Below are 57,671 nucleotides of genomic sequence, written 5' to 3' on the forward strand. Positions count from 1 at the left end.
TTCAAAAGCTTCCCCTGTATATCAAAGACAAACAGGTGGCCAATTCCCTTTCCAGGAGTACGATCGTAACCATGCTGGGGTTGTTCATCTTTAACTGGCTTTTCGATAAGTTCAACCGAGGACATATAAAAGAGGTCCCCGATTCGAACCATTCCTTGTGAGTGGTAGTTGTTAAATTGTAGATCAATCTTATCTTTTTGCTCCCATTTCGTGTTGCGTGTAAGATTTCGGAACTGAGCGATGAGGTTCTGGTTATCCATATGTGCTTGTCCTTTCACAGTTAGACTGGAAACCCCTTAAAGGTGTATCCCGGATAGAAATTCAGAATGAATCTTTCCGTTAGAAGCAACTAGTGTGTCATGATGCAGCTGATAGGGATTACCGTGATTATCGGTTATTTGACCTCCTGCTTCACGAACAATCAACACACCCGCTGCCGTATCCCATGGATGCAGCCCATTATGCCAAAATCCGGTCAGCCTCCCCATGGCGACCCAGCATAGATCGAGACTGGCTGCTCCGTTCATGCGTAGATTGCGGCAGGTTCCCGCGAGCTTATCCATCTGGTGCAAAACATTGGAATTAGGTCCCCACTCTTCCGCCTGAAAGCCTGCGGCAAGCAAAGCTTCGCTCAATTGCTTTTCTTTTCCCGCCTGGATAGGTTCACCATTACAGAAAGCTCCAAAATGTTTTCTGGCGTGGAACAATTCGTCTGTCAACGGGTTATAAACTACACCGATGATTGGCTCCAGATCCCGAACAATGCCTATTGATACGGCAAAATATGGAATCCCATGGATGAAATTTGTCGTTCCGTCGATCGGATCAATAATCCAACCGAGACCGGGTCCCTTTTTAAGCAAGGCCTCATAAGAATTCAGCTTACCGTTATCTTCTTCCGACAAAATCCAATGTTCGCTGTAATCTTGTAAAATGTTATTCCGCAAAAATGTTTCGCTGAGCAGATCAACTTCCGTTACTAAATCTGAACCGTTCTTTTTCTCCTGAATACCTCCTAAATTGCCCACTCGCCCGCGAATGAGATCCCCTGCTTGTTTGGCATACGCTATGGCTGACTGTAGTAAGGTTTCTTCATTTGCATGATTCATTATTCATACATCCTTTACGCATATGTCTCGGTTCATGCTCTGTCCGGTAGATTTATCGAATACGGCGATGGATTTGATATCGGTCGAACATACAATGGGCGTTCCCCGTTCTGCTTGATAATTAGGTTCTGCAAATAAGCGGACCAGGGCATTCCCGATTTTCAAACTGACAAGGGTAGAGTGTCCAAGAGGCTCTACCAAGCTGATCATACCGTTGAACACGAGATTCCCACTATCGCCAAGTTTGAGATCATAGGGACGAATCCCTATGCAGCTGGTTTGTTTTTGTTCCATAAAATGATAGTTATTACCGTTTTTAATCAGGTTTCCTTCCAAGAAGTTCATGGGCGGCGTCCCAATAAATTGAGCCACAAAAAGATTGGTTGCGTGGTTGTACAGCTCCATAGGCGAGCTGAACTGGATAAGCCGCCCGTCTTTCATGACGGCAACACGGTCTGCAATTGTCATTGCTTCTTCCTGATCATGCGTAACCATAACGGTAGTAATGCCGATTTCCTTTTGAAGCTGGCGGATTTCCTCTCGCATCTCAATTTTCATACGGGCATCGAGGTTAGACAGCGGTTCGTCCAGCAAAAGCAACCGGGGCTTTTTCACAATAGCCCTGGCAAGCGCTACGCGCTGCTGCTGCCCGCCCGATAGTTCGCTCGGCTTGCGGGCTAATAAATGACCTAGCTGCACCTGCTCCGCAGCTTCCTTTGCACGGACGATTCGTTCGGCTTTGGCAACCTTCATCTGCTTTAACGGAAACATAATATTCTCAAGCACAGTCATATGAGGGTATAGCGCATAGCTTTGAAAGACCATCCCGATATTCCGGTCCTTCGGCTCTACCATATTCACTGGCTCATTATCAAAATAAATCATCCCGCCGGTTGGCTGGTAGATTCCCGCCAGCATCAGCATGGTGGTGGATTTCCCGCAGCCGCTCGGACCCAGCAGGGCAATGAATTCCCCGTCTTCAATGGTCATATTCAGATCATCAACCGCATTGGTTTGTTTATTGAAAGATTTCATTACATGTTTCATCTCGATTTTCATACGCGTTTTCCTCCTCCTGCGCTTATTTGCATTAAAGATTGTTGTGTAAAAACGAAGAACAGTAGAACCGGAACCATATAGAAGAGGGATACGGCACTAAGAAGCCCATAATCGATCATATTAGGATTGCTCATCAATTTTTGCAGATAGGCCGCCAGCGTTATATTCTCATCGCTTAAAATAAAGGTGTACAGGAGCAGGAACTCCGACCAGCCGGATAAAAAAGAGAAAATACTGACCGCGGCGATCCCCGGCTTAATTAACGGAATGACAATGGTGTACCATACCTTAAAACGATTGCAGCCATCGATTAAACCAGCCCATTCGACATCCCAGGAAACATCATCGAAAAATCCTTTAATAATCCAAGCCGTCATCGGAATTTGGAGAGCAGTTTTGACGAGTATGACCCCCCAGAGAGAGTCAAATAAACCTAAGAAATTCAAAATATAATAGACAGCAATTAATAGCGCCACACTAGGAAAAGCATGAAGCATCATCGTTGTTTTCAGCAGTCCTTGGCGGCCTGGAAAGTTCAAACGGGAAAGGGCGTACCCCGCCATAATCCCGATCACGACTTCCAAAACAGTCAGCGTCCCTGCAAATAGCAAGGAATTGAAAGTAGCTGTCCAGATACTAGGTAAAGCGGAGCCGTTTATCACTACATCGGACCAAATAAATTTCCAGTTCTCCAAAGTAAATTCAACCGGAATAACGCCGTATTTCATCTTTTGTGCGAAGGAATTTAACAATAGCCATATATACATCAAGATAATAGGCAGGGTGACAATCCCCAGAACCCCGTAAGCGGCGATAGAAGGTAAACGTCTTCTTTGAGTACTCAATTTTAGGCCTCCTTTCCGTTATTCAATCCGCGATGCCTTAATCATCTTGCTCATTCCGAATACTTTCCAGAAAATGAAAGAGAAGAGCAGAGCAACGAGTACAAGCACCAGAGCAACAGCCGAGCCATAGCCGTATTCGAAGTTTTGGAAAGCTTTATGGTAGGAATACAAGGCCAAGACTTCGGTTTCATATAATGGGCCGCCTTTGGTCAGCAATAAAATATATTCATAAGAAGTCAGCAGGGACATGATTTGCCATAAAGTGACAAACATAAGAGGCCAGCGAACAGCGGGAATAATGAGATCTGCAATGATAGAGCGGTGAGATGCGCCGTCTACTCTAGCCGCCATAAACAAGTCTCCTGGGATGGATTTAATTGCGGCTGAAAAGATAATCATCCCGTAGGAAGCTCCTATGAGGCCATTTGCTAAGATAACGGCCGTCATCGGGTTTTCCGCCAGAAATTTTTCCGGAGGCAGATCGAAAAGCGATCTTAAACTGTTCAATACCCCGTATTCACTCGGATCGAAAAACCACAGCCAGATCAATACATAAACGACCGGCGGTGAAATTCTCGGCAGCATCCAAATTGTCCGGACGACTAGCCCTACCGTTTCTTTTTTAATAAAGTACGTTGTCAAGAGCGCGAGAGCCAAACCCAAAAACACATTAATTAAGAGCGTAAAAAACACATAAACAACCGTGTTATTAATAATTTCAAAAATATGAGGGTCTGATAACATTTTTTTGAAATTCGACAATCCATTATAATTCCACCGCATCGCAGAATCCATATTTGTAAAAGCTAGAATTGTGATTAACACAACAGGCAAAAAAAAGAAAATAGAGATGAGCAGGACGAAAGGTCCCAGCATCACTGAAGGCAAACCCCATCTGCGCAAAATCATGGTCATGCGATTCGATTTTTCCATGTTGAACCCCCCCTTTGAAAAGTTATACCCGGCAGTTGCTCTACCGGGTACAACGCTAAGGCTATTTATTGTACGATTTTCAGTTGATCGCCAAGATCGTTCTTTAATTGAGCTTCGAGATCCTTCATGGCTGCATCAGGCGTCTGTTTTCCAAGCTCTACGGCTTGAATGGCTTTGAATACGGCACTGCTGTATTTACTGAATCCTTCGTGGTTAGGCAGGAAGGTTGTATATTCGGACATATAAGCGACTTTGCCTAAAGTGATGTCAGCTTTGAACGTTGCATCGTCCGCTCCGCCTTTAGTAACCGGCAGGTGGTAGGTTTTTACGTTATGTTCGGTTTGAAGCTTAGGATCAGCAACAAGTTCCAGCAGTCGTGTTACCAGCTCAGGCTGCTTGGTTTGCGCAGAAACGGTATAAGCGAACGGATGGGACAAAGTAACCGGCTTACCGCCTTTTTCCGCAGCAGGGATCAGCATCATGCCCATATGCTCATTCACCCATTTTACATCGACCTTACCCAGCTGATCATGGAAGGTGTCGGAAACCCAGTTATTCACGTTCCAAACCCCGCCGTAATAGAAGAGAGTTTTCTCGTTTACAACCATCTTATGGACGTTTTTCCACTCCATAGTCGTCAGGTTATCAGGGATCAGTTTTTTCTGAGCGAGATCATAGTAGTATTGAATTTGTTTGGCGACTGCTTTCTTATCCAATACTAGCTTATTGTCAGCCGGGTCATAAAGCTTGGCACCGAAGTTATAAGCAAGCGCTTGGAAATCCGGTCCGTCGACTGGACGGTGCACGATGCCAAACTCCGCCGCGCCTTTAGTCTTAGCTTCTTGGGCCAATTGGGTCATATCCTGAAGAGTAAACTCCCCTTTTTTGACCTGTTCCGGTAAATCGTTGATTTGTTGGTCAGTCCAGCCCAGTTTCTTCAATATACCCTTGTTATAGAAGACAGGGCGGGCCTCGGTATCCTGCGGAGCAGCCCATACTTTGCCTTTGTAGGTTACGGATTCCCAAAGTACAGGGAAAAGATCCGAATAAGCAGTGGATTGCTTCAAACTATCAAGCGGTATAATGTAGTTGCCATCCGCAAGCATGCCGACATACTCATGGCCGATTGCAAAAATGTCAGGCGCTTTATTCGATTGCGATGCCAGCATGAACTGCTTCACATAATCCGCCCAGCTGCCGTCAAAAGACTTGGTTTCCACTTTGACTTCGATATTTTTCCCTTGGGATTTTAATTCTTCATTTAATTTCAGTGAAGCCTGAACCAGGTTGTCCACACGGGTTTTTTCAATGCCCGCCGTCTGTGCGGTTAAACTTACGACCTCAGGAGTAGATGTTGCGTTTGCATCTGTACTGGCAGTTGGTTTCACTTCCGCTTGTGTGCAACCAGCAAGGACGATAGAGCAAACCAACAATGTCGATAAAACACTTTTCATTGCTTTTTTCATGTTTAATCCTCCAATATTTTTGTTTTTGTAGAATTTCTGATTTTAAGCTCAGGAGAAAACATCTGCATTTTGGTTTGTCTGGTATTTCCATGTATCCATTCGTCAAGCATCAATACCGCCTCATGGCCCATTCTTGTTTTGGCGCTGTGCACGGTAGTTAAAGATGGATTGGACATCGCGGCATAATCAATATCGTCAAACCCGACGACTGCAATGTCTTTGGGAACCTGCATACCTTTTTCATAAATGGCTTTGATGGCTCCCAGTGCAATCATATCGTTAGTTGCAAAAATGGCTTGTAAATTGTGGGATCGTTCCCATATGGATTGAAAAGCTTTATGGCCTTCTTCAAATTGCGAAGAATCAGCATAGTAAATAAGATTTTCATCTACTTCGTAACCGTTTTGGCTGTATGTCTTCCGAAACCCTTTTAACCTTAAAAAGTGACTGCGGTGCTCCTGGGGCCCGGCGAAGACTGCAATTCTTGTCAAACCGAGAGACAGCATATGTTCGGCTGCCAGCTCTCCGCCCCGCTCATCGTCATTGACGAGGTGAATCACGTCACTGTCATCGGATGTTCCGTTAACCATGACAAACGGAATTTGAGAGCTCTTAAAATAATCGACCAATTCTTGATTGAGCCGGCTTATCAGTATAAGCCCGTCCACCCGTTTCTCTAGCAAGAAATCCGCTGACTTGCTGGTTATTTCTTTATCCGTCATGACGAATATCGAATACCCTAATTCCGAAGCCTTTTCCAGAATTGCGTCCAATATTTTCCCGTAGAATGGATGGGAGGCAATCGGATGATGCTGGCGGTAAATAATGACGCCAATATTTTTGGTGTGGCGGGAAACCATAGCGCGGGCTACAGCATTGGGTTTGTATTGCAGTTTCTCAATTGCAGTAAGTACTTTTTCACGGGCCGCGGGACTTACATAGCCTGAATTGGAAATCACGCGCGAAACCGTTGACTTCGATACCCCCGAAATATTTGCAATGTCAATGATCGTGTAATTCAATCAACAAATCACCTCTTCCTATATATGGGAAGGTTCCCACATCAATCGATTTATTTTTAGAATTGTTTATAAGGTTATTTTAATGATGAATTATTTGATGAAAATTAATTGTACGTGAAGATATCGTAAATTGTTCTAAGACGCCGATAGTAATGAAACGAGGAAGAGTATCATAAGTGAGGTGAAATTTTTACATTTCGCTGATTGAGATTTAACAATAGCTTGTTAGGATAATAATAAACAACGCTGGGACCGTTCCCATCTTAATAGAAGAGGTTAAACGTTAATAATATTGAAGGTACGGTGGTAAATACATGAGATGGCCTTTGATCACAGCCCACACGGGCTGCTTGAATACTCCTCCGAATTCCATACCCTCCGTGCTTGCAGGTTTGAAGGCGGGAGCAGACCTTATTGAAGTCGATGTAAGAGCAACGAAAGATGGGATTGTTATTTTGCTCCATGATGAACATGTATTTACTACAGCTTACGGAAGCAAGAGGGTACGGGATTTGACCTTTGAGGAATTGAAGAGTCTGGCAGTGAACGAAGAGATAACCCTGTTGGAAGACGTTTTACCGCTGATCCGTGAAGCCAATCGGATCATCAATCTCGATGTAAAGGAAGATAGCGCTGTTGGACCGATGATCGAAACCGTCGAAAAATATAATATGAGGGATTATGCGATTATCAGCGGATGTGAAAAAGAACGAGCAGCTTATGTCAAGGAAAATCATCGTCTGTATCAAGTAGTGCTAAATGCAAGCGCACGCCTGTTTGAAACTTGCGGAGCAGATTATAATACCTTTGTCAGGGAGACGTGCGGATATGCCATTTCTGCTTCGTGCAGCGGAATCAACATCAATTATCGCTTCTGCCGGGAACAATTATTGGATTGAATAAGGGCAAGTTTTCAGAAAATCCGTAACGGACTTGAAGATATGCCATATTCCGTCGGAAGGGGTCAGTTCATAATAATGCTTCTGGACGGTCGGATTTTGGGTGGCTAAATCCGTCATCACATGAATGAATCGTTCATATACTTTAATTAAATGAATGAGTCATTCATTAGTATGAGGAGGGCTCCCAAATGAACGAGATACATCAAGCGAACGGACGGAACGCAGAAGGAAAATACGCGATTATTACTGGCGCGACGAGCGGGATCGGATTGGCGGCCGCGCAAGAGTTAGCCGCCAGAGGGACGAATTTGGGCATCGTCGCGCGCAATGCGGCCAAAGCAAACGGGGTCGCTTCTAAGCTCCTGGCTTCCTTCGGCAATCAGATCACGGTGGACGTTTTCATCGCCGACATGTCGTCCCAGCGTTCGATCCGTCGCGCGGCAGACGACATGTTGGCGAAGTGCCCGAAGATCGATATTCTGATCAATAATGCGGGCGCCATGTTCGTCGATCATAAGCTGACGGAGGACGGACTTGAGATGACCTGGGCGGTCAACCATATCGCGCCGTTCTTGTTAACGACGCTGCTCCTGGATAGACTGATGAGGAGCGAACATGCCCGCGTCATTACGACGTCGTCCCACGGCCATAAGATGGCCAGGAAAGGCATCAATTTCGACGATTTGAACGCCAAGCGTTATTTCGGATTTCTTGGGAATATGAAGGGCGGCCCGAATTTCCGATACGGTGAGACGAAGCTGGCGAACATTTTGTTTACCGCCGAGCTAGCGAAACGGTTGAAAGGCACGAATGTCGCCGCGTGTTGCTTTGATCCGGGGCTCGTCGCCACGAATTTCAATCAGGACAATGGAAGGTTGGCCCGGATGACGATGGCCGTCATGAAGAGATTCGCCCGAACGCCTGAGAAGGGCGCGGAGACGCTTGTATGGCTGGCGGATACTGACGAAAAGAGCCTTGAAAGCGGGCGGTACTACGCTGACAAGCAAGCGCGGATGCCATCGGCGCAAGCGAGCGACATGGAAGCGGCGAAAAAGCTGTGGGAAGTGAGCGAGGCGCAAATTCGCGCATCTCAGGCTTAATCGACGGGTCGATGCGCAAAAGGGAAGAAGGATAACCTATGCCAAGAATAGCAAGAGAGCAAGCGCTCGACGAACGCAAAGACCAGATCAAAAGAGCGGCTCTTAAAATTTTCGCAGAGAAAGGGCTCTCTGGCACGAAGATGAGCATGATCGCGGAGGAAGCCGGTATCAGCCAAGGGTTATCGTACCGCTATTTTGATTCTAAGGACCAGATCTTCGCGTTGCTCGTGGAAGAGGCGATCGAGGAATCCCAGAACGCCGTCCGGAATATTCACCAGTTACAGGGCTCGCCTTTTGAGCAATTGAGGACATTCACGATTCAACTGCTGGACGAGAGCCACAAGCATTATTTCTTACTCGTTCAACAAGCGCAAACGTCGGAAGGCGTCCCGCTCAAGGCGAAGGAAGCGATCGAGCGGTATTCCCCCCAAGAGACGATCGAGTTGCTGATCCCGATATTCATCCGAGGACAGCAAGAAGGACAATTCGCGGAAGGCGATCCCTTCAAGCGATTGATTCTATTTCTTTCGGTTGTGACCGGTCTTATGCTTCAAGACGCGAAGGCGGTGGGAACGGACTGGACGCAGGAAGTCGACCGTCTGATGAACATCTTAACGAAATGAAGAGTAAGCCGGTCCGTGATGGGCCGCGTTTAGCAGAATAGTCGGCGCAAACGGGCTTTTACGCTGTTTTTGGAGTCACATAACGATGCGGTACCCGGAGGGGGACTTTTGCTTGCGAAAAGCAAAAGTCCCCCTCCGCCGTTTTGGTGGAAGGGGCCAGTTCAAAAAAATGCTTTTGGACGACCGGGTCAAACTCAAGCTCAATGCCAGCGACTTTGCGTCTGTCCTTCATATGGATTTGCTTGACCACACGGTCTGGAGCAGCGTCTTCTGAGTTTCAGGAGGCTCTTCTTCGAAGTAGGCTTAGGAACTGGGTGAGAGCCTGTCAGACTTGCTGGAGCGGGATGGGGGCGGACATGCTGTCCGCCAGTTGCCACTTCGCCTCGGTCTTTTATTTAAATTCCTTTGAATGAATGAACTTCAGTGGTGTAAGACTGTAGGATAAAGAATTTTACAACTCTATGATAACTTTCTATTACAGAATTGCTATCATGACAGAGAGGTGTATGCTTATGGCGAAAATACTGATTGTAGATGATGAGAAGGCAATTAACGATTTGATTGCCGTAAATTTAAAGATGGTCGGGCATGAGTATGTCCAATTGTATAGTGGGGATCAAATTTTGAAAACATTAAATGAGATGCGTATCGATTTAGTCATCCTGGACGTGATGCTGCCTGGCAGAGACGGCTTTGAAATCATGCAGGATATTGTGCAACGCAACGTACCGGTTATCTTCTTAACTGCAAGAAATACGGTTTCTGATAAAGTGCATGGCTTGGGGATCGGAGCGGAAGATTATATAGTCAAGCCTTTTGAAGCAGTGGAACTCATCGCTCGTATCCATGTCATTTTAAGAAGAAACCAAAAGGCCCCAAAAGAATTTAGGCTGGATGACACCATCGTAGATTTGGAAAAGCATATTGTGACTGTTCAAGGACAAGAAATCGAAATAACCAATAGGGAATTCCAATTATTAGATTTTCTCGTACAAAATAAAAACATCGCGCTATCCCGTGAGAAAATTATTGAGCAAACATGGGGTTTCGATTTTTATGGAGATACAAGAACCGTTGACGTGCATATTCAGAAGCTGAGAAAGAAACTAAATTGGGAGACCCGGATCAAAACGGTTTATAAATACGGTTACAGGCTAGAGGTGTAGAGGTGAAGTTCTGGCAGAAGACTTATCTGTGTGTGTTGATTGTATTTCTGATTGCCTTCGACCTCGGAGCCTATGCTCTTTTAAAAAAGAGCTACCAACTAAATGAACAATTGGATATCTCAAGAGGCGTGAGCGAATATGGGAGCATCGAAAAATCATTAAGCTATATCCTTCGCGTATATACGGAAAGTATGGGAAGTACCAATTATGAACCGGTAATTGCTGGTTTCGCGGCAAATTATGAGAAAGCGGATCTCCTTTTAGAGGTTTACCGTGCGGATCAATTGATCTTTTCCAATGCCTATCAGTTTGCAGGGGATCGGGCAGAGCTGCATGGGGATTCATACCAAACCGTTTATAGAAAGATGAATGATGAGCTATGGCTGTTTATCGGCAGAAAAATGGAATTCCAGGATTTAAGACTAGTTATTTCAAGAAAATCTGATTATTTACAGGAATATCATGTTACTTTACGGCAGTACTTCATTAAATTGAGTGTTGTGATTTCATTGTTTTTATCGGCGGCGCTTATTTTTCTATTATTTCAATTAACCGCACCTATTCGCAGGTTAAACAAAGGTGTAAAGGCGATTGCTGCAGGAGCGTATGATCAACGAGTGAAAGTGGGAGTAAACGACGAATTTGGGGAATTAGCACAAGATTTTAACAGGATGGCCGTTGCGGTTTCCAATCATATTGAAACGATCAAAAAGGCGAGCGAAGACAAAGAAATATTTATCAATAACCTCACTCATGAACTAAAAACACCCATTACGGCTATCAAGGGATATAGCGAGTTTTTAAATCATGCCAATTATAATGAGGAAGAAAGGAAAATGGCGGTCCATTATATCTATGAGCATATTGCGCGGCTGGATGTTCTCTCAGGAAAAATGATGCAATTGCTGTATTTGAAGAGTGAAAAGATTGCCTTAGAACCTGTTAATATAGAAAATCTGTTTTCATATGTGGTAAACATGGAGCGGCATCATATAGAGGCAAAGCAGATGACGGTAATACGTGAGTGCTCGGCCGACGAAGTCTACGGAGATCAAGAACTATTGCAGTCCCTGTTCATTAACTTAGTAGACAACAGCATAAAAGCTTCCTCGTTCGGGGGGGAGATCCAATTGAGAAGTTACCATTACGGCGAAGGTGTTGTGCTTGAAGTCTTGGATTATGGAAGAGGCATACCTGAGAAAGACATTGCGAAAATTACAGAAGCGTTTTATGTAGTGGACCGATCCCGTTCAAAAGAACTGGGTGGAATTGGGCTTGGCTTATCCATCTGCAATCAGATTGCCCAGCTCCATCATGCAAACATACAAATCGATTCAAAAGAAAATGAATATACAAGGGTCTCTGTTTATTTTACAACTTCATTACAACTTGAAGAATAGTTCATAACGCGGCTCTATTATAGTTGGTTTGTAGCTACGAAACAACAAAAAATATTGGAGGTAATAAAGAATGAGAAAAAAGTTTATCACAACAGCACTGACTTTAGGAGTAGCAGCCGTTATGGTTGTAGGAAACGGTGTTATTTCGGCAAATGCTTCTTCATTTGACAATGCTAAACAGGTGGAGGTCACCGGCAAACACCAGTATCCCGAAATTACTAAAACCGAAGATGTGCCGGTGCACGAAAAGGAAGCAGTTGTGATTGCGGAGAAAGCGATTCAAGAAAAATATAAAGTTTCATTAAGCGGCTTGGAAATTTCCTATAATTTGGGCACCCGAGAAGACATGGAAGGAACGTTCTATTTTGTAGCCTTTCAAAGTCAAAAATACACATATACCGACGCCGAGCTCATCAAAGCGAAGCGGGATTTACAGGCAGGTAATGATATCGACATCAAGTGGAACGATATTTACGTTGCAACTGTAAACGCCGAAACCGGGGAAATCGTTTCTGTTGAGAAAAATCCAACGGCACCAAAAGGAGCTAATTAAATCACAACGAAACACCCTTGTAGTTTTTTAGGACATGAAACCTCGGGTCGTATAATATTATACGACCCGAGGTTTTTTTCCGTATCACAAATGACGCAAATTTTATTGGGGGGAAATAACAGGTTTATCATAGCCAAAACATGAACGTTTATATTGAATCATTTTTGGTATAATATTTGGAAGGTAAGGAAGATTGATTTTTGGGGAAATCATGAGAGAAACGAGGAATGGAAATGTCGTATATCGTTGATTTTAAAAATGTGTCTACGGTAGGTTTAGAGTCTTCACCTGTAGCAGAAGCGCTTGCTGGGTTACGCGCTAATGAGGCCCGTTACTTTATGAACAAATACAAGCATGAATTTACGGTTGTACCAGCTAGCGAAAGTCAGGAGAGCCTTGATTATGTGAACCGCATTTTAGAAGAACGAGGTATTGCATTTGCGGCCAAACCTTTAGAAACGTCGCGTTTTCAAGTGGAGAATATCCAATTTACCTACGTTTTTTATGAGGATGGTCTTTCACTCAATGTCATGTATACAGTTGATGATCCTAAGAAGCGGGCCGTTGGTTTTAAGCTTTCTGAGGGGATGGAGATACCAAAGGAGTTAGAAGAGAAGTTTAAGTTTGCAAGGCAGAAATCTAAACTAGCTGGTACAATTCGGGGATCGTTTTTTGTAATTAAAGGACAATATTAAAGTAGTCAAAGCATCTCTTGAGTGTGAAGGATATAAGCCTCTATTCTGATTGACAGAATAGAGGCTTTCTCTATTTGCATGCTTCGCAAGATTCGCGGTTACAATGTTACGGAGAACCTTATCATAAGTACGGCGAAATTCTCGCAGGATCCACAGTCGTATCAGGTTTGTGGATTACAGCTATTTCGCTTTTACAGGAAATCCTTTGCATGATCGCTTTCGGTGTAGATGGATATGAGAACAATTGCAGTTTCCTCGCTTATATTTTTCACTAAATGGGGCGTACAGGCATTCCAACTAAAAGAATCGCCCTCACCAAATTCAGACTTATCCTCTCCTTGCTCTGCGTAGATTTTTCCTTTCATGACAAAATGAACTTCTTCGCCTTCATGTGCATGCGGAACAACGCCTGTTGAAGCACCGGGAGGGATTTCGACGATCATCATCCTCACATTTTTGGTCGAGCTTAGGTGCTCTACTTTTAAGTTTTCAACCCCGCTTTTCGTGATCCTTCGTTCTTCTTTGCGGACAATATTCATGCGTTCCTCTTGTCGCAGCAGCAAGTAAGCCAAGGGTACCTTCAAAGCTATAGCGATGCTTTCCAACGTAGCGATCGACGGTGAGGTTTTATTCGTTTCAACTTGGCTCATGAAGCCTTGGGATAAGCCGGTTTCTTCGCAGATTTGAACGATGGTAATGTTTTTGCGTTTGCGGATTGTCCGTATGGTGGAACCAATATTCATCCCGTTTTCACCTCACAAGAATATTTGTAATACAAAATATATATTAATAATAACAATATTTTTGTTGACATGCTACATCGCCATGTCTTATATTAGTCATACAAAATAAAAATTATTATTACTTATAATTTGAAAGAGGAGAGGGAAAAGAATGACGAAAGTAAACGTTGTATCGACTATAATGCGTGTGGTGTTGGGAATATTATTTTTAGCCCATGGAATTAGTAAATTGCAGATGGGACTAGGTAATGTTGAGGCTTGGTTCAGCTCCATTGGTGTTCCCGGAGTATTGGCTTATGTTGTTGCGATTCTCGAACTTGTCGGGGGAATTTTGCTGATTGTGGGCCTTTTTACCCGTTATGTATCGGTTTTATTTGTTATCTTGCTGATTGGCGCGATTTTTTCGGTAAAGCTTCCCGCGGGATTGCTTGGAAACGGCCAAATGGCTGGTTATGAGCTGGATCTGAGCCTTATTGTAGTAGCGCTATATTTGATTGTTTCTGACCATTCGCCACTATCGATCGATCATGCAATATTTAGAAAACGCAGAGCATAACGAAGTGGAGGAGTGTTCCTATGAACCCGACTTATCAATATGACATTCAACTTCCATCTCATATGGATCCGGACAAAAAATACCCGACTATCTTCACGCTTCATGGAAAAGGGTCTAACGAGAAAAATATGTTAGGTCTAGTGGCGCCTGTATCCGATGATTTTATTATTGTCGGTATTCGCGGTAATCTTATACTAGGTGCGGGGTTTCAATATTACGAGTTAAAAAGCCTAGGCAATCCCATTCGGGAAATGTTCGACCAAGCGGTTGAACAACTCGAAACATTTATTCATTATGCGACGGAAAAGTACCCGATTGATGCGACAAAACGCTATTTGCTCGGGTTCAGCCAAGGCGCGATCTTGTCCATGACATTGGCGCTTACGATGGGGAACCAGTTGAAGGGAATCGTTGCGTTAAACGGATATGTTCCTGATTTTGTAAAAATAGAGTATACTCTGAAGAGCATACATGATGTATCGGTGTTTGTTTCACATGGGCAATTCGACTCCGTTTTCCCGGTTCGGATCGGTCACGAAACAGCAGCTTATTTTGAAATTCAAACGTCTCGATTGACTTTCAAGACTTACCCGAACGACCATGGCGTCTCTGAGGAGAATCAACGGGATTTCGTGAATTGGCTTAAAAAAGATGTCGGAGTGCATTCATAAAAGGAGTGAATAAATAGATGATACCTTCTTATTTTTTCGCACATGGTGCACCTTCAATAGTCTTAGAACATAATGATTACACGGATTTTATCAAAAATTTTGCGGCGGGTACGCCCAAGCCGAAAGCGATCGTGCTTTTTTCGGCACATTGGGAACAATCCATGCAGACCATCAGCGCGGCCGACACGTACAGCACGATTTACGATTTCTCGGGCTTCCAGGATGAGCTTTACCGAATGACCTATCCGGCTAAGGGAGAGCACTCCATTCGTGAACAAATTCATTCGCTGTTTGCGAAGCATGGCATACAGAGCGTGTTAGACGAAGAAAGAGGGCTGGACCACGGTGCTTGGGCTGTCCTTAAGCTGATGTACCCCGATGCAGATGTTCCGGTGGTTGCTCTATCCGTGAACCGATATCTAACCAATGAGCAGCAGTATCAAATAGGCAAAGCTTTGTCTGAGCTCAGGGAACAGGATGTCCTTATTATAGGTAGCGGGGGGACCGTTCATAATTTGCGGAGGTTAAAGTGGCAGGGGGAAGGGATCGACGAATGGGCTGAATCGTTCGATAACTGGCTGCAAAACGTGTTAGAAACTTGGGATACCAATAAGCTGTTTAGTTATAGGGAATTAGCTCCTTACGCTGAGGAGGCTGTACCGACTAACGAACACTTTATTCCTTTATTGCTTGCGATGGGGGCAGGAGACAAGAATCGTCAAGCGAAACTGCTTCACCGGAGTTATCAATTTAGCAACTTAAGCTTGAGCTGCTGGCAATTTAATTGATGATCTCGAAAATGATGACGCCAAAAGTAAAATCAACTATAGAACGGACGATCATATTCTCGCTTGCTGCCGTGTTTATCGCGCAGCAGCTTACGCATTGGGAACCGCTTTCTCTTATGCTAGGCAGCTTAGTTTTTATTGCGATAACCTTGCTGCTGCCTCAGTTAAGAGGGATGACGTTATGGCTTACCGTTTCCTTTATGGCCGTGGGAGTACTGTTCCTTTTCCTTCAAAAGGCGGAAACAAGATTCTGGTTTGAAGCAGCCAGTATCAATGTTACCCTGGTTACCCTGTTTGTTTTCGCTCCTTTGTTCGGGATCCCGGTTCGGATTCCGGCTTATATGGAAGCCTTGAATCGTTTCTATGAGACGAAAGTACGCAGTAGGTCTGTCCTGTTCACCGGTACGCAGCTTTTGACCCAAATCATGGGCGTATTCCTCAATGTAGGGTCCATACCCGTTGTTTATCATGTCGTTTTTGTTAAACCCCATCCAGGCATGTCACGGCTGCTTGCTAATGCACTGAACCGTGGATTTGCGGGGGCGATTTTTTGGTCTCCCTACTTTGCCGCCATGGCAGTCGTGGCCTCATCGCTTTCGTTAAACTGGTCGACACTTCTTCCCTACATGCTCGGTTTGTCGGTGATCAGTCTCCTTGTGAGTCTAGCCGTGGATTATAAAGGGCTGCGAAATGCTGAGAGTAATCCTCGACCATCGGAAGGAGAGGTCATCAAGCAAGCGGAACAAGCCGCAAACAAGGGTAAAACAGCGTTCCCGGTAGGGCTCGGCGTTTATTTAGCATCTGCCATTGTCGTCATCTTAGTATTGGAGCAATTCGTCCAGCTGCCGATGGTACTGATCACCTGCATGGCAGCAGTTCTATTCCCGTTGGCCTGGTGTTTGTCGAAAGGGGAATTTGCGACATACCGTCAAGGATTGGCGAATCATGTCACGGTTACATTGCCAGCCCTGAAAAAGGAGATAACGCTATTTCTGGCAGCTGGTTTTTTCAGCGGTTCAATCGGCACAACAGGGTTCGGGGCGTCCGTCCCCGTTCTGCTAGAGTTGATACCAATTCCGATTTCGTTATCCTTTTCTATTTTTACGGTAGCGCTTATAACGGTTACGTCTATGCTGGGCCTTCATCCGATTGTCCTTGTTACTATCCTTGCAACCGGTATCGATCCGGAAGTGGTTCACATCAGTTCGAACTATTTTGCGGTGCTGCTGCTTGGAAGCTGGGGGATATCCAATACCGTGTCGCCTGTCTCTGCTGTTAATAATTTGCTGGCGGCATTATTTAAGAAGCCAGTACATGAGCTTGCATTGCCGAATTATAAATTCGCCGCCTATATGGCGGTCATGCTGCTCCTCTATTTAGTGGCTGTACGGATTTAGATTCAAAATCGCATATACAATAAAACAAAGGTACTCTTTGATAAGGGTGCCTTTGTTTCGCTTTTAGGGTGATTCGCTTCGCGACGGTAGTAGGATGAAAATTTGTGCTTCCGGGCATGTTAGGGGAAAGACAACAAGGGAGTGCATCAGAATGGCAAGAAGAAGGAGAAGGTATGCGGTGCCAGGGGTAGAACAAGGGATGCAGGCTTTCAAAGCAGATGTAATGAAACGCGAAGGATATGCGGTTGATCCAAATCGACCGGATGACGTCAAATACGAAGTGGCTAAGGAGCTTGGCGTACCTCTGCAGCCAGGTGACAATGGCGGTCTGACTACGGAAGCGGCGGGCCAAATCGGCGGAAAAATTGGCGGCTCCATGGTTCGGGAAATGATCCGTCTCGCCCAAGAGCAAATAGCGAACAGGGAGTAACCATAAAGTCTTCTATCCATAAGGGCACACCGAATGCATTAATTCCGTGTGTCCTTTAAATTTAGCGCTTAAGATAATACGGATTTCTGCACCGCTGTAGGTTGTGGTCAAGCGCAAATTTGATATAACATTCTAGTCTACAATTTTTCATCAATCATGTAGAATGGATTTAGGGACTCTAAATAGGGGGTAAATATATTGAAGCAATGGTCAAGTGAAATCGAGATAAATGCATCAATTGATCATGTATGGTCGTATCTAGACGGTTCGTTAGAACAGATGCAAAAGATTATGCCTCAAGTGGTGGAGAATAAACCGGTCACCATAACGAAAGAAGTTGTCGGCAGTATCTACCGTCAAAAGTATAAAGAAGGCAAACGCATCGAGGAATATGATGTCCATACGCTTGAATATTCAAATGACTTGAACGATAAGAAAGTAAAGATTGGTTTCACGCTGGCTAACAGCTTTGAGATCACGGCATTATATGAATTGCACCGGATAAATGATCAGAAAACAAAGCTAAGATACACAGCAACCAATAAAGCATTGAAGTGGTATGTGAAGCTTTTTATGATCTTCGCAAATGAAAAGATCGTTATTAAATTTCTGGAGAAAGTAAAAGAAGTTGCTGAAGCAGAAGCCAAAACCGGCTTTTGAAAGTAGGAAATCTGTTCTACCGAAGGCCACCCGAATGGGGGTGACCTTCTAATTCGTCCTAAAGAAGTTACGTTGAGTATATCTCCTCAAGCGGAACTCAGGATTAAGATTCTATCGTTCTCGCACCAAATCCGCCATTCGGCACGCAGGTGAATTTGCTGGTCTTTCTGATAAAAGACGGATGGTTGGAGCTTATTGTAAGGTTGCCTTTGCCCTTTCTGTAAAGCTGTGGCTACCGATTCTTTTCCAGTCATAGAGGCTAGAATCGAATAGAATAAAACAAATGTTGTATCCTTATCAAGTAGTTTGATAGTGGCCATTTTGATTCCCATGATAAGATTCCAGAAAAAGAAGAAAATTGTTTTCATATCTTCATTCCTCCCAGTTTTTAATTGGCCAACCGCGTTACACCTACAACCTTTCACAGTTTATGTGTTGTTATGTTGTGTAGCAATGAGGGCGTGCTAACCCGTACGGATAACGTTAAGCGGAGTTCTGGAATAACATTCTATTATTCTCGCACCAAATCTGCCAATCGGTACGCGTGGTGCGGGGCGGGCTTTTCTGTATGGGGTTGCTTGGCTGCAGCGGCTCAATATCCTTTTGCCTATCAGGCAAGACGGATACCGATTGCTTCTTAATCAAGTACGCTTCAAACGAATAGACTCTGCCTAGACATGCAGGTTTACCTTTATCATTCTGATTTGCAGTACTCCGTTTGACTACCATCATAAGATTCCAGATGAACAATAAAATAGCTTCCATTCTACTATTCCCCCCAACCTAGTATTAAGAGTTAACTAGATTATAGCAAGCATATAATAGATTTACTGTCGAGTTGTAAACCAAGTACATAAAAATATTTAGACAAAAATTTTTGTCCGGATGTCGACCTTTAAACAGAGCTGCCGGCTTTCTAAAAGGGACAGACAATAGGCGGAAACCTCTTAGTTTTGTTGACTTTCAGATGTTTCACGAACGATTAACATTGACGCGCAGAACGCTAATAGCTTGGAAGGTTTGGAAGCATTTAAAACAAAAATCGAGATCCTGATGTAGTAATGTGTTGTAACTTTATGTTGGAAAAAGAGTGTGGAAATATAGAATGGAAAAATAATTTGTTTTCCCAAGGAGGTTGCAGCAGCATGAACAAAACGGACCGAATGTTAGCCATCGTGTTTGAGCTGCAGCGTAAAAAGGTTTTACGAGCCGAGGATTTGGCGGAAGTATTTGAGACGAGCGTGAGGACCATCTATCGAGACATTCAGGCTCTTAGTGAAGCTGGAGTGCCGGTTGTTGGTGCTCCGGGATTGGGATATTCCTTGATGGAGGGCTATTTTCTGCCGCCAATCAGTTTCACGGCGGAGGAAGCTGTGACATTACTCATTGGAACGGACTTTATCGAACAAAAATTCGATACCGACTATGGTATTAAGGCGCAAACCTCACGTAAGAAAATTGAAGCCATTTTGCCGGAGCATGTTCGCAGCGAAGCATCTCTGGTACGCAGGACTATCCGGCTGCTCACCCCGGGCGGAGATGTTACTCATGGACGGGAGAAGGAGTACATCGAAACGATCCGACGGGCTATATTGGCGGAGCAGAAGGTGAAATTCGGTTATTCCAAAAGAATGCCCGAGGACGATGGGAATCGCCAAAACGTTCGTGTTGCTGCACCTTACGGGCTTGTTCTTAACCAAGGGTCATGGATCTTGATTGCAAAGTGTGATCTGAGGCAAGAAATTCGCCATTTTCGCCTGTCTCGGATGAATGAGCTCATCGTTCTGGAGGACCGATTTAAGGTGCCGCCCGATTTTAATTTACATGATTACAAGCCTCCGGATGACCGCAACGTACGTGTGTGTATTCAGGTGAATTCTAACATTGCGGATAAAGTAATGGAAACGAACAACTTCTATATGGAAGCAGCAGAGAATCATGAGCATGGCTTGCATGTGAGTTTTCGCGTCCGTCAGCCCGAGGAATTACTGCAATGGGTGCTCGGCTGGGGATCAGATGTTGTCGTGCTGGAGCCAGAATCGTTCCGGATTCTTGTTCGTGCAGAAGCTGAAAAAATGTTAAAACGCTACTGACATACTGCTGTCAGTAGCGTTTTTGTATAGTGAGGTTAGATGATAATTAAGGAGCTGTTTAAAGGATATGAACACAACCGAAGCATTACGGAAGTTTGAAGAAATTGCGAATCACTACATTCATGAGTTAAATAACTTCAGCATGGAACAGCTGCTGCGTCAGCCAAGTGAGGTCGAGTGGTCGCTTGGTCAAATGTATCAGCATCTTATTAACTCGGCTCTTTATATGCACCTTCGTAATATGGAACATTGTATGACGCAAGGCGAAGGTTCCGCGGCTTCTACGACGGAAAAAACTAGAGACGGTGCAGCAATATTTGATCAAGGAAGTTTTCCGCCAATCCGCATTCAAGTTCCGCCTTCCCCGCAATATACACCGGAACAGCCGGACAACAAAGAGCAGCTTATCTAAGGATTGAGCGCCGTGTTACATCAGATGAAAGAAATGGAACCAACGCTTGAAAAGGCATCTATTCAGAATACGGTTTCGCATCCGCGCTTCGGTGCGCTGCATGCGAAAGAATGGTTTTTGCTTGTCGAAATGCACTACCGTCATCATCTTCTGCAGATGGACCGTTTGAAAAAAGGGTTAGAAAGTAATGTAATCCTATAAATAAGGAAGGGGGGGGAATCATGCCGATGGATATAACAAGCGGACAAAGGCGCTACTGGATCGGCGTTGTATCAGCATCGCATGTGAAGCTGGGAGTTCTGGGCGGATTCGCCCAGCTTTGCCACGGAAAGTCAGCACCTTTACGGCAGATGCGTCCTGGCGACTGGCTGATATATTACTCTCCGCGAACGGATATGGCAAAAGGGGAGGCGCTCCAAGCATTCACCGCCATTGGGCAGGTTGCGGATGAACATGTCTATGAATATCAGATGTCCGAATCCTTTGTGCCGTTCCGTCGGAATATCCGCTATTCTGAGTGTCACGAAGTGAAGATTGCCGATTTGCTGGATCAGCTCAGCTTCACTCGAGGAAATCGAAATTGGGGGTATGCCTTCCGCTTCGGTCATTTCCAGATTGAACGGGAAGATTTTCTGACGATTTCCCAAGCAATGCTGGGCTATAGTAATAACAGCTAGGTATACACAATTTATTGGTTTATTATAACAATTATTATTTTATAGCTGAGAGCGTTTTTTAATTGGTAGGGACCCGTTGGGTCTCTATTTTTTTGTATGTAAAAGTATGATCTACCCCTCACTAACTAAGTGCGAGAGACCGCTTTGCTCCTGCAAACTCTACTCTTGGAAACAAGAATGGTCCCCCGTTCACCGTCGTTTATCTTCTAATTTTAACCTGTAAAATGTTGTTGAAAACCTTTCTCAAGAAAAAAATGCAATAATAAAAGGAAATCGATAGATATTGTAGAACTTTGTAGAATATTAATATATCGTTCATAACTAGAGATGACACAAGGAGTGTAACAATTGCTTGAGGATTTAACTTGGGAGCAGGGGGGGCAGATCATGTTTAAGGAACAAATGAGATATTCACGTCTTGCGCATCTAACCAAATTGATCAATACAAAGCTGGAATTACGTGAAGTATTGCAGCATGTGACGACGGCGATATCCGAAGAGATCGTCCAATGTAATTCGGTAGGCATTTATTTGCCGCAGGAGGACGGAACGTTCAAAGGGTACGTCGGCAAACCGCAGGTCATTAACGGATGGACGCTGGATATGCATGTCATTGATATGGATATGGACTTACTGGCAAAAGAGGTAATTGAGACAAGGAAAACCGTATACATCCCGGATACGTCAAAGGATAATCGACCGGACCCGAGAGCAGTAGAAGGATTTCATATTAAATCTTTACTCGTTCTCCCCATCTCATTTGAGCAAGAATTATTCGGTCTTGTGTTTTTGTTTGACTACGGCATTCCCATGAACCTGACAGAGTCGGAAATTCAAACGGTCGAGGCTTATGTGAACATGGCAGCAGTAGCGATACAAAACGCAAGGAACTTAACGCAAAAAGAAAATTTCATTGCCGAAAAGCAGATGTTACTTGATGTGACTCGTGATTTAGCGATGTGCTCTACGCTGCATGAAAGTTTAGACAGCTGCTTTTTCTACTTGGGAAAAGTTTTGAACAACTATAATATAGGCGTTCATTTATTAGACCCTATTACAGAAAGACAAATTAGGCCGGCGAAGTTAAGCAAGGATAGTGACTGGACAGAAGAAGACTGGATGAAGACACATGGGAAAATCAGGATAGATGAGAGTAATGATGCCGTGTTCCAAGAGGTCATTAGATCCAAAAAAGCGATTCTCATTCCGGATGTATTTGCAGATGAAAGGCCTAACCATGACCTTTGCCGCAATTTCGGCATAAAGGGCATGCTTATGCTCCCGCTTGTTTCAATGGGCGAGGTGCTCGGCGTCATACCGGTTGTGGATCTGGATGAAGGAAATCGTGTCTATTCGATCGCTACGATGCAGCTTGCGCAATCTATTGTGGATGCTACAGCCTCAACATTATCCAACTTATTATATATGGAAAAACAAGAAATTATCATTGAAGAGAGAACCTCAGAAATTACGGTGAAAAATAAGGAGCTTCAAAAAGTAATCACGGAGCTGCAGCAGCTCAGCCGAGAGAAGGAATTGATTCTCAACTCGGCGGGAGAAGGGATATTTGGTTTAGATCTTGACCGTAAAATTACCTTCTGCAACCCGGCAGGCGCCTCCATGCTCGGCTACCGCTCGAAAGGTGAATTGATCGGACAACCGGCAAGCCTTATTTTTTACGGGAAGAATCGAGCGGGAGAAAAGGTTGCGCCAGCCAATAGTAATAATAATTGGAGCCAGTATGACCAAGATCATACATTTTACCGGCATGATAATTCCAGCTTTCCGGTTGAATACGTCATTTCCTCAATAAGGGAGAGCGGCGAAATTGTTGGGGAAGTTGTCACCTTTAAAGATATAACGCAAAGGAAGCAAATGGAGGCAGAAATAAAATACCATGCTTACTTTGATAGTTTAACTGATTTGCCTAACCGGGTTCTTTTAAAAGACAGGCTTACACAAGGAATAACGCATGCACAAATCCATAATGAGAAGCTGGCTGTTCTATACTTGGATTTAGACCGCTTTAAGTTGATCAATGATTCTTTAGGACATAGTTTCGGAGATCATTTATTGCGCCATGTAGCGAAGCGGCTCAGTCTCTGTGTTCCGAAGGGGGCGACGGTATCAAGGCAAGGCGGAGATGAGTTCACTATTTTTTTGCCGAATATCAAATGTGAGAACGAAGTGCTGAAGGTTGTTCATCTTGTTGTAGATTCCTTTAAAGAACCTTTTCAATTACTAGAAAATGAAATCTATATTAAAACGAGTATCGGGATCAGTTTGTTTCCAGATAATGGGGATACGACTGAGACGTTAATCAAAAACGCGGATACTGCGATGTATAAATCAAAAGAAATATCGGGTAACAGCTATCATTTCTTTAGCGAAGGAATGGATACGAGAACCTTCGAAAGCGTTAAGCTCGAGAACGCTTTGTATAGAGCTTTGGATCATGAGGAGCTCGTCATCCATTACCAGCCACAAGTCGACTATATCACGCATCAAATCGTAGGGGTAGAAGCGCTGCTGAGATGGAATCATCCGGAAAAAGGATTAATAGCGCCAGATCAATTTATTCCGATTGCCGAAGAAACAGCCTTAATTATACCTATAGGCGAATGGGTGCTAAGAGAATCATGCAGGCAATTAAAAGAGTGGCAGGACCAAGGATACCCTTTATTTAGTGTATCGGTTAATTTGTCGGCTCGTCAGTTTGAACAAAACAATTTATTTGCAATGGTAACAAGCGTATTAGATGAAGTGGGTTTGTCTCCTGAATATTTGCATTTGGAGCTTACTGAGAATTTAATTATTAAGAATAAGGACTTAACGTTAAAAACGATGAAGGAATTAAAAGGCTTGGGTATTAAAATCGCGGTTGATGATTTTGGGACGGGCTATTCATCGCTGGGTTACTTAACAAGTTTACCGATTGACACATTAAAAATTGATAAATCCTTCTTAAAGGATGTTACAAACGATGATGATAATGCGGCAATCACAAATACCATTATTTCATTGGCTCAAAATTTAAATCTTAGCGTCATTGCCGAAGGTGTTGAAACCAAGCAGCATGTAGAGTTTTTATCAGCCAGAGACTGTTATTTGATGCAAGGTTATTACTTTAGCCGACCGATGAAGGCAGAAGATATAACGATAGATTTTATATTGAATAGTGACAATTCTAAATTTGGGGGAGTTCTTTCATGAAAGCGGCACGTGCGGTATTAGAGTTTTTAAAAGGCAGCGGGGTTAAGCATATATTTGGCATTCCGGCAGGCTCCGTCAATGCGTTTTTTGATGCACTGTACGATATGCCTGAAATAGAACCGGTTGTAACCAAGCATGAAGGAGCCGCCTCCTATATGGCAGCAGCCTATGCCAAATACACCGGTCAAATGAGCGTAAGTATTGGCTGCAGCGGGCCTGGGGGAACCAACTTGGTTACCGGTGCAGCAAATGCCATGCGCGAACATTTGCCTGTCTTATTTCTTACGGGTGCTGTTCCTGTAAACACAATGGGATTGAATGCCTCCCAAGAATTAGATGCCGTTCCGGTTTTCCGCTCCGTTACAAAATACAGCGTTATTGTGAAAGAGGCAAAGGATTTACTTCCTGAAATCATTAAAGCAAGCCAAATCGCAATATCCGGCGTGCCGGGTCCCGTTCACATCGCGATTCCGATCGACGTTCAACACGCCGAAGTTGGAAATCTTGATATACCGGTTCTCCAGGAAAGAAAACCAATGATTCCGAACCCCGAAACCATACAATCCGCAGCCAAAGCGCTGCTGAAGAGGAAAGATGGCTGCATTCTTGTCGGACAAGGCGTTAGAGGCGCTGTTGATTCCTTAATCGAGCTGGCAGAAATGCTGAATTGGCCGATCCTCACAACTCCGCAGGCAAAAGGGTATATTCCCGAAAACCATCCGCTTCTTATCGGCGTTTTTGGGTTTGCGGGCCATGAAGCCGCATCGAATCTTATTAATGAAGGTGCTGGTCAAGCCCTGTTGATTGTAGGTTCCAGCCTGGGCGAAACCGCTACGAATAATTATAATCAAAATCTAACAAAAGACCGTTTCACGGTACAGCTTGATTTTGACCAGACGGTATTTAATCGGAAATATGAGATCGATATACCAGTATTAGGCGATATCCATTTGAGCTTATTGATGATGATTGAGGATCTGAGGGTGTTGGGCTTATCGAGGGGAACTGTCCACCTTGCCTTTGAAGAGAGTGCCGTGGCCGTGGAAKAGAGCGAACCGCTTACTCAGGTCTTGGAGGAGTACAACACGAAGAATGTCCTGCTGAACATTCAAAAAATGCTGCCATCCAATACGCGGTATACCGTTGATATTGGCGAATTTATGGCTTATGTTATTCATCACATGAAGGTCCTCGATTATGATTCTTATAACATCAATGTTCATTTCGGAGCAATGGGTGTTGGGATCGGATCAGCGATCGGCTCCAAGCTAGCTGAACCTGAACGTCCTGTTGTGTGCATTACAGGCGATGGCTGTTTCTTCATGCACGGAATGGAAATATTAACGGCCAAAGAACTGGGCTTGCCTATTTTGTTTATTGTAATGAATAATGCACGCTTAGGAATGGTCTATCACGGGCATTCATTGCAATTTAAAAGAACCCATCCTTCCTTTGAGCAGGAATCGGTGAATATTGCAGAAATGGCCGCGGCTATGCGTATTCCAAGCTTTAGAGTTAACGGTATGGATGAAATTAATTCAGATATGATTAACAAGCTATTGCGTTCAAACGGACCGGCAATATTAGAGGTGGCACTTAAAGACAACAATAACCCCCCAATGGGGGATCGTGTCAAATTTTTATCGTCTTTTGGAAAATAATTGTTATCTTACAAATGAGAGTAGGAATGATGGATGACTTTCTTAATCACCATCATGGTTTGTCCCTTAAAGGCATCCGGCACAGGCTCGCCCGTGGGATTGGAGAAATAGTAGCTTCCTATGTTCTCGTCGTAGTGGTACCCCAAAGCGATTAATGCGTTAATAAAATCTTGGGGCAGTTCTCCGGAACCCGTTTGCGCAATGAAATAGTTGGTCGGGGAGATTTTCACATCAATATCTCCGGTTCCGGTATGTACCTCAAACAAGTCCTTATCATGCTGAACCATCCATTGATTTTTGGAAAACAAGGAGATTTTGGCTCCTTCCAATGCAGATAGGGCATCTAAATTAATTGAAAAAGCTTGATTGACCATTTTGCGAATTTCTGCGCCTGTGACTTTGTTTCCGCTTTGCTCCAAGTATGCATCCATCGCTGCTCGGGGCATAACCGGTAACGCAAGAGTCGATTCCAAATCAAATTTAAAAACTTGGCGTATGATATTAAAAATCTCCGAGCTGCTGATTTCCTCTAAGTAAGATTCCATAAGATTGTCCATGGCTTCTGCCTTCGACATTAAACCGTTCGGATTACTCATTAACAATTAACACCCCCATCATAAACACAAACCCATTATACGGCAAATAAATCCAATTATAAATATAATAATATGGATTTGTTAATGATATAGAATAGGGACAGAAGACGGTTCGTGAGGGATAATATTTGATGCAAATGCAGCAAAAATCCCTTATGGGCGCATGAGTGCTCATAAGGGATTTTTCATGGAAAAGCGTATGCCTTGACTGATGAGTAGAGGTAATACGGAAATGTGGCTTTCATCGGTGAAATCATAATGACGGGAGGGATGAAAAGGCGCGTCCGTTTCATAGGCAATGCCGATTACGATTGCCGGTTCGACACCTGTTCGATCGGGAAAGCGGGATTGTGCCCTGATCGTCTCTGTCATCGTTCCGAATACAGAATGGGCATCTAGCAAATAAATTACGGGAAAACCGCTGAGAGGTGCCTTATGAAGCGGCATACTTATGTATATTTGATACATTTTACCCTGGGGAATCATGATTCTTTTTTGCGAGTGGGGGATAACAACAGGATTAATGTTAATTTCCATGAAATAAACTCCTCAGCACTCCTTTAATCCTCCCTGCCTATAGGTAGTCTTATAACGAAATTTGTGATAACATGTAGTCTGATAAGTAGAACGTGAACGTGGAAAAGCCGATTCCGTTCGTGCCAGTATCACTGCAGTTTGCGGACGCAATTTTAAACTGTGGATGAATTGGGTATGATTGAAAGGTCGAGTTATTAAATTGCAATTATTTTGAAGGAGGATTTATCATGGCTTTGGAATCAATGAAAGAAATGTTGAACAAAGGTTTAAAAGAAGGTTACGCTGTTGGTCAATTCAACATCAATAACCTAGAGTGGACACAAGCAATCCTTGGCGCTGCTCAAGCTGAGCAATCCCCAGTTATTCTTGGTGTTTCCGAAGGCGCTGCTCGTTACATGGGAGGCTTCACAGTTGTAACTGCAATCGTGAAATCCCTAATTGAAGAAATGAAAATCACGGTTCCTGTTGCTATTCACCTGGACCATGGTTCAAGCTTTGAAAAATGTAAAGCAGCGATTGATGCTGGTTTTACTTCTGTTATGATAGATGCATCACACTCACCATTCGAAGAAAACGTAAAAACTACACAACAAGTAGTTGCATACGCGCATGAGCGCGGCGTTTCCGTAGAAGCTGAGCTTGGAACGGTTGGCGGACAAGAAGATGATGTTATCGCTGAGGGCGTTATCTACGCTGATCCTCAAGAGTGTAAGCAACTGGTTGAGCTTACAGGCATCGATTGCCTTGCTCCTGCACTAGGTTCCGTACATGGCCCTTACAAAGGCGAACCAAACCTTGGCTTCAAAGAAATGGAAGAGATCTGCCAAACAATAAAGCTTCCATTGGTATTGCACGGCGGTACAGGAATCCCTACAGCGGATATTAAGAGATCTATCTCGCTGGGAACTGCAAAAATCAACGTAAACACAGAGAACCAAATCGCGTTTACAAAAGTTGCTCGCGAAATCTTGACTTCTGATTCAGAAGTTTACGATCCGCGTAAATTCTTGTCCCCGGGCCGCGATGCGATTAAAGCAACGGTTCAAGGTAAAATGCGTGAATTCGGTTCTTCGAATAAAGCGTAATAAATATAAAGTGAAAAGGGTTGGGCAGGGTGCGATTTGCATCCAGTCCAACCCTTTTTTTATTGCGGACTAAGAGGCATCGAGCTTTAGTATTATTGACTTATGCTAATACCACAAGTATGACATTCTGCTATCCGTTAGTGGTCGCAAAGCAAAGTATTGGACAATTGGTGATCAATCAAATATTATATTAATAACGTTTGTTAGATGAACATGTAGAACTACACCTATAATAACTTCATATTACAATTGCATATTAAGCTTCACGATAATAGCAAACCTGTTGTAAAGCAGGGACGCAAAACTAGAGGGCCTAAGGGTGAGAACCTATGGCAGCCAGTTGCCGAACGAAGAGTGTAATAAAAACTGACGCAACCAGTGCTCGTTTTTATCACATATTTTTCGACACAGTTCGGTGTTTAACCGGACTGTGTTTTTTTGTACGTCATTATAAATTAATGGAGATATGAATATGAAAAAGGTCGTTTTATTACTATGTACTATGTTTCTTATATACTCAACTGTTTCAGGGGTTGTCAGAGCTGAATCAAAGTATAAGTACTCTAAAAATACAAATTTATCGACTTGGTTATGGGATGCTTCTAAAATTGTTGAATACCCGGATGAGATTATTGAAAATTTAATCAATCATGATGTCAAGTTAGTACTGCTGCAAATCGATATTGCGGTAGATACTAAGTACTATAGAAGTTTTATCAGCAAAGCAACTGCAAATGGAATAAAAGTTGAAGCGTTGGACGGTGCACCCCAGTGGGTAGCTAAAAACGGTGTGAAGCTCCAACAAACTTTCTTCGATTGGTTAAATAATTATCAAAAGACAGCGTCAATTAATGAAGGGTTTAAAGGTATTCATCTAGATGTGGAACCTTACGAGCTTGATCAGTATACGGGTAATGAAAACGAGATTTTGGAGGCGTATCAAACGTTAATCATTAAGTTTAAGAGGCAAGCCAGCAAGCTTAATTTGAACTTTGGTATCGATATTCCTTTTTGGTTTTATGGCGTACAATATCAAAATAAATATGGGACGGGTAATATTGCGGAGTGGCTTTGTCAGCATGTAAAGTTTATGACCATAATGGCTTATCGAGACATAGCAGAGGGAGCCGACGGAATTATCAGTATTTCGGCCGCTGAAATGAAAATGTTTAGTAAATATAGTGTAAAAGGTACCATTGCTGTTGAAACTGGGCGGCTTGCAAACCCATATCAATTTGTAACTTTTTATGAAGAGGGTAAAAATTATATGGATCAGCAACTCGAACTTGTTTATGAAAGCTATAAAACGCACCCCGAGTTTAATGGAATAGCTGTTCACTATTATGACAGCTGGATGGCAATGAAATAAATTAAATGTACACGTAGCCCCCAGCTTCATGCTGGGGGCTATTTGATTAAGCAACAAGCGTCAAGTAGTAATCTATTTAGATTGACAGTTAGGCAAAATTACCTATAAACTACAGTAGGAGGTTTAAATAAAATGTCGAAAAAAAAGGTTATTTTAGGAATGTTGTTAATATTTATTATTGGTTCGCTTTTTATGGGATATCAAAAGTTCTTTTTAGATGAGCAATCACATGAACCCGCCACACCTATTTCGATGGAGAGCGGTACCAGGTATATTAGTAAAACAGACAATGATTCGTATTATGTCTTAAAGGGTAATGAATGGAAAAAGATTTTTATTAAAGGCGTCAACATAGGTGCAGGCAAACCGGGTTCTTTTCCTGGCGAAGTCGCCATCACTTATGATGAATATTATAGATGGTTTGGTTATATTTCCGAAATGAATGCAAATACAATCAGGGTATATACCACACAGAGACCGCAATTTTATAATGCGTTATATGATTTTAATCAAAAAGCAGAAAAAGATGGAAAACAGCCAATTTACGTTATCCATGGTGTATGGGTGAACGAGAATGACATATTGACCATTGATGATGCATTTGGCAATAACGATAAGATCTTAAATGATGTCATCAAGAGCGGACAAGAAATTGTTGATATTATTCATGGGGATAGTTATCTGCCAGTTCATAAAGGATATGCCGATGGTACATATACAACAGATGTTTCCCAATACGTAGTGGGATGGATACTAGGTATAGAATGGGAACCTTCTTTTGTTGTAGGTACAAATGAAAATAACATGAATCGCAACCATTATAATGGAAAATACCTATATACGATTAGCGCCTCGCCGTTCGAAGCTTTTTTGGCCGAGCTGGGGGATAAAATCATTGGGTATGAAATGACAAAATACAATATGCAAAGGCCGGTTGCATTTTCCAATTGGGTGACGACTGATCCACTAAAGCATCCAAATGAACCATATAAAAACGAAGATCTAGTAGAAGTAAACGTAGAACATGTAAAGTGGCACGACACCTTTAAGCCGGGCATGTTTGCATCATACCACGTGTATCCTTATTACCCTGATTTGTTTAGCTATCAAACGGATTATATTCAGTTTAAAGGCCCGGATGGTAAACCGGATCCGTATTTGGCATATCTGGAAGATATAAAAAAGATTCATTCAATGCCAATTGTAGTGTCCGAGTTCGGCATACCAGCTTCAAGGGGAAAAGCGCATGAAAACAAAATAACGGGCTTTAATCAAGGATTTATTGACGAAAAAACACAAGGCGATATGTTGGTCCACATGATAACTGATATACACACAGCGAATCTTGCCGGTGGTCTAGTATTTGCGTGGCAGGATGAATGGTTTAAACGAACTTGGAATAATAATGATCTAGATTTGCCTGATTCCCGTCCGTTTTGGTCGAACACGCAGACTAACGAGCAGCATTTCGGTCTATTGGCATTTGATCCCGGAAATCCAGAAAACATCAGTTATGTTGACGGACAGATCAATGATTGGAAAAACGATGATCCTCTCTATTCGAAGAATGGAATGAATTTATACGTCAAAAGTGATGAAGGATACGTCTATTTAATGGTAGATGCTGAAAACTATGACTTCAACCATGACACATTATTAATTCCCCTCGATACCATAAACGGCCAAGGAAATAATGGCTATTCAGAATACGATACCACATTTAGTAAGCAGGCTGATTTTGTCCTTAAAATTCAAGGCCCTAATGACTCTCGCCTCCTAGTTGACGCTTATTACGATAATTATTATTTCCGTTACGCAGTACAAAGTAATCTAATTGATAAAAACGAATCATTTCACATTAAGAATTCAGGAATTTTCAATCCAATTAGGCTGGCATTGAATAAAAAAATTAAAATTCCAATAACCGATCTTGAGATTCCTTTCACTGGCTATGAAACAGGTTTGCTTCAATATGGGATAGCTAATCCAGACAATCCTCAATACTACTCGTTAAGTGATTTCTATTACGATAACGGGCATTTAGAAATCAGAATTCCATGGCAGTTGTTAAATGTGATGGACCCATCGAAGAAATTTGTAATTGATGATATGTATGCCCGTGGTAAAATATCATCGCTTAAAGTAAATAGCTTCCATGTCGGAATTGAAATGCTGAAAAGTGAAAACCCAATAGGTGTTCAGAATTTATCCATGGCAGCCTATAATTGGAACGAGTGGGATGTACCGACTTTTCATGAGAGGTTAAAGCCTTCCTACTATATTTTACAAAAAGGGTTTCTAGATCTAGAGGCTAAAAATGAGGAATAGGTAAATGACAAAAAAAAAGATTAAAATTCGTTATGTTGTATTGCTGATGTTGTTTGTCATTTTATTGACTCCTTTTGTATTGTGGAAGCTTACTGCAAATAAATATTTAGATATCGTTGTGTTCAATAAAACATTCCCGATCGAAACCCTTGATTCCGGAGAAGTCGCATCATTGGATTACAGTAAACAACGCGGGTTATTTTGGTTAATGGATTATTTAGGAATAAAGCAGCAGGAGACAAGAAAATCATACAACGGTGAAAAAGATTATTATGGGAATTTTCTTTCTGAGGGGAAGTTAGTCAATAAACCACTTCAAAAATTATCAAGCGTGCCGGATGTAATCTATATTTCGGATATGTATGGAACTGGTAATTCTAGAGTCAATGGATTAGAACCTGTAGGTGTTTCCGGGATGACGAAAGAAGAGGTCGGCATTATTGCGACAAGTTATGAAAGAGGAACTACAGTTATCGGTGAATACAATATTGCAGGAGATCCGACAAAAGCAAGCGTTTCGAAGGAATTAGAAGCCATTTTTGGGGTGCAGTACACAGGCTTAGCAGGCAAGTTCTTCTCGGATTTGTCTTCTACAGCTGACGTGCCAAATTGGATTAGAGTTACTTACGAACAGCAATACGGAAAAAAATGGAGTATGACTGGTGCTGGGATTGTAATAGCAGGGAATAATAGAATTGTTGTATTGCAGCGGAATGTTGGCTTTATAGGGCCGTCACTCCAGGTAAACATGTCTGAAGAAAATGCGAATACTTACGGTACTAAGACTGTCAATTATTATAATTGGTTTGAAATTGTTAAGCCTGTTGATCAAGAATCAGTTATTGCTTGGTATGACTTAAACCTCACAGAAGAGGGAGAAAACCAGTTAAAGCCATTTGGTCTTAATCATCGATTTCCTGCTATAATTGCCAATCATGAAAATGATAAGCGATCCTTTTATTTAGCAGGTGACTTTACTGATTATAGAGGGCCGGATAAAATTAAGCAGTTCTTAGGCGCAACCACACTATATCGCTATTTCAGTGTCAATAGTGAAGGGGACACTTCTTACTTTTATTGGAATTTTTATACCCCCTTTATGTCTAAGGTATTGAAAGATGTTAAGCCTTTAGATCATATGATAAGTTTCAAAAATGAGACCGAGGTAGCAAGCGACGGTTCGCAACTTGTATCTAAGATTACGGACAGGCAGTTCTCTGTGTATCGTAATGGTGATTGGAACAAGATGTATGTCAAAGGCGTTGATATCGGCCCAACAGTACCGGGTGTTCCTGATGGAATACTTCCTGATGACCCAGCTTTCTATAGAGATTGGTTTGAGAAGATTGGAGCGATGAACGCAAACACAATTAGAGTGTACACGCTGATGCCTCCTGTATTTTATCGAGCGCTTGATGTTTACAATTTCAATAATCCTGATAAAAAGCTTTATCTATTACAAAATATATCGGTTAACCAGGAGCCACCAGCGGGTAATTACTCAAATATTGAGTATAATTTATCATTTAAGAAAGCAATAGAGAAAACGATTAATGCGATTCATGGTAATGTTACGGTAAATAGTCCTGACAAAGATGATTCTGAGTCTTATATGAATGATGTTTCAGGCTCAGTACTGGGGTATCTGATAGATCCGAACTTAAATCCGGATTATGTCGCAATAACGAATGAAGGAAATACAATGATTGAATATAAAGGTGAGTACGTATCTATCGAAGCAAACGCAACGCAGACTGAAGCATGGTTAGCTTCAATTATAGATAACGTCTACCAGTATGAACAGAAAAACTACGATATGCAGCATCCAATAGCGTTGGTAAGCACTCCGGAATTGGACGGCTTATATCAAAAAATGAACGATTATGTAGTTTCAAAAGCTGGAGTAGTACTGGATATCAATCATTTTGATGTAAGCAATAAAGTAACTAGTGGGTTCTTTGGAGCTTATGATATTTTTCCGGACCAACTAGTTTTTAAAGAAGATGACAGGGAAGACGAAGTGCCTTCCCTTAAAGGATTCAAAGAATATCTAAATGCATTTGTAAAAGCTCAAAACAAGTATCCAATTTTAATTAGTGAATTCGGTATTCCAACAAGTAATGGTTCTACTGAAAAGGTTCAGGGCCAGGGAATCGTGTCTATGTACTCCATTATTAAAGAAAGCGGTGCTATGGGAGGACTAGTATACGAATGGGCAGATGAGTGGGGGAAGAGTAATCAATTTACCTCACCCTATATGATTCCCTATAACCGTGGAATGTTGTGGCACAACATAGTTGATCCTGCTCAAAACTTTGGTATTTTAGCTATGGAGTCTAAAGCCCCTAAAGATTATTCAATGACTTTACGCGGCTCGGATCCATTAAATACATTAGCCTTAAATGCGGATGAGACCTATTTTTACTTAAAAGCTGAATTTTCTAAGATCCCCGATTTTAACAAAAAAAGTATCATGATTTATTTAGATACTATTGACCGTAAGAATGGGGAGTACATGTTGGCGCCTGATGTGAATGAAAATTGGTCAGGAGCCGAGTTCAATATACAAATTATTAATCCGACAAAAGCGGATTTATTGGTTATTCCCAGTTACAACACGAGTAAGGGGACTTACTTTACTTCAATATCTACTACGGGAATATTTGAGAGGATGACGAGACAAGTATCTTCCGAGTATGAAACTAAAGCAGATAAAAGAGTTAAGGCAAAATATGAGGATGTTTCAGCAATAGCCTCAGGTTCTTTTGAAAGCAATACGAACGGTTTTTATGTGGAGGGTAACACTTTGAGCGTAAGAATACCGTGGTCGAAACTGAACTTTACAGATCCATCTAGTCTGCTTGTATTGAATGATGAAAAAAGTAAAGGTGTTATTGAAAATAAGAAAGACGCTCTCACTGTGAGAATGACGGACGGGATTGTCGCTTCCTTGGTTGTTATGAATAAAGAAACGAAACAGGTTGACTATCATTTCCCTGAGAGTGTTACATCGTCGGGATATAAAACCTTCACATGGAATACATGGGATATACCTCAATATGTACAACGAACCAAATCGAGTTATGACATGATTAAGGCGGCTTTCGCAGAATAGAAGCAGGGGGGCATACAATGGAGAACGCATTGTTATTGCTGTGGATTTCGCTTGGATTAACGGTAGCGTTTTTCATAGCTATTGTTTGTACGTGGCTGTACTCATATATGAGCTTGCTAATGGTTAAAAATACAAACATAGCTTTCGAGGGCATATTTGCTATTTTATTAACACCAGATGGAGAGAAGCAGCGGTTCGGTATTAAAAAGCTTCAGCGATACGTGAAAAAAAGTAGAGCGAGAAAAGAGCTGCTCATTAAATTTATTATTCAACAAGGTGATACTTTTATGGTGAATAATCATGCTCGAATCATGTATGTAGTTGAAAAAACAGAGATTGATTCGTTTTTGATGAAATTACTTGCTTCTAAGAGTGCATATAAACAATCTCTTGCCTGTCTGTATATAGGCGAATTAAAAGTTTATTCCATGCAAGAGAGTATGTACACATGTATGACTAGTCAAAATAATGATGTTATTTATAACTTCCTGCTCGCTCTTGCCAAGTTAGGTGATTTAAAGGGGCTGTCGAACAGTCTTCGAACGCAATCTAGCAACATTAATCTTTCGTTCAGAGCAATTATTGAAGTAATAACTGTTTTTAGTGGTTCAAAAGAAGATTTAATAAAAGAAACGATTGAATTGAGTGATGATTATATGAAAGGGGTTTTAATTAAAGCAGCTGCAGATAATGAGTGTAGAGGTTTGACCGAGCACTATGTGAGCTGCTTATATAGTGATAATAAAAATCTAAGAATAGCATGTATTAGGGCTATTTCTGAATTAAAAGACCCAGTTAATGAACACTATGTTAGTGCTATGCTGGAAGATAAAGAATGGGAAGTAAGAGCTGCTGCTGCAAAAGGGTTGGAAAAAATAGGAACTATGAGGAGTTTTGAAGTTCTCAGAAAAGTTGTTCACGATAAGGAATGGTGGGTACGGCAGAATGCAGCGAGTGCGCTAATTTCAATCCCAGGAGGAAGAGAATACGCCAATCAGATCATTAACGGTGATGATCAATATGCTAGTGATGCGATTGTTGGAGTACTGGAAATGGCGACATAGTTCAATTGGAAATATCCAAGAGAGTTGGTAGCAGTTATGTATTATTTTTGGAAATTTATTTTGTATTTCAGTGAGTTTTGTATGTTGTATACGATTGCTATTAATGCATTCTACAATGGACAAATGTTGGTTTCGGTTTTCGAACTGTTTGGCTATTTGAAAAAAATGAAATCATCAGATTATAAAAGATATATTGACTCTAAAAATATGATTCCAATTTCTATTATTGTTCCCTCTTATAATGAGGAGAAGACCATAGTAGATAACATTAAATCTCTGCTTGCATTGAATTATTACGAGTATGAAATTATCATTGTAAATGATGGATCTCAGGATTCAACGCGAGATCGAATTATTAAAGAGTTCGACTTGATTAAAGTGAATCAACCCGTTAAGAAAAGCCTGCAGACCAATGAAATTGTAGGTATATATCGCAATGCAAAATATGAACGACTAATATTGGTAGATAAAATAAATGGGGGTAAGGCAGATGCCCTTAACGCGGGAATTAATGTTTCATCTTACCCAATTTTCGCATGTATTGACGCAGATTCTATTTTGGAAAATGATGCACTAATAAAGCTTACGATGTTATTCGTTGAAAACCCTGAAACGATTGCGGTAGGTGGAATTGTAAGGATTGCTAATGGTTCTGTCATTCAAGACGGAAAATTACTTGAAATGAAAATACCAAAAAGTAAGGTTGCCTCTTTTCAGATCGTAGAATATTTGAGAGCATTTTTAACTGGTCGTACAAGCTTAAGCCGATTAAATTCCATTCTCATTATTTCGGGGGCTTTTGGGGCGTTTAACAAAAGTGTAGTCATTGAATGCGGTGGATATAAGGTTAATACTATTGGTGAAGATATGGATATCATCGTTAAACTGCACCAAAAAATGAGAAGTGAAAAAAGAAAATATAAGATTAAATTTTTAGCAGACCCTATATGCTGGACACAGGCTCCGGAATCGCTTAAGGATCTAAGAGTTCAACGTAGACGTTGGCAAATTGGGTTGTTTGATAATCTTATAGCTTATAGGAAAATGCTGCTTAACCCCAAATACGGTGCAGTTGGAATGCTGACGCTACCATATTATTGGTTGTTTGAATTATTTGGCCCGATTGTTGAATTTTTAGGTTATATATTCATTCCTTTGGCATACTTATTTGGATTACTTGAGTTAAGCAGTTTCCTGATTTATTTTATTGTGGCATTTTTATTGGGTACTACGTTATCAATGGGCAGTATACTTTTGGAACAAATGTCATTCCGTAAATTCACCTCGTTCTCGGACATTATGCGTTTAGTATTATTTGCATTACTTGAAAACCTTGGTTACCGACAGCTTACCATCCTTTTCCGTATTGAAGGGATCTTAAAGTTTAGAAAAGGGCGGAATGCATGGGGAACAATAAAGCGAAAGCAATTTGTATCCAAAGATTTAAACGTATAACGGTAATGGCTTTAAAATAAAGATACACTGAAATGAGACAATATTCTGCAAATGCTAACCAGCAGTGAGTGATTGTTTTTGTGTACTATACAGTGTATTGTGCCATATGAGCCAGAGCGAAAAGCCTTATACATCCGCCATAGGGATGTTTAAGGCTTTTTTTGGTGTGTTAGTAGCTGTTAAGCTTAATTTGCAGCCCGATGGCTGCTAATGGTCCGTATCTCATGATACCGGACATAAAAGCGGCCATATGGCTTGGCGTATGGTCGAGTCCCGATTCAAGCCAATGCCATAATAAGTATGAAGTTAGCGGAAGTTATATAGGCAACAATGTAATCATGCGTTACCGTAGTTTCTAACCTAAGCGAGAAGGGATTGGATTTACTCCTGAACACCGCTGCTGTTTGCTTCCGGCTTTAAAAAGGAGAAGATTCTTGCTGAGGCACAAAAAAGCTCGGTTGCGGAGGCTCCTATAAACGAAAGTTGAGTCGGATTGACCAATCATAGCTAATAAGAAGAGGGTAGCCACTGGCTGCCCTCTTCTTATTAGTGATGTCATTATCGTACGCGAGTATAGTCAATGAAGACCTGATGTTAATTTGTATCTACGTATTCCGCGCGACTTAAGGAAGAACATTGCCTGCTGCGCGATAAATGCCGTACCATTCTTCGCGTGTCAGGTAAATCTCACTTGCCTTGCTGCAATCCTTTAACCGCTCGATGTTCATCGTACCGATAACCGGCTGCATGCGGGCAGGATGGCGCAGAAGCCACGCGATGGCAATCGTCGTATTGCTGACTTCGTATTTCGCCGCGACTTCATCGATCTTGGCATTCAATTCCGGGAACTTCTCGCTGCCCAGGAAAACGCCCTCGAAGAAGCCGTATTGGAATGGCGACCAAGGCTGGATCGTTATGTCGTTCAAACGGCAGAAATCAAGAATGCTGCCGTCCCGGTTAACGGCCGGGTCGTTCTCCATATTCACGTTGAATCCGCTCGAGATCATCGTTGTGTTGGTAATGCTCAGCTGAAGCTGGTTTGCGACAAGCGGCTGCTTGACCGATTTTTTCAGCAGCTGAATTTGCATCGGATTTTGATTCGATACGCCGAAGTGGCGTACTTTGCCGGAGCTTTCAAGAAGATCGAACGCTTCCGCCACTTCTTCCGGCTCAACCAATGTATCCGGACGGTGAAGAAGCAGAACATCCAAGTAATCCGTGTTCAGACGTTTTAGAATACCATCGACCGAATTCAAAATATGCTCTTTGGAGAAGTCGAACATCCCCTGCCGGATGCCGCATTTGGATTGCAGGATGATCTTTTCACGAATATTCTCGTTCATATGGATGGCATCTGCAAAGATCTCCTCGCATTTTCCGCCGCCGTAAATATCAGCATGCTCAAAAAAATTCGCGCCTTGCTCCAGCGCTGTTTGAACAAAGCGCTCCGCCTCCGTTTTGTCGAGTGAATTGATACGCATGCATCCAACTGCAACTACAGGCACGTCCAGCGTGCTAGTTCCAAGCTTTATCGTTCTCATCATTTCATTCCTCCTAAGTATCGGTGCTGCTTTTTATGTAATCGCTTTATTGATTGTCTCACAAAAGCGCTCTGGATTTCAATCTTTATGAACAAAGGCGTATTGTCTTGCAGAATACGGGACGCAAAATCCATGTGGGATTGGCGGTTTTTACTAAAATAAAGAACACTAAATCGAAATACGCCTTGCACTTGTATAATGGACTCCGAATGTCTATAATAGATACTAAGAGTCTATAATAAAAAATGTTTCATTTGGATGAAAGGAGATTCTCATGCAATTTTCCAAAAGCACGGGTTACGCCCTGCATGCATTGATTCAATTAGCATATGCAGAACGAGGTCATAACGTAGGCATCAAGGAACTAGCGGCATCGCTTGGCGTTTCAGAAAGCTACTTGTCCAAGATCATGTCAAAGCTGCGGCAGGATGGCATCGTACGTGCGGTTACGGGTGTGAGCGGCGGTTATGAGCTTGCAAGGGAAGCCGATCAAATTACGTTTCTTGAGGTCATTCAAGTTGTCGAAGGCCGGCAGCATCTATACGACTGCTTTAATATCGATGAGCAGCGCCATCAATTATTTTTTGAAGCGGATGCATTGGATCCACATACGGCTACTCGCACAGCGGGCAAGGAATGTCTGGTTAAAAAAGTAATGAGCGGCGCTGAACGGCAGATGCATGATTACTTGCAGCAGCATACGATCCAATGGGTGCTCGATTCGGCCTCCCATAATCACAACCATGCAGTAAACAAGAAGCCATAAGCTTCTTGCGCTTTAATTATGGATATTAAAGATCCGGGAGGATGATTATAATGAAACAAACGGTTGATGTAGTGATTATTGGGGGCGGACCGGCAGGTTTGAATGCGGCGCTTGTACTCGGCAGGGCAAGAAAAAGCGTGGCGGTTATTGACGAGGGGCGTCCGCGGAACCGGGTTACCCGTGAGACGCACGGTTTTCTTACCCGGGACGGCATCAGCCCCAGTGAATTTCGGCGCATTGCGAAGGAGCAGATAAACGCGTATCCGGCCGTTCAATTTGTGGAGGATGCGGCGATAACGATTACGGGAACCGACGGTCATTTTGAAACCACGACCGCACAAGGAGCAACTTACAGGAGTAAAAAGCTGCTTTTTGCTGTAGGAATGAAGGATCTCCCGCTTGATGTTAACGGACTGAAAGACGTGTATGGCAAAAGCGCCTTTGTTTGCCCCTATTGCGATGGCTGGGAGCTAAGAGACCAACCTCTAGTTTTGATTGTCAAAGGAGCACGAGCGCTTCATTCGGCCAAAATGCTGTCAGGTTGGACGAATCAATATACCATTTGCACCGATGGACCCGATGAATGGACCGATGAAGAGCGTGAGGAGCTTAAGCTGCATAACGTTCCAACGTATGACTCCAAAATCCTGCGTATCGAATCCAGTGAGGGTATGGTGGAGCGGGTTGTGCTCGAGGATGGCACAAGCATTCCATGTACAGGCATTTTCTTCGCGCCGAAGCTTACTGCCGGATCAACTCTGCCGCAATCCTTAGGTTGTAAGATGACGGAAACAGGAACTGTGATCGTCGATGCTTTTGGCAAAACGAATGTACCAGGCGTGTATAGTGCCGGAGATGCGGCAACGGAGCTGTACCAAGCGATTACAGCCGCTTCATTAGGAGCGCTGGCCGGTGTTGGCATAAATGGCGAGCTGCTCACAGAGGCTTGGAATAGCAAGAGCTAGAAAGCGACTGGAATCTATAGCAAATCAGCCCTGACTGGTGTCAGGGCTGATTTTTTTTTGTATACTTTACTCCGCGTCCAAATACTTAGGCTGTCGCTTGAATCTTTTCAGCATTGCTTTTACGGATCCGGACAGCCATTAAAGCTGCAAAGAAGCAAACGAATCCGGCAATAACGAAAGCCTGGGAGTAGCTGCCGAACCAATCGCGCATGACGCCTGCTCCATAGGCGGCCGTGGAGGCACCAATTTGATGGGCGACGACGATCCAGCCGAAGATCATGCCGGATTTTTCTTTACCGAACGTTTCGCTGGCAAGCTTAGCTGTAGGCGGAACGGTTGCGATCCAATCCAAACCGTAGAAAACGGAAAAAACGACGAGCATGGCAGGCGTTGCGTCCAGTGCGTAGGGCAAGAACAGCAGCGACAATCCGCGCAGCCCATAATACCAGAACAGCAGCCAGCGGCTGTCGAACCGGTCGGAGAGCCAGCCGGAAATCGTTGTGCCGAACAAATCAAACAGCCCCATCATGGCGAGCAGACCGGCCGCTGTGACTTCAAGCATGCCATGATCACTACACGCGGCAATAAGATGCGTCCCGATTAAACCATTGGTCGAGAAGCCGCAGAAAAAGAAAGTTCCGGCAAGCAGCCAGAAGGTGGCATTTTTCATAGCGAAACGAAGATTTTGCAAGGGAGTCAGGAACAGATTGCCCTTAAAAATAGCAGGCTTCACTATCTCATCCGATCCGTAAGGTGCTGCACCGACATCGTACGGGTGGTTGCGCATCCAGATTGCAACGGCGATAAGCACGAGCAGAATGCCGGCTACTGCTGTGTAGATGGCGTACCGCCAGCCAAAATCGGCTGTCATTTTGGCGAAAAGCGGAAGGAACAGCAGTTGGCCGGTAGCGGCGCTTGCCGTTAACAAGCCGATGATGAGGCCTTTTCGCTTAACAAACCACAGATTGCTAACCGTAACGCCGAGAACGTTGGCCATCATGCCGGTCGCTAGACCGGAGACAAGTCCCCACAACAGCTCAAACTGCCACAAGGAGTGAATGAACGGCGTTACTGCCAGGCTAGCAGCCAGTACGGTAAGCGAGCTTATGACGACTTTACGGATGCCGTAGCGGAGCAGCAGGGCTGCTGAGAATGGGCCTACCAGCCCGTATAGAAAAATGCCAATGGAGATCACGCTGGAGATGCCGCCTCTGCTCCAACCGAATTCATTCTGAAATGGGATGAGCAGAATGCTTGGTAGCGAGCGGATGCCCGCGGAAACAAGCAAGGTTGCGAAGGTTAGCAGCACGATAACCCATCCATAATAGAAGCGGGACTTTGGTTGGAATCCTTCTGGGTAAGCATTTGTGCTCATCATTCATACATCCTTTCATTTTTGTTTGTACATACAAAATAAAACACAAAAAATTTATTTCTCTAGCTGCTCGCTGCTTTTTTCAAGATCATGAGTCAGTTGTTCTGCTAATTCTTTGCCGAGTATTGCATCATACTTTACTTTTAGCTGCTTGGAGGCTTCGCGAAGGGATGGCTCCAATTCTTTTCCTTTATCCGTCGGATATACAAGAACGGTCTTGCCCTGTACTTTGCGCTCGACAAGCTGCTTACCCGCAAGCTTATCAATAAATCGAGTTAGCGTTGAAGGTGTAATGTACAGCTTCTCTGAGAGCTCTTTCTGAGTAATACCGGGTGTTCCGATGACGAGCCGAATCAGATAACCATAGGCTGGCGTCAGTCCGGTCGTAGCAAAAGCTTCATCCGCCATACGGGTGATGGCACGGCTAAGCCGATTCGTTGTGAAGTACAAGCAATTATGCAGAAACGTTTCGTCCTTAGCAGTTGTTTGCTCTGATGCTGAATTCGATTCCGTTGCCATATATATAGTCCTCCTATAAGGGATGAATGTTGTTTTTGTCTCTGTATTTTGTATGTACAACAAACATAAAAGAAAAGGATTCGAATGTCAATCCCAAATGTTTCGTTTGGCTTTTTCAATTTTACAGCGGGTTGTCGGTTTTTGATTTATTTGGACAACCGTCGTATAGTAGAGGGAATCATAATGAATGGAGATAGTAAACCATGACGGATTTGCCTAATTGCCCGAAATGTAATTCGGAATACACCTATGAGGATGGAAACATGTTGGTTTGCCCGGAATGCAGCCATGAATGGAGTTTAGAGCAGGATACCGCAGCCGGTGAAGCCGACAAAATTGTTAAAGACGCCAATGGCAATGTTTTAAACGATGGTGATACGGTAACGGTTATCAAGGATCTTAAAGTAAAAGGAAGCTCATCTGTATTGAAAATTGGGACCAAAGTAAGAAATATACGCTTAGTTGACGGAGACCATGACATCGATTGCAAAATCGACGGTTTTGGAGCGATGAAGCTAAAGTCCGAATTTGTCAAAAAGGCATAAACACGTTTGCTAACAATCAGTATAATGTGAGTTTTATTTAAAATATAAGAAAGTATAAAATTCAACCTTATACGTTGCTTATATTTCACCGCGAAACGAGCTTTTGCCGCCAAGGACGGCGTCAGCCGTTTACGCTTGTAAATCGTTCAAAATTTTATTCCTACAGTTGTCGCAGATAAAATCGCCCCAAGCTACAGTGTAGTTTGTGCAATAGAAACACTCCTCAATCCTGCACAATTTTTCTACAATGCAGTTACTACAGCAGAATGCATGATTTCTGGCTCAATTATTGCCTTAGAAGACATTTCTATTGTAATTACTGCAGTGTAGACTCTCAAATTTGTGTAATTTCAGGTTTCTATTGTATTTTATACATTAGAATTTGGAAAAGGTTATTTAATACCTAGTATTTAGTATTTGTTAACGCAAATCAGACCGCTATAACTGATCTCCCATTAATCGAAGAGGCTATCTCGACGGGCTTAAGCCTTCGAGGTAGTCTCTTGGATGTTATCTCTTCAGTTCTGCCTCGACTGTTTCGCTTGCTGGAGGAAGCTTCATTCCTTCTTCCCAGATCAGAATGTTTTCATCCCGCGTTCCCAAATAAAGGGCAGTGATTTTTGCGTCTGCGCCATATTTATTTTGATAAACTCCATTGATAAAAGGGTCCTTTGTTTGGTACATGTTAAAAAGTCCAAAAGTAGTGATTGGTTTTTTCTTGATAATAGGCCGGTACGGAATCATATAAAAGTTCCCGTTTTCGTCCATATCGTAGCTAATCTGATTTAAATCATAACCGTCTGTCAGCCGCATATGAAAGGCAATTCGGCCGTCTTTCATTTGGCTGGTGTCCTTCACCTCGATGATATTCGCAGGAACGCGTATAATGTTCCATTCCGTCAAGCCAAAGTAGGCCGAAATGACGATTCCGAGGGATAACGAGGCAAGGGCGCCCCCTTTCAAAAAAGATTTTAATTTGGAACGGCTCCAGTAGGCAGACATCGCTTTTAGAAGATGGCTGTCTTTGCGGTTCATATCGACAGTATTCTGCGGCACTCTCAGCTCGCTTCGCATGTTTTCCCATTCCGATCTGCAGCTGCCGCATGCTGCGAGATGCTCTTCGACCAATTCTGCGCTCTCCCTGCTGCACACGYTATCGATATATAATGGCAATAAATCTTTAATAACCTCACATTTCATCATACCGCTGTTCCTCCTTTAGTGAATCTTGTATTTTTTGTTTAGCGCGGTAAAAGGTGACCCTTGCCCAGCTCTCGGTTTTTTCAAACAGCTGGCTGATCTGAGCAAAGGATAATTCCCCGAATACTCTTAGGGTAAATACTTCTTTATAGGGCTCGTTTAAAAGATGTAACGCTTTATGAATGCTGAGAGCATCATCCTTGTCCAAGAGGGCAGCTTCAACATTGTCGGGGCTTGCTTTTTCAAGTATGCTTTCCGGTTCGAAACGTTTTTGCTTTTCAACGTAGGAAAAGTAGGTGTTTTTGGCTATTTGGCAGAGCCAGACGCTAACTTTGCAATGACCTTTAAAGGAATCAATGCTTTTCAAAGCCTTAAAGAATGTTTCTTGCGTTATTTCCTCGGCAATCATTTCATTTCGGCTCAAAGAAAACACAAATAAATAAATATCTCGGAAATACTCATGATAGATTTCCTCAAAATCGTGCACGCTCTCACTTCCTCACCTATATAAGACCGGAAAGCCTCCGTTTCGTTACAACTATTTCAGAAAAGATTATCAAGCTTTATAGAGCACGGCAAAAAAGATTTAATGTCAGCATCCTAATAAAACACAAAAAACCAGCCAAGCACATCACGTAATGTGCCAGGCTAGTTTTTTTTTACGCTGCCATTATTCAATTCATACGAAGAAGACTTGGGCTCCTAAAATGAGGCCCGGCGCGTACCAGCATGCTAAATGCCGCGTGTATTGCTATGTTCTTTGTTCATAAAGCTTAACAATTTCAATGATAGTATTTACGGCTAACACCATATTATCAGCCGAAACATACTCGAACCGGCCATGATAATTTTCTCCGCCAGTGAAGATATTCGGAGTCGGCAGGCCCATATAGGATAGCTGAGAGCCGTCCGTGCCGCCGCGAATCGGCTCTATAACCGGCGTAATTCCGAGGTTTTCCAGCGCCTGTCTCGCAATATCCACGACTTCCATGACTGGCTCGATTTTTTCTCTCATATTGAAGTATTGGTCTTTGATCTCAAGTGTGATCCGACCTTCGCCGTATTTTTGCCGAAGCTCCTCAACCGCGCGAGCCAGAACCTCTTTTCGCTCGTTAAACCGTTGGCGGTCATGATCGCGAATCAAATAACGAAGCTGAGTTTCCTCGACGTCGCCTTCAATGGAGGTGAGGTGAAAGAACCCTTCGTAGCCCTCGGTCTGCTCTGGTGTTTCTTCAGCAGGCAGCCTTCCGTGCAGCTCCATGGCTATTTTGGCAGAGTGGATCATTTTTCCTTTCGCTGTGCCGGGGTGGACGTTTTTTCCCTTGCAGGTAATGTGGGTCGCTGCGGCGTTGAAGCTCTCGTACTGCAGCTCGCCTAATGGACCGCCATCTAGCGTATAGGCATAAACAGCATCAAAAGCAGTGACGTCGAACCGATGAGGACCCCTGCCGATTTCTTCGTCCGGTGTGAAAGCAACGCGTATTCTGCCGTGCTTTACCTCAGGATGCTGCAGGAGAAAGGCCATAGCAGTAATAATTTCCGCAATTCCGGCTTTATCGTCCGCGCCAAGCAGCGTGGTGCCGTCTGTCGTTATTAGAGTGTGTCCCGCATAACCGGAAAGCTCTGGAAAATCCTTTGGTGAAAGGACGATTTTAAGCTCTTTGTTCAAAATGATATCTTGCCCGTCATAGCCTTCTACGATTTGCGGCTTTACGTTTGTGCCGGTGAAGTCGGTTGCCGTATCGATATGGGCAAGAAAACCGATAGTGGGGATATCTTTATCCGTATTAGAGGGAAGAGTGGCCATTACATAGCCGTTCGCGTCCATCGTAATGTCCTGCATGCCGATGCTTTCGAGCTCTTCAACCAGCTTGCGTGCGAGCACAAGCTGCCCCGGTGTCGAGGGGCAGGTATCGCTGCTCTCATCGGACTGCGTTTCTACTTGTGCATATGAGATAAATCGTTCAATAATCTCCGTTTTCATTGTCATCCCACAACTCCAGTCCAATAGGTTATACAGCAAATTATAATACAAAAAGGACGACATCCCAAATGTGCTGCCGGAAGATTATGGGGTTCGATTCAAGCTGCCTCCATCAGGCTCATAGCTTTTTGAGGCAGCTTCTTTGGTTGTTTCATTACGCGCGTTTTTCAAACGGGGAATCCATTTCCGCCGCAGGAGATAGGGCAATTTGTTTATGTTTGTGAGTCCGATTCTTTGGCCTATGAATAATGAGGGATAGCAGCACGACATTTAGGGGTAGAGTGCCGGGCGGATAAACAAAATAGACTTCCTCCCAATGCGGGGCGAATTTATTTTTATATTCATAAAGGCCTTTAAAGTTATATAGTTTACAACCATACCTGTAGAGCAGCTTGGCAAGCAGATGATCTTTGACATTTGCTAATGGCGCGATCCCAAGACTGCAAACATCATAGCTTTTATCCTTAGCCCACAAGAATAAAGATACGAACAGAACATCCATGGTGCCATGGGGACAAGCATTCGTATACCGCATAAGGTCAACTGTGATTCGCCTGGAAAAGGCGGGTTTATTGGTTGTTTCGCTGTGCGGGCGCTCGCCTGCAATCGAAACAAATGCTTCGTAATGACCATCTGGCCCAACCAAAACGGCAATTGGAAATTGACTGATGTATGATTTTGAGAAAAAACCGACAGAGAAACCTTTCTCTTTACGTTTAGCGAGCCATTCATCTGATATGGCTTGAAGGCGGTTTAGCAGCGAGTTTGAATAAGGAGGCTGCAGCACCTCAAAGGTAAAGCCGTTACGCTGGAATTTATTTATGCGATTGCGCAGTTTAAGCCATTGCTTCCCCTTTAAATGAAAGTTTGCTAATTCTACCTGGGCTTCCTCGCCAACTTTGGCGCTTTTCAAGCCTAAATCATGATAGAGGGGAAGGTAGGCTGATTTCGTTTGGTAAAATACAGGAATTTTTTTATCTTTCTTGCAGCTCGCGATAAACTGTTCAATGAGTAATTTCACAGAGCTAGGCTTACCGAGCGGGTCTCCAAGCACAATTCTACGGTTTCCGATAGAACGATAAACAAGCAGAGATTCATATTTGGAATCCCAGAACCATTCCTTATCGTTCAGGTAATATAAATGAGAGTGCGAATGATGACCGCAGCTTTTTAGCAGGCTTTTAAGGCGTTTTTCTGAAAGGTTATCGATCATTTAAAAAATCCTCCAAATAGGCAACGACTAAGCAGGTGGCTGTGTCGAAAAATGTCGTACATTATATACATCGGCGTTTGTTTTATTAGTTTAAAGCGAAAATGCAATATCCGCAAAAGAATAGTTTTGGAAAGGGTATTTTTCTTTATCGCGTAGTCCGATTTTAAGATATAATAAGCTCAATCGTTCAAGTATGAAGTTCCTATTCCTTTAGTTAAAGGGGATCATGACATGAGAATTGCAAGACCTCCCTGTTAATCCTTAAGGTCATATCGTCCGCGACCGCCTCCGTAATTTGATTGCGCAATTGCAATCAGAAATGAGAGGGGCCATTATTCATGGGCTATATGCCGAACATTTGGAAGCTATTCGTTATTCGATTTTTTTATAATTTAATTCCTGCCTATGTTATTGAGAGGTTATTTTGGGAAGATCGAGGCATGACCATTCAGATGGTCGTGTATACCGAAATTATTTTTGCGTTTACGATCGTTTTATTTGAGGTCCCCTCCGGTATTATGGCGGATAAGTGGGGAAGGAAGCATATGCTCGTTTTGTCCGCTCTGCTGGGGTGCTGCGAGTTTCTTATCCTGGTTTTTGCTACGGAGTTTTGGCATTTTGCGCTGGTCGTTTTTTTGGCGGCGATCGGCCATTCCGCAAGCAGCGGAGCAGAGGATGCTTTGCTGTACGATTCCTTATTGGCGGAAGGGAAAGAGAAGCATTTTGAGAAGATAATAGGCCGTTTGAACGCGCTGGATACGATTTCTATTATCATCGCTGCCTTGTGCGGGAGCTTCCTGGCCAGTCATTTTGGCTACGAGCTTAATTATTGGATATCATTAGGGGCGATGGTTGTTTCCCTCGGCGCAACTTTTCTTTTGGCTGAGCCAGTCAGGAACAGTATCGAAGATGATGAAGAGTCACTGCCATTCAAATCGTATATTACATCCTCTGTGCGGTTTTTCAAAAGCAATCCGGGACTATGTTTGGTGCTTTTATCGGGAATGGTAACGGGAGCAGCCATTAACTTTATCGATGAGTTCTGGCAAATCTACTTGGAGAGATTAAATATCCCGGTCATCTATTTTGGACTCTTTTCGGCTGCAGTCTTCTTACTCAGGCTGCCAGGCAATGTTCTAGCCTACAAGCTGAAAAACGTGTTCAGCTATAGAGCGCTGCTTCTGGGCATTACGGCAGCTTTGACGGCGGGCTTTATTTATATGTCGGTCATCAAAGATTTCAGCGGACTGGCAGCCTTAATCGTAATCTGCTTGGCTGCAGGCATTATAGAGCCGCTTGCCGCAGGATATTTGCATCATCAAATCGATTCGTCAATGAGAGCGACCATGGGATCATTCCAATCGTTAGGCGAAAATTTCCTGCTTACCTTTACAGGCTTGGGTTTTGGTTATTATTCGTCCCAATTGGATATTTTCGGCGGCTTCGGTTTCATCGCTGTCCTATGCGGCATGTTCTTTGTTTATTTTTTGTTCGCATCCAAGAAGCTCGTAGAATAAATGAAAAACGGAGTGGGACTCTTCTAGATGCTGATGCGCTAGGAGGGTCCCTATTTTATAATATAAGAAAGTATAAAATTCAACCTTATACGATGCTTATATTTCACCGCGAAACTAGTTTTTGCCGCCAAGGACGGCGTCAGCCGTTTACGCTTGTAACCAATGCTAAATAAATGGCGGTACTCCCCTCTTGTTTTAATGGGCCAATTTTGGGACAATAATAAGCAGATTATAAGTTTCGGCTGTATAGGCAGAATAGGACTGGATTTTGCAGTTTTGAAAAGAGGATAACATATGAATAAACCATCTATATATGGATTAACGTTTGAGCAGCTGACGGAGTGGCTGAAGGAGCGCGGCTTTACTAAGTTCCGGGCATCACAGGTGTGGGAATGGCTGTACCGGAAGCGGGTAACGTCATTCACGGATATGGTTGATGTGAAGGCGGAATGCGTTCAGCTGCTGTCTGAGCATTTTGTTCTCCAGACGCTTACCGAGCATACGAGGCAGGAATCGGCGGACGGAACGAACAAGTTTTTGTTCAAGCTGAAGGACGGTAACTTGATCGAGACCGTATTAATGCGGCATAAATTCGGTTTATCCGTTTGTGTCACGACTCAGGTAGGCTGCAACATTGGCTGCAGCTTCTGCGCGAGCGGACTGCTTGCCAAGAGCCGCGATCTATCCAGCGCAGAAATTGTCGAGCAGATTATGCAGGCTCAGCTTCACCTTGATCGGATGCAGCAGGGTGAGCAGGTAAGCCATGTGGTCGTCATGGGTATTGGCGAGCCGTTCGATAATTTCAAAAACATGACCGATTTTATCGGCGTTATCAAAAGCCAAAAAGGGCTTGCGATCGCCGCAAGACATATTACGGTTTCTACAAGCGGATTAGCCGACAAAATCAGAGAGTTCGCCGACTCGGACTTGCAGGTTAATCTTGCCGTATCCCTTCATGCGCCGAACAATGAGCTGCGGACACGCATTATGAAGATTAACCGGGCGATTCCGATCGAGAAATTAATGGAATCCATCGATTATTATTTGGAGAAGACGAATCGCAGAATTACGCTTGAGTATATTTTGCTCAAGGACGTGAACGACCAGAAGGAGCATGCGCTGGAGCTTGCCGAGCTGATTGGGAATCGCCGCAGTCTGGCCAACGTAAATCTCATTCCGTACAATCCGGTGGACGAGCATAGTCAATATCAAAGGACGGACCGGGAAACCATTCGCGCCTTCTACGATACCCTGAAGAAGCAAGGCGTCAGCGTCAGCGTTCGCCTGGAGCACGGCACAGATATCGATGCGGCCTGCGGACAACTCAGAAGCAAGCAAATCAAAATATCCCAAGAGCTCCAGCTTGGCTAGAAAATGACGGCTTATAAAGAACATTCCCAATTCCGGGAATGTTCTTTTTTGCGTTAACGTGACAGCCTTCTGCTTCCATATATTTTCTGTTAAGATGAATTTGCTGCACGGGGTTATTTTGAGCTAAGAAGGGTGTATGGGCATGAAGAAAAAGGCAATGGATCTACTCATCATTATGGCTGGAGCACTTATTTTTGCACTCGCAATCAACCTATTCGTTATTCCGAATGAGCTTGGCGAAGGCGGAGTTACCGGCATTACGATTATTTTATATTATTTATTCGGCTGGTCGCCGGGTCTGGTTAGTTTAATTTTCAATTCCTTTCTCCTGCTTATCGGCTATCGCTTTCTGGATCGAAGAACGGTGTTTTATACAATTGCAGCGGTATTGTTCCATTCCCTTTTCCTGCATTTGACCGAGGATTGGCGCATTGTATCGGATGAAATAACGGTTAATGCCGTGTTTGGCGGATTGTTCGGAGGGATTGGGATCGGACTTATTATTAGGGTCGGAGGGACAACCGCCGGCACGACGATTCTTGCGCGTATCGCAAATAAGTATTTGGACTGGAATATCAGCTACGCGCTGCTTTTTTTCGACTTAATTGTCGCCTTCTCATCTTATTTCATTATTGGGGCACAGGCGCTTATGCTGACGATTGTCATGCTGTATATTGGAACGAAGGTCATGGACTTCATTATTGAGGGCGTGAATCCGAAGAAAGCCGTGACGATTATTTCCAAGGAGCAGGACAAGATTGCCGAGCAGGTCAACGTGCTGATGGATAGGGGCGTTACGGTCATCTATGGGCGCGGGTATTATACGAAAACGCCCCAGGAAATCCTTTATATCGTGATTAGCAAGCAGGAGCTGAGCACGCTGAAAAAAATCGTGAAGGCTGCCGATAAGAATGCCTTTATTACCATTCATGATGTGCGTGATGTGTTCGGCGAGGGTTTTATTGATATTTCGAAATAAAAAAATGAAGATAATATAAAAAAAAGAGCGGTAGTCTAGGACTTGAAAGCAAAGTCTTGGACTGTCGCTCTTTTTTTGGCGATTTTGTCTATTGCTTTGGAGAAATCATACGTTACTTCACATGAATTCATCATGCAATCTCGCTTTTTGCACATATCGGAACTGCGCCCATATCGTTAATCTGTGGAAGAGATGCATCTCACCACAATATTAACGGAGGTTACGAAATGAAGAGACTGTTAACTTCTACTTTAATCCTTACTTTGCTAGGCACCTCGTTGATTGCTTGTTCATCACAAGGGGATAAGTCAGGCAATAACGCGAATGCAGGTACATCCTCTAATACAGAAGCAAGCACGGAAGCGACAACGTATCCGATTAAAACCGATAAGAAGCTTACTTATTGGGGAGAAATTAACGGGAACTTGATCGGAGTCAAAGCGACGCATGATGAAATTCCTTTCTTCCAGGATTGGCAAAAGCAAACCGGCGTTCCGCTCGAATTTACGGCGCCGCCGACAGGTCAAACGAAAGAAGCGCTTAACGTAATGTTAGCATCGGGCGATTTGCCGGATATGATCGAGTACAACTATTTGGGCGACTTTCCAGGGGGGCCTGAGAAAGCCATTAATGACGGCTATATTTTGAAACTGAATGATCTGATTGATAAGCATGCGCCGAACTTGAAAAAGTTTTTGCAGGAAAACCCGGACATCGACAAAATGGTCAAGACCGACAGCGGCAGCTATTACGCGTTTCCATTCATTAGAGGCGACGAGTACTTGCGAGTGTTCCAAGGGCCGATTATCCGCAAGGATTGGCTGGATGAACTAGGCCTGCCAGTACCGGAAACGATTGATGATTGGACCAAAACGCTGACGGCGTTTAAGGAGAAGAAGGGAGCGGCCGCACCTTTCGCAGTCGTGAGCAAGCCGCGTTTCTTTAATGAATCGGGAAATGGTGCCTTCATCGGCGCGTTCGGCGTTACCCGCGGCTTTTATTTGGAGGACGGAACGGTCAAATTCGGACCAGCCGAAGCCGGCTTTAAGGAGTATTTGAGCTTGTTCAGCCAGTGGTACGGAGATGGCTTGCTGGACAAAAACATCGCTACCGCAGATTCCAAGTCGCTTGACGGCAACATGGCCGGCTATGTGGCTGAGGTCGATGATATGATGGTTTGTCTGGTCAACTTCGGCGAGAAGGAAGCCGCTAATTTGAAGGAAGAGCTACACGCGATAGCTGCGGAGGCGCAGCGTTTTCTACTCCGCTATCAAATGGATTTGACTGTATCCATTGGTGGCATTCATGCTTCGCTGCCCGGGATTGCAGAGGCATACCGCGAGGCCGTAGATGCGATGGCTTACAAGATGGTACTCGGCAAGCAGGAGATTATCACGTACGACGAGATTCGGCGCAATCCGGAGGATAATCTGCAATTCGGCTATTATTATCCCCTGCAGGTAGAGCAGCAATTGATTAATTTAATTAAAGTCGGCGACTTCGAACAGGCCTCCAAATTCATGGAGGATGTTATGGACCGTAACTTCAACAAGCCGATTATGTCGCTCACATTAGCGAGATGCCTCATTTTTAATCTGGTTGGCACGATGGTCAAGGCGATCAATGAGCTGGGAGACGGCGATAGCAGCATTTTGGGTGATAACCCTTTGTGGATGGATAAAATTATTGCATGCGACACCATACTGGAAATGAAACAGGAGCTGCTATTGCTGCTGAAGGAGGTTTGTGCCTTCGCCGCTGCCAAGCTGGATAACAACGTATCGCAAGAGCGCGCGGAGTCGCTGCGTGATTTGGTGATGAAGGTATCGGATTATATCCGGGAGAAGTACAGGGATTCGAATCTGAACGTTAATACGATAGGGGAATATTTTGACCTGAAGGGCAGTTATTTGTCGAAGCTGTTTAAGAACCAGACGGGTGAAGGACTGCTGGACTACATCAATAAGCACCGCATTGAGCAGGCGAAGCGAATGATGAAACTTAAGCAGGACTCAATCTCCGAAATAGCTAAGCAGGTAGGCTACAATGAGGTTGCTACCTTCATACGTGTGTTTAAGAAATACGAGGGAATTACGCCCGGAAAGTTTAAAGAAATGAATTAATCGCTCAATGATTAAGGGGTGCTTTAGGAAATGAGAATACAGGGGAAGCTCGTATACGTTCTTTGGTTGCTGCTCATTCTAACGATTTTGTGCACTTCCTGTACGAATTCCAATGCGAATGGATCGGAAGAGGGGGAGGCTCCTCCACCGAAGAAGCCGCAAACGGGTGAAACGGCAGATGCCGGGAATGAAGGCGAAGGCGTTTATCCGATTGAAACCACCAAGATGCTGACCTATTGGGCGGAGCTAAATGGCAACGCAGGCAGCATAAAGCCAAGCTTTCAGGATGTTCCTTTCTTTCAAGAGTGGCAGCGCCGCACCGGTGTGATGCTGGATTTCATTCAGCCGCCGGCGAATCAGGCGAAGGAAGCCATTAATGTTCTGCTGGCGTCCGGCGAGCTGCCGGATATGCTGGAATATGACTGGGCCAGCTTTCCCGGCGGACCGGAGAAAGCAATTAGTGACGGTTATATCCTGCGTTTAAATGATGCGATTGATAAATATGCGCCAAATTTAAAAAAATATTTAAGCGAGCATCCTGAAATCGATAAACAAATCAAAACGGATAACGGCAGCTATTATGTATTTCCGTTCATTCAAGGGGATGACGAGCTCCGTACCTATCAGGGGCCAATCGTACGCAAGGACTGGTTGGATGAGCTGGGTCTTCAAGTTCCGGTTACGATTGAGGATTGGCATACGGTATTAAAAGCCTTTAAGGAGAAGATGGGCATTGAAGCGCCTCTAACCTTCTTAGGCGTGCCGAACCCGCTGTTCGGAATTGAAAGCGGCGCTTTTGTCGGTGCCTACGGCATAAAGAAAGGCTTTTATTTGGATCAGGGCCATGTGAAATATGGACCTTTGGAAGCGGGGTACAAAACGTTTTTGGCATTATTCCGTGATTGGTACGCGGAAGGCTTAATCGATAAGAATATGGCTACCGTTGACACCAAAACGCTTGATTCCAACATGATTTCCGGCAGAAGCGGGGCGAGCATATGGAATGCCGGCGCGGGCATCGGTACCTGGCAGCCCAGTGTGAAAGAGACGGTGCCACAGGCACAGTTTGTTCCGGCTCCTTATCCTGTGCTGCATAAGGGCGAAAAGCCGAAATTCGGACAAAGAAGCCATGCTTATATGGGAAGCGGCGGCGTGGCCATATCTAGCAAGAGCGAAAACGTGGAGATAGCGACGCGGATGCTGGATTTTGGTTACAGCCCAGAGGGACATTTGCTCTTTAACTTCGGCATTGAGGGTGTTAGCTATGAGTTGAAGGACGGATACCCCCAATATACAGATATCATTTTGCGGAATCCCGATAAGCTTGCTCCCTCGCAGGCGCTTGCCATGTACAACCGTGCCAGCTATTTTGGCCCTTTTATTCAAGATAGGCGGTATCTCGAGCAGTACTATTTGCTGAAGGAGCAGAAAGACGCGGTTAAAATCTGGTCTAATACGGATGCGGATCGCAACATGCTGCCGCAAATTCCGAAGACGGAACAGGAAAGCACGGAACTGTCAGCCATCATGCTCGATGTAACGACGCTTGTCGACGAAATGTCTTTAAAAATTATTCTAGGCATTGAACCAGTGGACAGCTTTGACGATTATGCGGCTCAAATCAAGTTGTTAAAAATAGAGCGAGCCATTGAAATTCAACAAACGGCACTCGATAGATACAACAAGCGATGACAGCTGGAAGTCATCGCTTTTCGCTTATTTTTGAAATATAGGGTAAGATTAGAGGAAGAAAGCAAATGGGAGCTGTTTAAATGTCGAACGACGAAGTGATTTTAACCAAAGAGGGCTTAGAGCAATTGCAAGCCGAGCTGGACGATTTGAAATACGTAAAGCGCAAGGAATTGGCCGCTCGGATTAAATTAGCGATTAGCTACGGCGACTTAAAGGAAAACAGTGAATACCATTCGGCCAAAAACGATCAGTCATTTATGGAAACTAGAATTATTATACTAACTAAAATGCTGAAAAAAGCCCGTGTCATCGAAGCGGATAGCCTTGATCTCTCTAAGGTCAATATCGGCTTGACCGTTATCTTAAATGACATTGAGTTTTCAGAGAAAATTACGTACAAAATTGTTGGCACGGAAGAAGCGGACGTCGCTGAAAATAAAATTTCCTATGAAAGCCCGCTAGGCAAAGAGCTTCTTGGAAAAAGCGTAGGAAGCATCATCAGCGTCAACGCGCCTATGGGCGTTATTAAATATGAGCTTCTGGAAATCAGAGCAAATTAAAGCAACGTAATCATTCATTCCTCTTGAAAAGGGTGAGGGCAAAATGGGAAAGCAATTTGAAGCCATGTTACCTCAGCATGAGGCGTTTATTCGCCAGCAGCATATTTTCTTCGTTGGTTCGGCTCCGCTATCGGCAGAAGGGCATATCAATCTTTCGCCCAAAGGACATGATTCGCTTCGAATTTTGTCCGCTAATCGCGTTACTTATCTGGATTTGACAGGCAGCGGCAATGAAACAAGCGCGCATCTTGAAGAAAACGGAAGAGTGACGGTCATGTTTTGCGCATTCGACGGAGCGCCAAACATTATGAGACTATACGGCACCGGCACTGTCGTGCTGCCGGACTCACCGGAGTGGGCGGAGTTATATCCGCTCTTTACGCCGATTCCGGGGGCGAGGCAGATCATTGACATCGATGTGCATAAGGTGCAGACCTCTTGCGGCTACTCCATCCCATTTATGTCGTATACCGGCGAGCGGGACACCCTGCAACGCTGGGCGGTACAGCAGGGAGAAGAAGGCCTCAAGTCATACAGGAAAGAAAAGAATCAAAAGAGCATTGACGGCATGCCAACGAGTTTAAGTACCCTTTACGAATGATTTGCGAGGAATAGCTAACAATATAACAGGCTATTCCATTCGAATCATTAAGGAGAAGGTACCAATGAAGAGCAAATTTCTCATCGCCGCTATTTTATGTGCGACAGTCGCGGCCAGTTCCGCCCCGATAAGGGTTCAAGCCATCGAGATGGATCATCGGCACGGTCATGAGGGCTATGCAAGCCCAGCAGCCGTAAAGCTGAAAGAAGATTCAAGAAAACTGTGGATGGAACATGCACTATGGACGAGAAATTACATAGTGAGTGCATTGTCAGGGCTCGAGGATAAGGATGCCACGCTGAAGCGGCTGCTTAAAAACCAGCAGGATATTGGGAATAGCTTCAAACCGTTTTATGGCGAGGCGACAGGCAATGAGCTTACTGTGCTTCTGCAGGAGCATATCGCTATCGCAGGCCAATTAGTAGGTGCCTTAGCAAGCGGGAATCAAGCGGATGCAGCAAAATACAACAAAGAGTGGCATAGAAACGCGGATGATATTGCGGCATTTCTGAGCAAAAAGAACCCGAATTGGTCCGAGAAAGTGCTCAAAGACCTTCTTTACGTTCATTTGCAGCTGCTCAGCGAGGATGTTGCGGCTAGGCTTCAAAAGAATTGGGATGCGGATGTAGCGGCCTACGATAAAGGCGAAGATCATATCCTTATGCTTTCGGATGCCCTCACGGAAGGCATCATTAAGCAATTTCCGCAAACATTCAACTAGCGGTATTTAGTAAAAAAAGGCTAATTCGTCAATGACGGATTAGCTTTTTTTTATGGCGAAAATAGGCGAAAACGACAGCATTGCTGGATATACGAGTCTGATAAGCAGGTTCCGACAAAAACAGATGAGAAAAGATTAATGAGCTATGGGACTCTAGATTGATGTAAACTAACACTAAGTATGGCAAAGTATTACTTAGGAATGCATTGTGCTGAATAACAATCATTGGAAGCTAGATTTGTTTCCCAAAACTTTTTCTAGGAGGAAAGCGATTAT

55 protein-coding genes, 1 pseudogene and 1 riboswitch (2 of these 57 cut by a window edge) are annotated in these 57,671 nt (G+C 43.6%); of the genes and pseudogenes, 37 read left to right on the forward strand and 19 right to left on the reverse strand.

All coding sequences use genetic code 11. From position 1 onward, the window contains the following. The 7 genes from AC1DLI_RS24045 to AC1DLI_RS24075 all read right to left on the reverse strand — a co-directional run. Positions 1-260, reverse strand: partial view of a DUF6454 family protein gene (locus AC1DLI_RS24045; protein WP_477607010.1) — the 5' end (the start) only. It extends 607 nt beyond the left edge of the window; the window shows 260 of its 867 coding nt (coding positions 1-260); it begins with the start codon at positions 258-260; its stop codon lies off the left edge, out of view. Between the two features lie 36 nt (positions 261-296). Further along, a complete protein-coding gene (locus tag AC1DLI_RS24050) occupies positions 297-1,109 on the reverse strand; it encodes an inositol monophosphatase family protein (RefSeq protein ID WP_477607011.1) in 813 nt (270 codons plus the stop codon). A gap of 3 nt (positions 1,110-1,112) precedes the next feature. Beyond that, positions 1,113-2,168, reverse strand: a complete 1,056-nt coding sequence (locus AC1DLI_RS24055) for an ABC transporter ATP-binding protein (RefSeq protein WP_477607012.1) — start codon at positions 2,166-2,168, stop codon at positions 1,113-1,115. Further along, complete coding sequence (locus tag AC1DLI_RS24060) at positions 2,165-3,013, reverse strand: carbohydrate ABC transporter permease (protein ID WP_477607013.1); 849 nt, start codon at positions 3,011-3,013, stop codon at positions 2,165-2,167. Before AC1DLI_RS24060 ends, AC1DLI_RS24055 begins: the two co-directional genes overlap by 4 nt. Before the next feature lie 18 nt (positions 3,014-3,031). After that, on the reverse strand, positions 3,032-3,946 hold the full coding sequence (locus AC1DLI_RS24065; RefSeq protein WP_477607014.1) for a carbohydrate ABC transporter permease: 915 nt from the start codon (positions 3,944-3,946) through the stop codon (positions 3,032-3,034). Positions 3,947-4,011: 65 nt separating this feature from the next. Then, positions 4,012-5,412, reverse strand: a complete 1,401-nt coding sequence (locus tag AC1DLI_RS24070; RefSeq protein WP_477607015.1) for a sugar ABC transporter substrate-binding protein — start codon at positions 5,410-5,412, stop codon at positions 4,012-4,014. A gap of 2 nt (positions 5,413-5,414) precedes the next feature. Beyond that, a complete protein-coding gene (locus tag AC1DLI_RS24075) occupies positions 5,415-6,434 on the reverse strand; it encodes a LacI family DNA-binding transcriptional regulator (protein ID WP_477607016.1) in 1,020 nt (339 codons plus the stop codon). Positions 6,435-6,748: 314 nt separating this feature from the next. Here AC1DLI_RS24075 and AC1DLI_RS24080 point away from each other — a divergent pair, with 314 nt between their 5' ends. From AC1DLI_RS24080 to AC1DLI_RS24115, 8 genes are all read left to right on the forward strand, one after another. Then, positions 6,749-7,333, forward strand: coding sequence for a glycerophosphodiester phosphodiesterase (locus AC1DLI_RS24080; RefSeq protein WP_477607017.1), 585 nt, complete (start codon positions 6,749-6,751; stop codon positions 7,331-7,333). Positions 7,334-7,524: 191 nt separating this feature from the next. Continuing rightward, positions 7,525-8,436, forward strand: coding sequence for an SDR family oxidoreductase (locus tag AC1DLI_RS24085; protein ID WP_477607018.1), 912 nt, complete (start codon positions 7,525-7,527; stop codon positions 8,434-8,436). A gap of 38 nt (positions 8,437-8,474) precedes the next feature. Next, positions 8,475-9,059, forward strand: a complete 585-nt coding sequence (locus tag AC1DLI_RS24090) for a TetR/AcrR family transcriptional regulator (RefSeq protein ID WP_477607019.1) — start codon at positions 8,475-8,477, stop codon at positions 9,057-9,059. Positions 9,060-9,171: 112 nt separating this feature from the next. After that, positions 9,172-9,333, forward strand: coding sequence for a hypothetical protein (locus AC1DLI_RS24095; protein WP_477607020.1), 162 nt, complete (start codon positions 9,172-9,174; stop codon positions 9,331-9,333). A gap of 238 nt (positions 9,334-9,571) precedes the next feature. Beyond that, positions 9,572-10,225: a response regulator transcription factor gene (locus AC1DLI_RS24100; protein WP_477607021.1), complete on the forward strand. Its 654-nt coding sequence runs from the start codon at positions 9,572-9,574 to the stop codon at positions 10,223-10,225. Between the two features lie 2 nt (positions 10,226-10,227). Beyond that, entirely contained in the window at positions 10,228-11,625 is a 1,398-nt protein-coding gene (locus AC1DLI_RS24105; protein WP_477607022.1) for a sensor histidine kinase, read from the forward strand. Positions 11,626-11,695: 70 nt separating this feature from the next. Next, on the forward strand, positions 11,696-12,178 hold the full coding sequence (locus tag AC1DLI_RS24110; protein WP_477607023.1) for a hypothetical protein: 483 nt from the start codon (positions 11,696-11,698) through the stop codon (positions 12,176-12,178). A gap of 233 nt (positions 12,179-12,411) precedes the next feature. Beyond that, on the forward strand, positions 12,412-12,873 hold the full coding sequence (locus AC1DLI_RS24115; RefSeq protein ID WP_477607024.1) for a phage tail protein: 462 nt from the start codon (positions 12,412-12,414) through the stop codon (positions 12,871-12,873). 191 nt (positions 12,874-13,064) lie between these two features. Here the strand turns inward: AC1DLI_RS24115 and AC1DLI_RS24120 are convergent, their stop codons facing one another. Beyond that, positions 13,065-13,616: a helix-turn-helix domain-containing protein gene (locus AC1DLI_RS24120; protein WP_477607025.1), complete on the reverse strand. Its 552-nt coding sequence runs from the start codon at positions 13,614-13,616 to the stop codon at positions 13,065-13,067. 151 nt (positions 13,617-13,767) lie between these two features. Here AC1DLI_RS24120 and AC1DLI_RS24125 point away from each other — a divergent pair, with 151 nt between their 5' ends. The 6 genes from AC1DLI_RS24125 (at position 13,768) to AC1DLI_RS24150 (ending at position 18,118) form a co-directional block, all read left to right on the forward strand. Continuing rightward, entirely contained in the window at positions 13,768-14,172 is a 405-nt protein-coding gene (locus AC1DLI_RS24125; protein ID WP_477607026.1) for a DoxX family protein, read from the forward strand. A gap of 20 nt (positions 14,173-14,192) precedes the next feature. Beyond that, positions 14,193-14,843: an alpha/beta hydrolase gene (locus tag AC1DLI_RS24130; RefSeq protein ID WP_477607027.1), complete on the forward strand. Its 651-nt coding sequence runs from the start codon at positions 14,193-14,195 to the stop codon at positions 14,841-14,843. Positions 14,844-14,860: 17 nt separating this feature from the next. Next, complete coding sequence (locus AC1DLI_RS24135) at positions 14,861-15,631, forward strand: DODA-type extradiol aromatic ring-opening family dioxygenase (RefSeq protein ID WP_477607028.1); 771 nt, start codon at positions 14,861-14,863, stop codon at positions 15,629-15,631. Then, the gene (locus tag AC1DLI_RS24140) at positions 15,628-17,028 is read left to right on the forward strand and encodes a hypothetical protein (RefSeq protein ID WP_477607029.1); all 1,401 of its coding nucleotides are present in this window, start codon (positions 15,628-15,630) and stop codon (positions 17,026-17,028) included. The genes AC1DLI_RS24135 and AC1DLI_RS24140 overlap by 4 nt, the downstream gene beginning before the upstream one ends. A 151-nt stretch (positions 17,029-17,179) precedes the next feature. Continuing rightward, a complete protein-coding gene (locus AC1DLI_RS24145) occupies positions 17,180-17,458 on the forward strand; it encodes an alpha/beta-type small acid-soluble spore protein (protein WP_308997622.1) in 279 nt (92 codons plus the stop codon). A 198-nt stretch (positions 17,459-17,656) separates the two neighbouring features. Continuing rightward, on the forward strand, positions 17,657-18,118 hold the full coding sequence (locus tag AC1DLI_RS24150) for an SRPBCC family protein (protein ID WP_477607030.1): 462 nt from the start codon (positions 17,657-17,659) through the stop codon (positions 18,116-18,118). Positions 18,119-18,204: 86 nt separating this feature from the next. Here the strand turns inward: AC1DLI_RS24150 and AC1DLI_RS24155 are convergent, their stop codons facing one another. Both AC1DLI_RS24155 and AC1DLI_RS24160 read right to left on the reverse strand, forming a co-directional pair. After that, positions 18,205-18,486, reverse strand: coding sequence for a hypothetical protein (locus AC1DLI_RS24155; RefSeq protein ID WP_477607031.1), 282 nt, complete (start codon positions 18,484-18,486; stop codon positions 18,205-18,207). A 115-nt stretch (positions 18,487-18,601) separates the two neighbouring features. Further along, entirely contained in the window at positions 18,602-18,883 is a 282-nt protein-coding gene (locus AC1DLI_RS24160) for a hypothetical protein (protein ID WP_477607032.1), read from the reverse strand. Positions 18,884-19,263: 380 nt separating this feature from the next. On the opposite strand from AC1DLI_RS24160, the gene AC1DLI_RS24165 reads away from it, so the two are divergent. The 5 genes and pseudogenes from AC1DLI_RS24165 to AC1DLI_RS24185 all read left to right on the forward strand — a co-directional run bounded on the left by AC1DLI_RS24165 (position 19,264) and on the right by AC1DLI_RS24185 (position 26,174). Beyond that, positions 19,264-20,211: a helix-turn-helix transcriptional regulator gene (locus AC1DLI_RS24165; RefSeq protein ID WP_477607033.1), complete on the forward strand. Its 948-nt coding sequence runs from the start codon at positions 19,264-19,266 to the stop codon at positions 20,209-20,211. Between the two features lie 67 nt (positions 20,212-20,278). Continuing rightward, positions 20,279-20,824 (forward strand): annotated as a pseudogene (locus AC1DLI_RS24170) (DinB family protein). A 20-nt stretch (positions 20,825-20,844) separates the two neighbouring features. Next, positions 20,845-21,300, forward strand: coding sequence for an EVE domain-containing protein (locus tag AC1DLI_RS24175; RefSeq protein WP_477607034.1), 456 nt, complete (start codon positions 20,845-20,847; stop codon positions 21,298-21,300). Between the two features lie 387 nt (positions 21,301-21,687). Then, on the forward strand, positions 21,688-24,513 hold the full coding sequence (locus AC1DLI_RS24180) for a sensor domain-containing phosphodiesterase (protein WP_477607035.1): 2,826 nt from the start codon (positions 21,688-21,690) through the stop codon (positions 24,511-24,513). Beyond that, positions 24,510-26,174 carry a thiamine pyrophosphate-binding protein gene (locus AC1DLI_RS24185; protein WP_477607036.1) on the forward strand — a complete coding sequence of 555 codons (1,665 nt, stop codon included), beginning with the start codon at positions 24,510-24,512 and terminating at the stop codon, positions 26,172-26,174. The genes AC1DLI_RS24180 and AC1DLI_RS24185 overlap by 4 nt, the downstream gene beginning before the upstream one ends. Before the next feature lie 8 nt (positions 26,175-26,182). Here the strand turns inward: AC1DLI_RS24185 and AC1DLI_RS24190 are convergent, their stop codons facing one another. After that, the gene (locus tag AC1DLI_RS24190) at positions 26,183-26,770 is read right to left on the reverse strand and encodes a hypothetical protein (RefSeq protein WP_477607037.1); all 588 of its coding nucleotides are present in this window, start codon (positions 26,768-26,770) and stop codon (positions 26,183-26,185) included. A 171-nt stretch (positions 26,771-26,941) separates the two neighbouring features. Continuing rightward, on the reverse strand, positions 26,942-27,307 hold the full coding sequence (locus AC1DLI_RS24195; protein ID WP_477607038.1) for a hypothetical protein: 366 nt from the start codon (positions 27,305-27,307) through the stop codon (positions 26,942-26,944). Positions 27,308-27,534: 227 nt separating this feature from the next. On the opposite strand from AC1DLI_RS24195, the gene AC1DLI_RS24200 reads away from it, so the two are divergent. From AC1DLI_RS24200 to AC1DLI_RS24225, 6 genes are all read left to right on the forward strand, one after another. Further along, a complete protein-coding gene (locus AC1DLI_RS24200) occupies positions 27,535-28,392 on the forward strand; it encodes a class II fructose-bisphosphate aldolase (protein WP_308999251.1) in 858 nt (285 codons plus the stop codon). 263 nt (positions 28,393-28,655) lie between these two features. Next, positions 28,656-28,740, forward strand: a riboswitch (cyclic di-GMP riboswitch). 124 nt (positions 28,741-28,864) lie between these two features. Then, positions 28,865-29,761 carry an amidase gene (locus AC1DLI_RS24205; RefSeq protein ID WP_477607039.1) on the forward strand — a complete coding sequence of 299 codons (897 nt, stop codon included), beginning with the start codon at positions 28,865-28,867 and terminating at the stop codon, positions 29,759-29,761. Positions 29,762-29,893: 132 nt separating this feature from the next. Further along, a complete protein-coding gene (locus AC1DLI_RS24210) occupies positions 29,894-32,089 on the forward strand; it encodes a family 2 glycosyl transferase (RefSeq protein WP_477607040.1) in 2,196 nt (731 codons plus the stop codon). A gap of 4 nt (positions 32,090-32,093) precedes the next feature. After that, entirely contained in the window at positions 32,094-35,204 is a 3,111-nt protein-coding gene (locus AC1DLI_RS24215) for a hypothetical protein (RefSeq protein ID WP_477607041.1), read from the forward strand. A gap of 17 nt (positions 35,205-35,221) precedes the next feature. Further along, positions 35,222-36,268 carry a HEAT repeat domain-containing protein gene (locus tag AC1DLI_RS24220; protein ID WP_477607042.1) on the forward strand — a complete coding sequence of 349 codons (1,047 nt, stop codon included), beginning with the start codon at positions 35,222-35,224 and terminating at the stop codon, positions 36,266-36,268. An 81-nt stretch (positions 36,269-36,349) separates the two neighbouring features. Then, entirely contained in the window at positions 36,350-37,723 is a 1,374-nt protein-coding gene (locus AC1DLI_RS24225; protein WP_477607043.1) for a glycosyltransferase family 2 protein, read from the forward strand. A 623-nt stretch (positions 37,724-38,346) separates the two neighbouring features. On the opposite strand, the gene AC1DLI_RS24230 is transcribed toward AC1DLI_RS24225, so the two are convergent. Further along, positions 38,347-39,264, reverse strand: a complete 918-nt coding sequence (locus tag AC1DLI_RS24230; RefSeq protein ID WP_477607087.1) for an aldo/keto reductase — start codon at positions 39,262-39,264, stop codon at positions 38,347-38,349. A gap of 274 nt (positions 39,265-39,538) precedes the next feature. Here AC1DLI_RS24230 and AC1DLI_RS24235 point away from each other — a divergent pair, with 274 nt between their 5' ends. Further along, positions 39,539-40,030: an RrF2 family transcriptional regulator gene (locus AC1DLI_RS24235; RefSeq protein ID WP_477607044.1), complete on the forward strand. Its 492-nt coding sequence runs from the start codon at positions 39,539-39,541 to the stop codon at positions 40,028-40,030. 50 nt (positions 40,031-40,080) lie between these two features. Further along, on the forward strand, positions 40,081-40,995 hold the full coding sequence (locus AC1DLI_RS24240; RefSeq protein ID WP_477607045.1) for an NAD(P)/FAD-dependent oxidoreductase: 915 nt from the start codon (positions 40,081-40,083) through the stop codon (positions 40,993-40,995). An 85-nt stretch (positions 40,996-41,080) separates the two neighbouring features. Here the strand turns inward: AC1DLI_RS24240 and AC1DLI_RS24245 are convergent, their stop codons facing one another. After that, a complete protein-coding gene (locus AC1DLI_RS24245; RefSeq protein WP_477607046.1) occupies positions 41,081-42,370 on the reverse strand; it encodes an MFS transporter in 1,290 nt (429 codons plus the stop codon). Positions 42,371-42,424: 54 nt separating this feature from the next. Next, positions 42,425-42,889, reverse strand: coding sequence for a MarR family winged helix-turn-helix transcriptional regulator (locus AC1DLI_RS24250; RefSeq protein ID WP_477607047.1), 465 nt, complete (start codon positions 42,887-42,889; stop codon positions 42,425-42,427). A gap of 203 nt (positions 42,890-43,092) precedes the next feature. Between AC1DLI_RS24250 and AC1DLI_RS24255 the strand changes: the two genes are divergently transcribed. Next, positions 43,093-43,434, forward strand: a complete 342-nt coding sequence (locus tag AC1DLI_RS24255) for a zinc ribbon domain-containing protein YjdM (RefSeq protein ID WP_477607048.1) — start codon at positions 43,093-43,095, stop codon at positions 43,432-43,434. A 510-nt stretch (positions 43,435-43,944) separates the two neighbouring features. Here the strand turns inward: AC1DLI_RS24255 and AC1DLI_RS24260 are convergent. The 4 genes from AC1DLI_RS24260 to AC1DLI_RS24275 all read right to left on the reverse strand — a co-directional run bounded on the left by AC1DLI_RS24260 (position 43,945) and on the right by AC1DLI_RS24275 (position 47,831). Continuing rightward, positions 43,945-44,637: a zf-HC2 domain-containing protein gene (locus AC1DLI_RS24260; RefSeq protein WP_477607049.1), complete on the reverse strand. Its 693-nt coding sequence runs from the start codon at positions 44,635-44,637 to the stop codon at positions 43,945-43,947. Next, positions 44,624-45,121: an RNA polymerase sigma factor gene (locus tag AC1DLI_RS24265; RefSeq protein WP_477607050.1), complete on the reverse strand. Its 498-nt coding sequence runs from the start codon at positions 45,119-45,121 to the stop codon at positions 44,624-44,626. Before AC1DLI_RS24265 ends, AC1DLI_RS24260 begins: the two co-directional genes overlap by 14 nt. A 264-nt stretch (positions 45,122-45,385) precedes the next feature. Next, positions 45,386-46,618, reverse strand: coding sequence for a peptidase T (gene pepT, locus AC1DLI_RS24270; RefSeq protein WP_477607088.1), 1,233 nt, complete (start codon positions 46,616-46,618; stop codon positions 45,386-45,388). A gap of 154 nt (positions 46,619-46,772) precedes the next feature. After that, a complete protein-coding gene (locus AC1DLI_RS24275) occupies positions 46,773-47,831 on the reverse strand; it encodes a phosphatidylglycerol lysyltransferase domain-containing protein (protein WP_477607051.1) in 1,059 nt (352 codons plus the stop codon). A 338-nt stretch (positions 47,832-48,169) separates the two neighbouring features. Between AC1DLI_RS24275 and AC1DLI_RS24280 the strand changes: the two genes are divergently transcribed. The 9 genes from AC1DLI_RS24280 to AC1DLI_RS24320 form a co-directional block, all read left to right on the forward strand. After that, a complete protein-coding gene (locus AC1DLI_RS24280; protein ID WP_477607052.1) occupies positions 48,170-49,348 on the forward strand; it encodes an MFS transporter in 1,179 nt (392 codons plus the stop codon). 294 nt (positions 49,349-49,642) lie between these two features. Further along, positions 49,643-50,719, forward strand: a complete 1,077-nt coding sequence (gene rlmN, locus AC1DLI_RS24285; RefSeq protein ID WP_477607053.1) for a dual-specificity RNA methyltransferase RlmN — start codon at positions 49,643-49,645, stop codon at positions 50,717-50,719. A gap of 142 nt (positions 50,720-50,861) precedes the next feature. Beyond that, a complete protein-coding gene (locus AC1DLI_RS24290; protein WP_477607054.1) occupies positions 50,862-51,698 on the forward strand; it encodes a YitT family protein in 837 nt (278 codons plus the stop codon). A gap of 227 nt (positions 51,699-51,925) precedes the next feature. Then, the gene (locus AC1DLI_RS24295; protein ID WP_477607055.1) at positions 51,926-53,821 is read left to right on the forward strand and encodes a helix-turn-helix domain-containing protein; all 1,896 of its coding nucleotides are present in this window, start codon (positions 51,926-51,928) and stop codon (positions 53,819-53,821) included. Positions 53,822-53,851: 30 nt separating this feature from the next. Next, a complete protein-coding gene (locus tag AC1DLI_RS24300; protein ID WP_477607056.1) occupies positions 53,852-55,513 on the forward strand; it encodes an extracellular solute-binding protein in 1,662 nt (553 codons plus the stop codon). A gap of 80 nt (positions 55,514-55,593) precedes the next feature. Then, positions 55,594-56,073 carry a transcription elongation factor GreA gene (gene greA, locus AC1DLI_RS24305; RefSeq protein ID WP_477607057.1) on the forward strand — a complete coding sequence of 160 codons (480 nt, stop codon included), beginning with the start codon at positions 55,594-55,596 and terminating at the stop codon, positions 56,071-56,073. 43 nt (positions 56,074-56,116) lie between these two features. Continuing rightward, complete coding sequence (locus AC1DLI_RS24310) at positions 56,117-56,674, forward strand: pyridoxamine 5'-phosphate oxidase family protein (RefSeq protein WP_477607058.1); 558 nt, start codon at positions 56,117-56,119, stop codon at positions 56,672-56,674. A gap of 64 nt (positions 56,675-56,738) precedes the next feature. Continuing rightward, positions 56,739-57,395 carry a glycosyltransferase gene (locus tag AC1DLI_RS24315; RefSeq protein ID WP_477607059.1) on the forward strand — a complete coding sequence of 219 codons (657 nt, stop codon included), beginning with the start codon at positions 56,739-56,741 and terminating at the stop codon, positions 57,393-57,395. A 274-nt stretch (positions 57,396-57,669) separates the two neighbouring features. After that, a protein-coding gene (locus AC1DLI_RS24320; protein WP_308999265.1) for a ParM/StbA family protein crosses the window boundary here: on the forward strand, positions 57,670-57,671 show a 2-nt sliver of it. It continues 1,195 nt past the right edge of the window; just 2 of its 1,197 coding nucleotides fall inside the window; the start codon is cut by the window's right edge — 2 of its three bases fall inside, at positions 57,670-57,671; its stop codon lies beyond the right edge, outside the window.

Source organism: Paenibacillus sp. 01T443, from assembly GCF_056398325.1.

Excerpts from the sequence above, each read along its gene's own strand:
- AC1DLI_RS24230 (WP_477607087.1), bottom strand. The coding sequence starts at position 39,264 with ATGAGAACGATAAAGCTTGGAACTAGCACGCTGGACGTGCCTGTAGTT.
- AC1DLI_RS24240 (WP_477607045.1), top strand. The coding sequence starts at position 40,081 with ATGAAACAAACGGTTGATGTAGTGATTATTGGGGGCGGACCGGCAGGT.
- AC1DLI_RS24225 (WP_477607043.1), top strand. The coding sequence starts at position 36,350 with ATGTTGTATACGATTGCTATTAATGCATTCTACAATGGACAAATGTTG.
- AC1DLI_RS24190 (WP_477607037.1), bottom strand. The coding sequence starts at position 26,770 with ATGAGTAATCCGAACGGTTTAATGTCGAAGGCAGAAGCCATGGACAAT.
- AC1DLI_RS24235 (WP_477607044.1), top strand. The coding sequence starts at position 39,539 with ATGCAATTTTCCAAAAGCACGGGTTACGCCCTGCATGCATTGATTCAA.
- AC1DLI_RS24280 (WP_477607052.1), top strand. The coding sequence starts at position 48,170 with ATGGGCTATATGCCGAACATTTGGAAGCTATTCGTTATTCGATTTTTT.
- AC1DLI_RS24100 (WP_477607021.1), top strand. The coding sequence starts at position 9,572 with ATGGCGAAAATACTGATTGTAGATGATGAGAAGGCAATTAACGATTTG.
- AC1DLI_RS24160 (WP_477607032.1), bottom strand. The coding sequence starts at position 18,883 with ATGGAAGCTATTTTATTGTTCATCTGGAATCTTATGATGGTAGTCAAA.
- AC1DLI_RS24155 (WP_477607031.1), bottom strand. The coding sequence starts at position 18,486 with ATGAAAACAATTTTCTTCTTTTTCTGGAATCTTATCATGGGAATCAAA.
- AC1DLI_RS24165 (WP_477607033.1), top strand. The coding sequence starts at position 19,264 with ATGAACAAAACGGACCGAATGTTAGCCATCGTGTTTGAGCTGCAGCGT.
- AC1DLI_RS24115 (WP_477607024.1), top strand. The coding sequence starts at position 12,412 with ATGTCGTATATCGTTGATTTTAAAAATGTGTCTACGGTAGGTTTAGAG.
- AC1DLI_RS24070 (WP_477607015.1), bottom strand. The coding sequence starts at position 5,412 with ATGAAAAAAGCAATGAAAAGTGTTTTATCGACATTGTTGGTTTGCTCT.
- AC1DLI_RS24275 (WP_477607051.1), bottom strand. The coding sequence starts at position 47,831 with ATGATCGATAACCTTTCAGAAAAACGCCTTAAAAGCCTGCTAAAAAGC.
- AC1DLI_RS24180 (WP_477607035.1), top strand. The coding sequence starts at position 21,688 with ATGTTTAAGGAACAAATGAGATATTCACGTCTTGCGCATCTAACCAAA.
- AC1DLI_RS24130 (WP_477607027.1), top strand. The coding sequence starts at position 14,193 with ATGAACCCGACTTATCAATATGACATTCAACTTCCATCTCATATGGAT.
- AC1DLI_RS24080 (WP_477607017.1), top strand. The coding sequence starts at position 6,749 with ATGAGATGGCCTTTGATCACAGCCCACACGGGCTGCTTGAATACTCCT.
- AC1DLI_RS24220 (WP_477607042.1), top strand. The coding sequence starts at position 35,222 with ATGGAGAACGCATTGTTATTGCTGTGGATTTCGCTTGGATTAACGGTA.
- AC1DLI_RS24245 (WP_477607046.1), bottom strand. The coding sequence starts at position 42,370 with ATGAGCACAAATGCTTACCCAGAAGGATTCCAACCAAAGTCCCGCTTC.
- pepT (WP_477607088.1), bottom strand. The coding sequence starts at position 46,618 with ATGAAAACGGAGATTATTGAACGATTTATCTCATATGCACAAGTAGAA.
- AC1DLI_RS24085 (WP_477607018.1), top strand. The coding sequence starts at position 7,525 with ATGAACGAGATACATCAAGCGAACGGACGGAACGCAGAAGGAAAATAC.
- AC1DLI_RS24290 (WP_477607054.1), top strand. The coding sequence starts at position 50,862 with ATGAAGAAAAAGGCAATGGATCTACTCATCATTATGGCTGGAGCACTT.
- AC1DLI_RS24205 (WP_477607039.1), top strand. The coding sequence starts at position 28,865 with ATGAAAAAGGTCGTTTTATTACTATGTACTATGTTTCTTATATACTCA.
- AC1DLI_RS24055 (WP_477607012.1), bottom strand. The coding sequence starts at position 2,168 with ATGAAAATCGAGATGAAACATGTAATGAAATCTTTCAATAAACAAACC.
- AC1DLI_RS24250 (WP_477607047.1), bottom strand. The coding sequence starts at position 42,889 with ATGGCAACGGAATCGAATTCAGCATCAGAGCAAACAACTGCTAAGGAC.
- AC1DLI_RS24215 (WP_477607041.1), top strand. The coding sequence starts at position 32,094 with ATGACAAAAAAAAAGATTAAAATTCGTTATGTTGTATTGCTGATGTTG.
- AC1DLI_RS24310 (WP_477607058.1), top strand. The coding sequence starts at position 56,117 with ATGGGAAAGCAATTTGAAGCCATGTTACCTCAGCATGAGGCGTTTATT.
- greA (WP_477607057.1), top strand. The coding sequence starts at position 55,594 with ATGTCGAACGACGAAGTGATTTTAACCAAAGAGGGCTTAGAGCAATTG.
- AC1DLI_RS24195 (WP_477607038.1), bottom strand. The coding sequence starts at position 27,307 with ATGGAAATTAACATTAATCCTGTTGTTATCCCCCACTCGCAAAAAAGA.
- AC1DLI_RS24050 (WP_477607011.1), bottom strand. The coding sequence starts at position 1,109 with ATGAATCATGCAAATGAAGAAACCTTACTACAGTCAGCCATAGCGTAT.
- rlmN (WP_477607053.1), top strand. The coding sequence starts at position 49,643 with ATGAATAAACCATCTATATATGGATTAACGTTTGAGCAGCTGACGGAG.
- AC1DLI_RS24255 (WP_477607048.1), top strand. The coding sequence starts at position 43,093 with ATGACGGATTTGCCTAATTGCCCGAAATGTAATTCGGAATACACCTAT.
- AC1DLI_RS24315 (WP_477607059.1), top strand. The coding sequence starts at position 56,739 with ATGAAGAGCAAATTTCTCATCGCCGCTATTTTATGTGCGACAGTCGCG.
- AC1DLI_RS24135 (WP_477607028.1), top strand. The coding sequence starts at position 14,861 with ATGATACCTTCTTATTTTTTCGCACATGGTGCACCTTCAATAGTCTTA.
- AC1DLI_RS24120 (WP_477607025.1), bottom strand. The coding sequence starts at position 13,616 with ATGAATATTGGTTCCACCATACGGACAATCCGCAAACGCAAAAACATT.
- AC1DLI_RS24145 (WP_308997622.1), top strand. The coding sequence starts at position 17,180 with ATGGCAAGAAGAAGGAGAAGGTATGCGGTGCCAGGGGTAGAACAAGGG.
- AC1DLI_RS24210 (WP_477607040.1), top strand. The coding sequence starts at position 29,894 with ATGTCGAAAAAAAAGGTTATTTTAGGAATGTTGTTAATATTTATTATT.
- AC1DLI_RS24295 (WP_477607055.1), top strand. The coding sequence starts at position 51,926 with ATGAAGAGACTGTTAACTTCTACTTTAATCCTTACTTTGCTAGGCACC.
- AC1DLI_RS24065 (WP_477607014.1), bottom strand. The coding sequence starts at position 3,946 with ATGGAAAAATCGAATCGCATGACCATGATTTTGCGCAGATGGGGTTTG.
- AC1DLI_RS24175 (WP_477607034.1), top strand. The coding sequence starts at position 20,845 with ATGCCGATGGATATAACAAGCGGACAAAGGCGCTACTGGATCGGCGTT.
- AC1DLI_RS24110 (WP_477607023.1), top strand. The coding sequence starts at position 11,696 with ATGAGAAAAAAGTTTATCACAACAGCACTGACTTTAGGAGTAGCAGCC.
- AC1DLI_RS24125 (WP_477607026.1), top strand. The coding sequence starts at position 13,768 with ATGACGAAAGTAAACGTTGTATCGACTATAATGCGTGTGGTGTTGGGA.
- AC1DLI_RS24200 (WP_308999251.1), top strand. The coding sequence starts at position 27,535 with ATGGCTTTGGAATCAATGAAAGAAATGTTGAACAAAGGTTTAAAAGAA.
- AC1DLI_RS24090 (WP_477607019.1), top strand. The coding sequence starts at position 8,475 with ATGCCAAGAATAGCAAGAGAGCAAGCGCTCGACGAACGCAAAGACCAG.
- AC1DLI_RS24300 (WP_477607056.1), top strand. The coding sequence starts at position 53,852 with ATGAGAATACAGGGGAAGCTCGTATACGTTCTTTGGTTGCTGCTCATT.